Raw genomic sequence first — 57,671 nt, 5'->3', positions numbered from 1 at the left:
AGAGGTTGTTCAGCGCATTGAATAAAAAATGCGGATTGATTTGACTTTTCAACACATCCAGCTCGGAACGAAGCTGATGCTCACTGATCTTACTTTTGGTGCGTTCATTGGCAAACCAGTCTTTCGAAAACCGATAGGCAAAAGCCATAATCGTAACCAGCGTATGAGTGAAAACCACCATTAAAACCAGTTCTGACCAAATGTCACTATCTATAGCGCTTCCATCAGATCGATAAAAAGCAGAATCAATCAACACCTCAACCGAAGAAACAAATGCGTATAGAACGATCAGACGGATGATAAATATTCCCGTGCCCCGTTTTAATGTGACTGGGATCAAATAGAAGGTGATACCATAAAACAATACCAGGTTGAAAATCATGCCTATCAACGAAGGCCAAAGCAATGAGCCATCCCCGGAATTGAAGACACCAAACGTCAGGTCAAATGCCGGATAGTTGAGGAGCAACAATCCCAACACAATCACAATCCCATGGATCAGCCACTCAAACGGTTTGATTTCTTTCATTTCGACCCAAAAATAAACGGAATCGACTTCTGAATAGTCCTAGGTTGATCAGCGCATCATCATACTTGATGAACACATAGAAATACTACACGAACCCATTCATCAATTTCTTACCAATTCTCATCACCAAAACATGAAGGCTGGTGTATCTCATTTTATAGAGCAAGAAATTCAACCGAACCTTGGATTAAACTCATAAAAACGATGACAAAATCAATCCTATTCTTATTGCTCATTGCTTCACAGATAATACTAAAGGCACAATCTGATTTAGAAACTGTTCGCTCAGAATTTAAAGAGCGCATCACCAAAACCATGAAAAAAAGCAAAGTGGTGGGCGCCACAGTTGCTGTTGTTTCATCTGAAGGTATTCTTTGGATCGACAACTTTGGATATGAAGATGCCGAAAATGAAAAGCCCGTCACCGATGAAACCATCTTTGGGATTGGCTCAGTAACCAAAGTATTGACCTCTGCAGCTGTAATGCAACTAGCTGAGCATGATAAGCTTGACATTGACAATCCGCTAAGTCAATACCTGCCTTCTTTCCAGATGCAGGATAACAGCGGTGGAGTCACACCTAGAAATGTGATGACCCATCACTCCGGCTTACCTTCTGACATCTTCAAGGGAATGTTCAGCGAGCAACCAGAAGACTACAAATGCCTGGTCAATTATATCAACGATGAATATATGGCCGGAACACCCAATCAGATTCGTGCTTATTCCAATCCCGGCTATACCCTACTCGGGCATATGATTTCAGAAGTGAGCGGTATGGAGTATCCTGAATATATCAAGGCCAATATTCTTCACCCACTAGGAATGAATAACACCGAATTCAACGCACTTGAAAAAGCTAGTAAAACCTACAACGGAAAAGGAAAAAACCAATCAGATGTGAACCTAAGAGACGTCCCGGCCGGAGGATTGTTTACCTCAACTAAAGACCTTTCTAAATTCCTTGAGGCATTCCTGAGTCAATCTCAAGATTTATTAAAGCCCGATACCTATCAGCAAATTTTGGAGCAGCAGCACAAAGGCACTCCATTGGATTTTGGTGATCGATACGCGTTGGGGTGGAGCATGACCAGTCGTCCACATGCCGGAGATATTTACTACCATACGGGAACCACACTTTACTTCAATGCAGCGATGGCGTTCTCTCCTAAAGCGGATGTAGGTGTTATCATTTTGACCAATTCTGCCAGAGGTAGAAGTGTGTACAAAGAAGTTCACAACATCATTGATAAGGTGGCTGAAAATAAGGGACTACCGAAAGTAGAAAATGAAGCTTTAGAAGAATTAGGATCTAAAGAACGAATAAAAGTATCTCCGAACGAACTTGATCAATATACAGGCATTTACGCTGCTCCCGGTGCTTACATCGATGTTTATCGTAAAAACAAAAAGCTGTTTATGAAACTGCAAGGCTTGCGATTGGAATTGATTCCAGTGGAAAACAACCAATTCATTCCGAAAGTAATTCTCCTGCATCTCATCCCTATTAGGTTGGGGGATCAGCGAGTGATGTTTGAGGAAGTGGACGGCTACCCGCTCATGACCAGCCTGGAAGAAGGTAATCCTAAAGAGCTTATTGCCGCTCGATTTGAAAAGCAAGAAATACCGGAAGCATGGAAATCAAGAACAGGAGACTATGAAATCATCAATCCCCTACCAGGAGAAATTCCATTCTTTGGTGACTTCAGCATTGCTGAAAAAGATGATTTATTGGTCTTCTCATTCAAAACCACAGAAGATGGCCAGAACATCGAAATGGTGATGGATTTCATAAGTGATGACCGAGCGAAAGTAGCCGGACTGGGACGATACGGAGGACAATCCATCATCTATAAGGATGGTACAATCAAAGCATTTGGAAACGAACTAAAGATCAATGAATAAGCTAAAACAACTCAGTAACAAAGGATGGCAGTTTGTAGGACTTACCATCGTCCTGTCTACTATCCCCTACTTCTTCATCATTTCTGATGGAGATGCCGGTTCCAACTGGACACTCCTCTTGATGTGGATGCCCGGATTAGCCGCTATCATCCTACGCTTAGTACATAAAGAAGGACTTTTTAGCAACCTGGTGTGGAATCCCTTGAAAGGATGGAAATGGATTCTACTAGCCGCATTCATTCCATTTACGATCGAGATACTGACGATTATACTCAGTGTGCTGACAGGAGCAGCTCAGTTGCGTGAAGGATTTATCAGCATGGAAGATGGTAAGGTAGCTTTGAAGGGTATGGCGATGCTATTAGGCGCATCTGCACAGCCGTGGTACGTATTCATTCCCAATTTCATCCTTTCCTATTTTGTGGGCATGCTTTTATACAGCCTGTTCATTGCATTAGGCGAAGAGTTTGGCTGGAGAGGATACCTGCAGAAAGAATGGGCATCCACCAACTCATTATTTGGATTCGTGATGATCGGTGTAATCTGGGGTTGGTGGCACCTGCCAGGTATTCTGTTGGGGCATAATTATCCTGATTATCCGATACTTGGAGGAATCGTGCTGATGCCGATGGTAACCATCTTATTCTCGATTGCTTTCGGTGTGGCTTTCAATAAGCAACGAGTAATATGGGTGCCGGTGATCTTCCATGGAGCCGTCAATATCAGCGCAGAGATTTCCAATGTTGGATTAGTAGAAGAAACCATGAACCGGCCATTGAACGATGTGATATGGACCGGACTTTGGGTAGTCGCTACATTAGTAGTTTGGGTTAAAAGGAGGTGACGGAGGTCACCTCTTTGTTTTTATTTCGAAGCGATTACATGTTTAAAGGATAGATTCTTCACTCCGCTGCGCTCCGTTCAGAATGACAAGTTCCATAAAATAAAAGAGTGCGTGTCATCCTGCCATGCCTTCGGTCAAGCCTCTGGCGGCCAGTGGAGCCTGTCGAAGGGTGTGGGTTGTGGGTTGGTTTATTTTAATGTCGTCTTCGATAAACTCAGACTGACAATAGCATGTGTCACCCTGAGCCTGTCGAACGGTTACTCATTCCTGATACTCTGGGTAGGGTCAGAAATGGCAGCACCATACGTCTTAAAAGCTACTGTGATCAAAGCGATGAAAAATGTCGCTATACCGCCCAACACAAATACGTACCAATGCTCCATGACTTCAATCCTGTAAGCGTATCCACCAAGCCATTGCTGAATAAAATACCAAGCCACAGGTATGGCAATGATGAAGGCTATCATAACCAATAGAACAAATTCTTTGGATATCAGGCTTATGATTTGATTGGCCGTAGCACCTAAAACCTTCCGTATACCTAACTCTTTTTGACGCTGTTGAGCAGCGTAAGCCGCCAAACCAAAAATTCCTAAACATGCCAAGAAGATGGATAGTCCAGAAAAAGCACTAAAAACTCTTGCCTGCTGTTCTTCCTTCTCATACAAATCCTTCAAACTATCATCTAGGAATTGATAGGCCATCGGGTATCCCGGAGCTATTTCTGAGAATGTATTATCAATGAAAAGTAGAGCTTCCTTCATGTTGGTCATGTTAATTTTCACAGCCATTTTGCGATGATACCTTCCAGTAATAATTGCCAAAGGCTCAATTTCATTTTTGAGCGTGAGAAAATGATAGTCCTTTGCAACACCTAACACAGGTGCATTTTCAACATCCCATCCAGGCATTGTAACCTTCCTACCTATCACTTCATCTGGCAATAAGCCTAACTCTAAAACTGCACGCTCATTTAAGATGATGACATTTTCTTCATCTGTGCTTATCTCATTCGAAAAGTTTCTACCAGCCACTATGTCTACCCCCATGACATTAAAAAAATCTGGATCTGTAAATAATGTTCGCATACGATGCGATTCTGGCACCCCTGTTACAAGGAAGCTTGACGCATCATGAAATCCTCCCGGTTCACCAGATACTTTAGTGACTCCCAGAATGTTTGTGTTTGCTTTAAGTCGGTCTTCAAATTGTTCCCGATTACTGCGTATATCTGAATTGTTTAAGTCTACTAAAACGATAGCTTCTCTATCAAATCCGAGTTCCTTGTTGTTGAGGTAATTGGTTTGAACAGAAATTAGCATTGATGCGACAATCAAAAATATTGAGATAGCAAATTGAGTAATAACCAAAGCCTTTCGTAAACCGACATTTTTTCCTGAAGCAAGTTTGCTCCCTTTTAATATCGTTACTGACTTAAAAGATGAAAGCAAAACGGCAGGATATACACCAGAGCTCAATAAAATTACAAGAACAAGTAATCCAAGAAATACGATGATATTGCCGTCCATCCAATTCAAAGTGACATCTAAACCAAAGAATGAATTGAAGGTGGGTGTTAGCAAGTGACAGACTCCTACTGATATTAAGATAGATATTAAAAGAATCATTAATGATTCGCTAAGGAACTGTGTAATCAGTCGCCACTTCGAGCCGCCTAGTACTTTTCGCACTCCTACTTCTTTAGCTCGCATAAATGATTGTGCGATTGAAAGATTGACATAATTGAAACAGGCAATGAAAAGGATAGCAATTGCAACAGCTCCAAGAGTTAAAATGGAAGAGAAACTGCCATGTTTTGAAAAGTCATAACGCGTTTCATTATTAAAATAAATTTCGCTAAGTGGTTCTAGTTCCAGACCAATACGATTGCCGGATTCCTCAAAGTCCTTGCCCATGTACTTGTACATAAAATCATCAAGATTCTCTTCAAGATTTTCAGCCATTTCTGGAGTTGGAACTTTAACATACGTATTAAGGCTATTATTCCACCACCTATTAAACCATTCAATTGAATTTAATACGTCAATAGATATTGCGAGAGGAAAATCCAGATGACTGTTGCCAGGTAATTCATCAAATACACCTGTAACAATAAATTCGTATTCATTATCGATGGTAATTAGTTGTCCGATGGGATCCGCATCACCAAAATACTTTTTTGCCATCTCTGCAGACAATACAGCTGAATTTCCGGTTTCAAAGGCTGTATTTCTATCACCTGATTTCAATGGAAAAGAAAAGAAATCAAAGAAATTTTGATCAACAAATGCGATGTTATATTCATTAAATCTTTTTTCCCCTACTGACACTAAAGCCTCATCCGAAAGGACTCTGGTAGTTTCTGAAATAAAACCCGGGTAATCATTGATAAGAGCTTCTGCATAGGGTGCGGAGGTCACTCCGATTCTATAAGGAGTGCCATTCATTTCTGATACCCTTAAGGTTCTATAAATTTGATCACCATCTTTATGAAATCCATCAGTAGTCACCTCTGAATAGATATAGAAGTATAGAAATATGGTAGCCACCAAGCCAATCGTAAACCCAAACAAACTGATTAAAGAAGAGGATTTATGTTGATAAAGATTACGGAATGTCAATATTGGATTGAAAATAAACATAGATCCGGCGTTTGAGTTTTTGAATGATTTGAGTGTAGATGGTCGCATGTAGTTCAATACCTGATACCAATATTTTAGTCCTTTGAAATTCGATTGGCTATGGGTGACATAGTATTCATGCAGGTTACCTTCCAGTTCTTCAACCAGCTCTTGTTTGCACAGCCATCGAACCAGTTTCAATGATAGTCTTGGTGGTAGATCCTTAGGCATGACTGAACTTTAAGTCTACAGCAGGTACCTGATTCCACAAACTGACCCGCATTTCCTTCACTTCATTGAGCACAGCTTTACCGTCTGCCGTCAGTTCATAAATACGTTTTCTTCTGCCCCCTCTTTCATTGGTGGTTCCACCCATCTCTGATTTTAAGAAATCCTTTTGCTCAAGCCGAGCAAGCGTGGTGTGCAGTGCTCCCATCGAGACAGAGCGATTTACCTGATTTTTAATCTCATCCTTGATTCGAAGCATGTAAGCCTCTTCTTGTAGGATCAGAACCACTAATAAAAGTAGCTCTTCAAATTCGCCTAGATTGGTTCCCTTCATATCTATTAGTTTCTATTTTGCAGACTAATATACGGAAGGAGGTTTTATTTGTTTCGACAAAATAGAAAGAAATAGCGAGATCTAGGATTTATATGCAAAAACCGTCTCTTCTATTGCTTTGACAATAAATCTGATTTCTTCAACTGTCATCGTAGGATGAATGGAAAGCCTGACCCAGCCCGGTTTTTGAGAGACATCTCCCTGATCAATTAAGTCTGTGATACGCTTGGATTCTTCTTTACTTATATCAAGTAAGAAGTGTCCATAAGTACCGGCACACGAACAGCCTCCCCTTACCTGGATACCATAATGATCATTGAGGTATTGAACCACATCGTTATAATGAATGCCCTCTATGTAAAAAGAAACAATACCAAGTCGCTCCCGAACATGATCAGCTTGTACGACCAGCTCAGACATATCATCTAAACCTTCCCAAAGGATCTCCATGAGCTCTTTTTCACGCTGCAACATCAATTCTGATCCCATTTGCTCCTTAAGCTTTATCGCCTCTGCCGCTCGGATGGTTTGTAGGATGGCTGGTGTCCCACCGTCTTCTCTCGCTTCAATGTCTGCTACATATTTTCGTCCGCCCCATGGATTGGTCCAATCAACCGTACCACCTCCACTCACGTCAGGGACGGCATTATTGATCAGTTTCTTATTGACAATTAAGATACCTGAAGCACCCGGACCACCTAAAAACTTGTGAGGTGAAAACATAATGGCATCCAAATATGACGCTTCATCAGGATGCATATCCATATCAACATACGGAGCGGAACAAGCAAAATCGACAAAGCAAAAGCCACCTACTGAATGCATCAGCCTAGCAATTTCGTGATAAGGCGTTTCGATCCCTGTCACATTGGAACAGGCTGTGATAGAAGCAATTCTTAATCTTCCAGAATACTTTCCAATGGCTTCTTTGAAATTATCAACTGATACAAATCCGCATTCATCTGGGGGAACCACGATCACCTCACAAATCGTCTCCAACCAGCTGGTATGGTTCGAATGGTGTTCCATGTGGGTAATGAAAACGACAGGACGTTCCTCTGTTACAGATTGCGTTATCCATTGATTTGAATCAGGTATTCTTAATCCAAGAATTCTTTGCAGCTTGTTTATGACGTCTGTCATTCCGGACCCAGATGAGATCAGTACATCATCATCATTGGCATTGACATGACGTTTGATTTGCTCTCGGGCCGATAAATACTGGTCGGTAATGAATGAACCCACATAATTCGTCTCTGTATGCGTATTGCCAATGAATGGCAGTACCTCATCTTGAATGCTATTCTCAATTGGCTTATAGCATCGGCCACTGGCTGTCCAGTCGGCATACAGCATTTTTACGACCTTTTCATTCGTCTCGATGTATTGGTTTTGACCAATGATCCCTTCTCGAAAAGTATCGAAATGCGATTCAAGTGAGGTTTTTGTAGTGGTATCTGGTGAATCTGTGATCAACATCCTTTTCGAATTAACCCTCCGGAACGTCGCACTTTGGGCCAGGAGGCGCTAGATAAGTCTTGCTCATAATACTCCATCAAATCAGGATCATTTTCGAAATCCGAAAAGCCACCATAGAATTGACACAAGTCGTGAATTTGATTTACCAGCTTCTTGTTCTTAATCTCATTGCCAAACGGAAGTTTTGGATATAGTACCCGATCAAACCAGTCGTGCACCCCTCCATAAACTATGACAGTTCGACTTCTTATTGAATCAGGAAGCTCATTCCAAAGTCTCCGGGTTAACAAATCATCGCCGGAATAAACGACCAGCTGCTCGTCGATCGACGCAGGATTAAATTCAGCTAATGGAATATTTGTTGCCGTCGGAATGTGAAATTCCTCGAATGCCTCCTCATCTCTCAGATCAACGATACGCATCTTTTCGCGATTCTTAATTTTCTCAGCCAGTTCAACCACTCCAATGAATTGAGGTTGCCTGTTCACCTTATTGAGTCCGTCCGGAAAAGCCAATGCCATCACCAGGCCTGCCAGAACTATTCCAAACCCAATCAAGGCCAGGCGTTTATTGATAGATATATCATTCATTTGATTGCATTTTTTGATTCGATCCATTCTGAAGCCCAAAAGCCTGCAAATGCTGTGAGTACCAGGATAAACACCATCAGTCCGCTGGGTAAGCTGAAGTACTCTGGAAATGTGATCTGCCCCATACTTCCGGCCGTATAAAAACCCTCGATCCATGGGTATACTTCACCGAAGACAAGGATTCCCAACAACAGTCCAACCACATTCATAATCCCGTCGAGGCTTCCGGTTGCCGATGCAACACATGAGGTTCCGGGACAATAACCACCCACGATAAAGCCCACACCGAAAACCAATCCTCCGATTATTTGGGGCCAAACGTAGGTGGGTGTTAAATAGATCATATCTGCATGTAGCAAGCCAAACCAGTTCAGCCAGAATACTCCAACCATGGCGGTAATAATGGCTGTAAACATCATCTTAAAGACGGTCATGTCTTTCAGGTAAAACTGGGCAGAGAGTTTCTTGGCACTGCCAAGGCCTGCGCGCTCCAGGAAGAAACCAAAAGCAATACCAATGAATAAAGCAAAAGCTAAGCTTGCTTCTTCACCTATCCATCCAAAGTCATAAAATGGTCCATTCATATCCACAATCGTTTTACAAATCCAGCCATCGCATAAGCTCCGGCAAACAAAGCAATCATAAAGAGCCAGCTACCAACATTCATCATCGCACCTCCGGTCAGTGCCTGACCACTGGTGCAGCCTCTTGCAAGCTTCGTCCCAAAAGCCATGATAATTCCACCAACAAAAGCGAATAGAAACCTTCGATTGTTTGTTATTAAAGGCCCTTTTTCAATTTTGATTTTGTTTCGACCGGCCAGTCTGCCTGAGATAAACCCTCCGATTAAAACACCCAATACCTCAAAAACCAGCCAGTCTTTCAATGGGTGAACAGTACCATCCCCCAAATAGCCCATGTAGAAGGTGTTCGCTTTCGCATGAGATTTCGAGACGGTCTGTACACCGGTGGCTACTACAGAAGTCATGGCTCCTGAGGCTCCTATCCCTCTGCCCATCACAAGAAATGTGGCAAGCAATACAAGTCCAAGCCCAATTCCACAGATGTATGGATTCCAGTAAGGTTTGGGATTATAAATCTGTTCTTTCATTAGTCCAATTCAATTGGTAAATCTTCGTTAGGTCCCCACTCATGGAATGAGCCGTCATACATTCGCACATCTTCGTACCCCAACAATTTAGCTGCCGTGTAAACCACCGTAAGCTGCATCCCAATGTGGCAGTAAAGAACCAGTGGCTCGTCTTTGTTTAGTCCTTGTGCTTTGAAAATGTTTCCTAGCTCTTCGATAGATTTGAATGTGTATGCACCTATATCAGAAGGTTCGTATAAGCTTGTGTATGGGATATTTTTGGCTGTGGGAATTCTGCCCAGCCGTGCGCCATGGGTCGGCTCAATACCTTTGTAGTAAACCTCTGATCGGCAATCAACAATGGTGTTGTCTTCATTTTCAATACTTGCAAGCATGTAGTCCTCATCTGCAAGTAGAGATTTATTAGGTTTGATTTTGAAATTTCCTTTTTCAGGAGTAACCACTTCGGTGCTTATCTCTCTTCCTCCATTTTTCCAGGCAACTATGCCTCCATCCAGAATATAAGTTTTTTGTCCATGCCCCAGGTAATCCAGTGTGAAGTACAATCTGGTAACCAATGGAATCCAGTTTGCTGGCGTATAAATGACGATATCCGTTTCATTACTTACACCATTTTTCTCGAGAAGTGACTGAAGATCTTCATTGGTCGGCAGGTCAAAAACAATGCTTCTATCCTCTGTTCCAATCGTGTAGTCATCTGAGCTCATATAAATCGCTCCCGGAATGTGTTCTTCCTTAAAGTCCTTCTCCCTTCCGATGTGAAATATGACAAGGTTGTCCTTTTGCATTCGTTTCTCCAGCCACTCCGGCCCAACTAAAATGGAAGAGTTTTGAGCGACTCCCAAGCCGGGAAGGAGCACTAGAAATAAGATGAGTATTTTGAATTTTTGCATAATGATTGTGATTTTTCATGCAGTTTACAAAACACCCAGATATCATTGCGTTAAGTCCTCGTTAAAGAGACTTAAGCAAGTGTTAAAAGCGTTAAGAAAAAGTTAAGATCTCCGTAAAAAGTATCAATTAGGGTTAATTTCGACCAAGGTTTTGTCCCATGAAAATCAATAAATACACACTTGCGGCTCTTTTTATTGTGGTGCTTAGTTCCCTGGGAGTGCTACTGGTTATTCAATTTCAAATTCTTGAAAAAGACATCAAGAATAATCAAAACATGATGGGATTCGCGATTCCTGGCATTCTTTCAGACCTGTACGACAACATGATGTTTAATCGGGACCTGGATAGACTGGTGAGAATCTATGAGGGAACCGAATCTTTTCAATTTTCATCTGATTCTAATCCTACAGACCCGCTTCAATTCGTATTAAAAAACGGTCTGGATGAAGTGATTTCATTAAACTATCCTGATCTAAAATACCAGGTAGATGGGTTCGTCTCCAATGAATATGGCTGTATGATCCATCGAGGGCACAGGCCGGAATTACCTAAAGCACAAAAAGTGATGGAAGCAGATAATCACATGTGTTTTTGCATGATCCTGCCTAACACGCTGGACATCTCCATGACCTATACCAACAAGGAGGAAACGGTTTTGGGGGAATCGGCAAATATTTTAAAAGCCAGCTTTCTGCTTATAGCTATTATCCTTATCGCCTTCTGGTTTACCATCCGTACCATCGGCAAGCAAAAGAAGCTATCGGATTTGAAACGTGATTTTATTAATAACCTGACTCATGAATTCAAGACACCCATCTTTTCAATTTCTTTAGCTTCAAAATCGCTCAGAGGATTGGAAGAAGTAAAAAAGGCACCAAAAGCCGATTCTTATCTCAATCTCATCTCCAATGAGACCAAGCGACTTCAAACCCAGGTGGATAAAATCCTTCAAATGGCATTGCTTGATTCCGGCAATCTCACCTTAGATAAAAAAGTGATTGACCTGCATGAATCCATACAAAATGTTGCCGAAGGATTTCAAATGATTATTTCTGAAAAAGAAGGATCCATCAAGTTCAACCTGAATGCTGCTAAGCATCAAATTGTGGCTGATGAAACTCACTTGAATAATGTGCTATTCAACCTGATTGATAATGCTCAGAAATACTCTGACGAAAAACCAGACATTGAGATTATCACAGAAGACGCAATAGATAATGGAATCATTCTTACCATCAAGGATCATGGTATTGGAATGGATCAGACAACACAGAAGTATATCTTCGATCAGTTTTATCGTGCGCAATCAGGCAATGTGCACACGGTCAAAGGATTTGGATTAGGCTTGAGCTACGTCAAAAAAATCATCGAATTTCATAAAGGAACAATTAGTCTCAATAGTGAGCCCGGCAAGGGCAGTATGTTTAAAATATTTTTACCTATCTCCTCATGAACCGAATCCTGCTCGTAGAAGATGATGCAAACCTGGGATACATTTTAAAAGAGTATCTCCAAATGAATGACCTAATCGTGGAGTGGGTCAAAGATGGAGAGGAAGGAATGAAGGTGTTTGAGTCATCAAAATTCGATTTATGCATCCTGGACATCATGATGCCTAAAAAAGATGGGTTTGAAGTTGCTCATGAGATAAAAGCTAAAAGCCCCGAAATGCCACTTATTTTCCTTACGGCTAAATCATTAAAGATTGATAAACTCAAAGGCTTCAAAGCAGGGTGTGATGATTATATCGTAAAACCGGTGGATGAGGAGGAATTGATTGCCAGAATTCATGCAGTTCTGCGCAGAAGTAACAACCTGAGGGAGGTGAAGCAGCAATACAACATTGGAAGCTTCCATTTTGATCCTAAGATCCAAAAATTGGAAAGAGAGGGCAAATCCATTCATTTAACGCAGAAGGAATCAAGGGTATTACATATGTTGTGCATTTCCTATGGTGAACTGGTAGAAAGCGATCATATCCTGAAGGAGCTTTGGGGTCAAAATGACTACTTCAAACGCCGAAGCATGGATGTATTTATTTCCAAAATCCGCAAGTACCTGAGTGTTGATTCGACTGTTCAAATTACCAACGTGCATGGCAAAGGATACATATTAGAGGGATGATTTGCAGATAGCTTTTAGCCACACTACTTTAGGATTATGGATGTAATGGAAGTCATAATCCGATCCGTATCACTTAATCTATTCCGGTACTTTGGAGTAGCAGGCTTTGCATTTTTACTTTTCTATGTGATTTTCAAATCAAAATGGTCGTATTGGAAAATCCAGCAAACATTTCCAAAACCCAACGATTACTGGCGTGAGATCATCTTTTCGCTCATTACGGTTATCATCTTCATGATAGTCGCCGTTATCATCTTCGCCTCTCCACTTCGCAATTACACCCTGCAATATGAAAGTATCGATGTATATGGAACGGGCTATTGGTGGCTAAGTATTTTCTTAATGATACTTCTTCACGATACCTATTTCTATTGGATGCACCGGATGATGCATCATCCAAAGATTTTTAAGTGGGTACATCGAACGCACCATCAATCAACTAACCCATCACCCTGGGCAGCCTATGCCTTCCACCCTATTGAAGCCTTTGTTGAAGCAAGTATCATTTTTCCGATTGCGTTCATCATTCCTTTTCATCGCACCGCTCTGCTTGCATTCCTGGTGTTTATGATTATCTATAATGTCTATGGCCATCTCGGGTATGAATTATACCCGAAGGGTTTCAATAAACATTGGCTTGGAAAATGGATTAATACCTCCGTGAATCACAATCAGCATCATAAACAATTCACCGGTAATTACGGGCTGTACTTCTTGTTTTGGGATCGTATCATGGGGACCATTCGTTCAGATTATGATGATGCTTATCAGCACAGTGATAGTAGGCGAGCGGGATCATGAAGCCAACTTTAAGCAAGCTTAAGTCGGAAATTCAAATAGCGACGACCAGAAGCGGTGGTCCGGGAGGACAGCATGTAAATAAGGTAGAAACGAAAGTCATCCTTCGATTGAATGTATTTGATTCTCAGGTTCTAACGGAACATCAAAAATCGATACTCAAAGAAAAACTGACGTCTAAACTTACGAAGGATGGGGAGCTGATTGTCAGTGCTGATAGTGCTCGTTCTCAGGTCAAGAATAAAGAGCTTGCATTCAAAAAGCTGGATCGATTGCTAACAAAAGCTTTTGCGAAAAGGAAAGTGCGAAAAGAAACAAAGCCTACTAAAGCCTCTAAAAAGAAAAGATTGGACAGCAAGAAAAAGCAGGGAGAGAAGAAGAAATGGAGGCAAAAACCTATTTAATGCTATTTGTCTGTGGCTTCCTGGTAGATAGAAACTCCCAAAAGATAGGTATTGACAATCAGGTTTTTATTGGTTTTGATGGTCTCTTTTAGAGATTCAAATGAGCTGTTTTTTGCAACCTGCCCATCATTTCCGGTGAGCCCCTGACCTATGATAACTCCGCTAATCGCTAATCCCATGATTAGTGTAAGCACCTTCAATGAACCTTGTTTTTTCTGAATAAAGCTCTTCATAATCAAGTCGTTTAATTCATTAGTACCGAGAACTTCTGAATTATTACAAAGTAAAACGAAAAATATTACCCGATGGGTGATCTTTATTCAAGTTTTTTAAATTTTTTAAGCAACTAGTTTTCCACAATAACAATAGGAAAATCCTGGCCTCTGGAAAACGTATGCGGGTATTGAGGGCTTCCCTTATGCTGGATACTCAACTCTGGCACCTGGTCGTCAAGATATGATTTCAATTCGTAAATGGTAACCTTTCCATCTTTTGGTGCTCCGTCAGCATCACCAGAAAGTCCCTTAAGTAATGCATAGGTAAATAGTCCGTGTCCCAATGATTCAAACTCAGTGGCATACTGCTCACTTCCAGCAGCTGCCATTACATGAATACCAGAGCTACGAGAAAGCTGTGCAATGGCCTTTTCCTCCGGAGCTCCCCGCTGAGCAAGAACCTCCACAGAACCTCCGGACTGGCAGGCATCCATGATAATTAATTGTTTGAGTGCTTTAATTTCCAACATAGACTGCTGAAGAATTGCAGCTTCAATACCATATTCATTGATCTTATCACTATCGTAAAGACGACTGGCTTCTGATGAAACCAGATAAAACTTTCCGTCTACCATACTACCATGACCGGCGTAATAGAAAACAAATACATCATTGACAGATATCTGATCTTTCAGGTCTTTCACTTTATTCAGGATATTATCTTTGGTGGCTTCCCGATCATGTATTTGATGAAGCATAACATTGGAATAAATCGTTTCTCCCTGCTTCTTCATTTGCTCTGCGAAGGAAGTCGCATCTGTCTTGGCATAATTGAGGTTAAGTGATTTGTTCTGATATTCATTAATGCCTACAGCTAAAATATGGCAGGTACTTCCCGGCACCTTTGAATCAGAAAATAGACTAACGGTAGCTAAGTTCGATTCCAGTTTTGAGTTGGAAGAAGCCGAAGCTGAAAACTCATTATGCCCGGCCACCAGAGGATATTCAATCGAATAAATTTTGGCATTATTATCAGAGCGGACTTTCTGAATTTGTGGTTCCAATGACACTCGTTTCCCATTGTGATACAGCTTCACATCTTCAATTCCTCCTCCCATATCCTCTGCTTTCAGATAAAGTTTGGCAATATCATTTTGAACAAGTCCAGATAATTTCAATGCAGGAGGTGGTGACTGATCCAATATTTTACCCATTGACTTCTTACCTCCTCTAGATGAATTGAAAATATCTTCAACTAAACCCGGGACATAAAATTCTTCCATGAGCTGATCAGCTCCGATTGCCTCCATTCCTTTCACAAAATGGATGTTGGAAATGGCGTCATCTGTAGCATCAAAATAGCCATCCGGGGTTTTCACCATCCAGTCATTTTTTCCAATTTGGATGTGCTCAAAAATTTCAGCTTTTCGATCCAGGTCCCAAAACTTCGTCACGCCATCTACATCTGAGGTCATCATTAAATTATCCTGAATATCCAGCCCATTGATTTCCGCCTGGTGCCCCTCCAGCCTTGTTCGCATTTCACCTGTTTCTTTATCCCAAAAAGTAACCCTCCTGTCAGCTCCAACACTTACAATTTCTGTATCCAGCAATATCACCTCAAAAATCGGCTTCTTGTTATCGAATCGCTGCTTAATCAGACCACTATATAGATCCCAAAGAATGACCTTTCCATCCCATCCGGAGGTAAGGATTTCGTCCCCTTTGACTTTTATTGAGGTTACATTGTCGGTATGACCTACAAATTCCTTCACAAATCGCTTGGTTTCCACCTCCCACAGTTTCAGTGTCTTATCCAGTAATCCAACGACCAGGTAAGCATCATTTTCTGTAAAGGCTAATGCGTATGTGGAAGAACCTTCATTGTAGATATAGTTGTATCGTTCCCATGTTTCTGTATTCCAAAGGCTGATTACTCCGTCCCAAGCACTACTCGCCATGAATTTGCCATCATGACTGAGTTCAATATCAAAAACTGGTTCACGGTGGGCATTTATTTTCCTAATCTGCTTCCCGGTGGATTCATCCCAAATGATAATTTTACCATCTCCCGCCCCTGTTGCAATAGTATTATCATCAATGCGCTCAAAACATAGAATACCCTTTTCATGTCCCACGTATTCCATGGAAATGGAGGCGTTTTTCACATTCCACTTGCGTGCTTTACTACCGGTCTTACCAATGAATATATTTTTAAAATCCAGCATCCTTGCCGACTTATACTTCACCCATTTGGCTATGTAGTGCTCCCAATAGCTTCCAAGATCATAATCCAGACCGGTGCTGGATCGATTCAAAATGCCATCATAGCGACGGATCTCATTCCCATGAAAATCAGTGACAATGACCACTTTATCAACTGCTGTTACAATCCATTCTTCCTGTGGATGAAAAGAAGCATCATTGATTTCTGCACTAAAAGTCCATTTACTTGCTAATTCGCCTGAGGCCTTTTTGTAAAGAAAAACTGAGTCCTCGGTTGCAGCTAGGAAGTGATCACCATTGGGCTGAAACTGAGCTGATGCAATGTCTCTAAACTCTCTTGTCCCTTCGGATATCTTATTTCCGGACGCAAGATTATACCTTGTCAAGGTTGTGCCGTTTGAAAGCTTTAACAATTGATTCCCTTGAATATCTGTTAAGGATCCACACCCCCCGCAATATCCCTGCTCAGACTTAAACTCATATTTGAGGCTCCAGTCAGTTGTTTTGTACACCCTGGCCATGCGATTGTCCTCACCTATTGACAGGTATTGACCATCCGGGCTGAAGGTCACACTTACACCATATCCAACTCCTCTGTCGGCATTGACTTTGATTTTTTTTACAATGGAAAAATCTGAGGTATTGAAAATTGATATCGAATCCGCATAGCTGCCCACCGCTAATAGCTGGCCTTTGGGACTAAAGGCTACAGATGTAACGTATTCCCTGAATTTTTTACTTTGCCAAAGCAGTTCTCCTCTAACCATATCCCAGACACCTACCGTCCCATCAGCACTGCTGGAAGCTATTTTGGTTTCGTACAAAGAGAATCCATTGACTGTATGATCATGTCCGATCAATGATCGTATCTCTCTGCCGGAATTAGCATCCCATATTTTTATGGTTTTGTCCCTACTTGCAGTGATTAGATAATTTCCATCTGGTGTTATTGTGGCAGATTTGACAGCCTCACCGTGCCCTTTTTGTATGACAGCCTGAAAAGACTGAGCCTCTGCAAAACAGAGGCTCATAAAAAAAACGATTAGGAATTGTGCTGTCTGTTTCATCAGTCTTTTAAATGTGCCGTCCAAACAGGGAATTGTGAATGATTCACTACATCTTCCGCAATGCTTCCAGCCAGGAAATGTCCCACACCTTTTCGCTGGTGCGTACCAAGCGCAATCATATCTGCACTGATATCCTCAGCATATAGAATGATTCCATCTTCCTCATTCTTGTAGTTATAAATATCAGTGGTGTAGTTCTCAATTTTGTACTTCTTAACAAAATCCTCCATCTGCTTAGTATCATGTCTGGTAGATGTGAAACTCGCCGGAGTATTGATTTTCACAATATTTAGTTGTGCTTCAAATTTGCGTTGTAAATCCAGCAACTGTCCAATAAAGTTGTCATCTGTATTTTGGAAATCAGAAGCAAAAACAATTTTCTCAATTGGCTCGATTTCACATTTGTTCTGAACGGTTATGACCGGACAAGTCGCTTTTCTTACAATCTTTTCAGCATTTGAACCTACAAAGTATTCATTAAGCCCCTCCGCTCCTTCGGTTCCGACAACCATCAAGCTTACCTTCTCCTCTGTCACCTGATCAATGATAGTGTTGAATGGATTCCCTAGTTGAATCTTGGTATAGATGTGATCATTCGAATAATTAGCCGCCACAGCCACATCATTTAGCTTTGCCTGAACGGTTTCATACATTTTTTTGATGTATAGCTGCTCCATTGGATCAACATTCTGCATCCCCAGCGTTTTAAATGAATCTGCTGTTGGATGCTCAATCACATTGAGGATTATAATATCGCTATTTGCTTTACCAGCTATTTGGCAGGCAAAATTCAATGCGTGTTCGGAAACTTTCGAAAAATCGTAAGGGACTAATATTTTCTTCATTTGATATGGTCTTTTTAAGCAAACCCAATTTAATGAAAAATGCTTTTCATATAGGTTTTTTGATAAAAATCATATCTAAAGTCAAAATTTGTCAGACAAGGACTTGTCCTAAAGAGAATAGTAAGGAAAATAACAAGGTTGAAATTGCCATTTGTTTGAGATAAGAATCGAGTTGATCGGTTGGCTTGTTTTTAACAGCCTTTATATTCACAATCAGCAGCGCATTCACAAAAACGAAGATGAAACTCCACCAACTCTGAAAATTAATAGATGCAAAAATGATACTCAGGATCATCCCAATTTGTAGCAATGCAATGTGATAAATCACTGCATTTTCTCGCCCGATTCGGACAGGGATAGAATTCTTCCCTGCATCTTTGTCTGATGCTATATCCCGGATGTTATTCACATTAAGGACGCCTACGCTAAACAACCCGATGGAAGACGCTGGAAGCAAAACTTCCCAATTCAGCCATTGAGTTTGTAGATAGTACGTACCAAAAACCAGCACCACTCCAAAGAATACAAATACAAACACGTCTCCAAAACCAGCATAACCATATGGGTTTTTTCCGACGGTGTATTTGATCGCTGCTCCAATGCCAATGATGCCTATTCCTAAAAAGATGAGCGATGAAACCCAATCGTCCGGAAAAGCAGAATACAATAGAAGGATTCCTGAGATCAATGCCAGTAGTGAGAAAACAATCATCGCCCGCTTCATTGCCGGAGCTGAGATTTTCCCCGAACTGACCATCCGTTCTTCTCCGGTTCTTTTGGTGTCTACACCAGATGAGGCATCACCATAGTCATTGGCGAGATTGGAAAGGATTTGAAGAAGAAATGCGGTAAGCAATGTGAGAGATGCTACCACCCAGTTTACCTCCGAATGATTATAAGCGATGGCTATACCTACCATCCAGCCGGAAAGAGCCAAAGGAAGGGTGCGTAATCGAAAGGCTTTAATCCAGGGGTTCATGACTTTTTACTTGAAATACTTTTCCAAACTTCTTCCTTAGACATTCCAAAATGTGCTCCGATATCTTTTAATATTCCTGAAAGTGTTCCAAGTTTTATCGGCCTGTGATTGGGGATTGTAATGTGATGCGTTCCTTTTTCTGAAGTGGTAAGCCTGATATGACTACCTGTTTGCCTTGTGATTTGATAATCAAGCTTTTCCAAAAGCTTAATTAACTGCTTACCTGAAAGATTTTTTGGAAAAATCAAGCTGCAAAAACTTCTTCTTTTAGATAATGAAGTCTCACAACTTTAGGAGCATCTTTATCAAAATGACATTGAATAGCGTCTTTTATATTTTGCTTTAGCTCTTCTATAGTTTCACCATCGGTGAAAATGGATTCTCCAAGAGCTTTAGCTTCAAAACCGCCTTCATTTGATTCTTCGACTATAAATATTATCTCAGACATGACGTTAAATTTAAAGAGTCTTTATCATTTAATGATACTCAACCTACATTCTTTCAGGAACTTCTATGCCTAGTAAACTCATACTTTCTTTGATAAGTTTAGCTGTTACAGAAGAAAGTGCAATCCTGAAACCAAGCTTGTCCTTATTCTCTTCATTGAAGATTGGTACTTCCTGATAGAAGCCATTGTATTCTTTGGCCAGATCATAGACGTATTGTGCAATTATGGAGGGAGAATATTCAGCAGCTGCCTCCTGTAACGCTTTCTTAAATTCAGTAATCCTGAAAATTAGATCAACTTCTCTTTTGCTCAGGTCTCCTACTTTCTCTGAGTCAAAAGCCGATGGTACTTCCAATGATTTTGCTCTTCGAAGAATCGCTGAAATCCGAGCATGTGTATACTGAATGAATGGTCCCGTATGGCCCTGGAATTCAATGGATTCTTGCGGGTTGAAAAGCATCCTTTTTTTCGGATCTACTTTCAGTAAATAGTATTTCAAAGCACCCAAACCTAATATTCGATATAGGTTTTCTGCTTCTTCTTTATCCATCCCCTCGATCTTGCCAAGCTCCCGAGTATGTCGCTCAGCAGTATCAAACATCTCTTGCAAAAGATCATCTGCATCTACCACTGTACCTTCCCTGGATTTCATTTTGCCAGTTGGTAAGTCCACCATTCCATAAGATAGATGGTACAACCCGTCTGCATAATTTCTTCCCAGCTTTTTCATGATCGCGAAAAGAACTTTGAAGTGATAATCCTGCTCATTTCCTACCACGAAAACAGACTTGTCAAATGGGAAATCCTGATGCTTCATATCACATGTTCCCATATCCTGGGTCATGTAAACAGCCGTTCCATCACCTCGAAGAACTAGCTTTTCATCCATCCCTTCTTCTGTGAGGTCTACCCAAACAGAGCCATTGTCTTTTTTGAAAAACACCCCTTTTTGAAGGCCCTCCTCCACTAATTCTTTTCCGAGAAGATAGGTATTCGACTCCTTGTACATAGTGTCAAATTGGATACCCATGGTCTCGTATGTTTTGTCGAAACCTTCGTAGACCCAGCTATTCATTTTCTCCCACAATGCTACTGTCTCTGCATCTCCATTCTCCCACTTTTGCAGCATCTCCTGGGCGGCTTTTATCGAAGGGGCCTCCTTCTTTGCTTCCTCAGGGTCAACGCCCTGATGAACAAGTGTGTTAATCTCTTCTTTATACTGCTGATCGAACTTCACATAGTACTTACCAATCAGGTGGTCGCCTTTTACTCCAGCGCTTTCAGGTGTCTCTCCATTGCCCATCTGCTGATAGGCCAGCATGGACTTACAGATATGAACTCCACGGTCATTGACCAGATTCACTTTTTTAACCTCGTATCCATTTGCGGCCAGTATTCTTGAAGCTGAATCCCCAAGAAAATTATTCCTAAGATGTCCAAGGTGCAATGGCTTATTGGTGTTTGGTGAAGAAAACTCCACCATCACTTTCTGTCCATTGGCCGGTAGATGATCATAGTTGTCATCTTGAGCAACAGTATGAAGTGTTTCAACCCAGCTTTGATCTTCAATTTCCAGATTGAGGAATCCCTTGACCACATTGAACCCTTTAATGAAGTCGGTTTTCTCTTTTAGCCAATCTCCTAATTGAGCGCCTGAATCTTCCGGCTTACCTTTAGTGATTTTGAGGTAAGGAAAAACAACAAAAGTGAAGGAACCCTCAAACTCTTTTCGCGTGGGTTGAAGACTTATTTGCTCCGCAGGTAAGTCATGGCCATATAGATAGCTAAAAGCCTGGCTTACTGCTTCTTGTATTTTTTCTTCCAGCATTTTTTCTGCTTGGTTCTATTTGGTTGGATTAAAAATTTCAGCCATCATACATCTGGCGCTTCCGCCTCCTAGTTTTTCAATGGTGTGAATGTCACTATGTACCAGTTTTCCGTGCTTAGATAAAGCTTGTTTTTGGTCTGCATTAAGTGAATGAAATGCAGCCGATGACATGACAACCAGTCGCTGATCATTCTTTCCAAGCACCTGCAGCATATTACCTGCAAATTGCTCCTTCTGCTCTTCTGTAATCTCAATGATTTCTTTATCGGTTTCTTCCAGTACCTCAACCAGATTTTCACGCTCTTCCAAATCATCAATGCTATCCAGGCACACAACAGCAAACTCCTCGCCCAGACACATCATCACATTGGTATGATAAATCGGCAGTCGCTTTCCGTCGACTGTTTGCAAAGCATGGAACGTGACAGCATCGAACCCGGCTTCATCACAAAAGTCTTCCAGTACGTTTGGCATGGTTCGCTCTGAAATAGCCGCATACGCAATTTTATTCTGCCTGTCGAGTAGTAAACTACCTGTTCCTTCAAGGTACGCTCCTTTAGCTTCCCAATCGGTAAAACTGATAACATCCTCCACTTTGAAAGACTTCTTCAATCCGTCTATAATATCATCCCTTCGCTCCAACCTTCTGTTTTCCGCATACATGGGATAAAGCCTGATCACTCCGTCCTGATGAAATGAAATCCAATTGTTTGGGAATATCGAATCAGGCGTTGATGGATCAAGCGTATCATCGAAAACAGTGACATTTACTCCTTCGCCCCTTAGTTTTTCTACAAACTGATCAAACTGGGATTGCGCCTGCTTTTGAATATCCTCCGCACTTACCCCTTCCTCATTCTTTTGGTAATAATTGTTTACCGCTGTTTGCTCATTCATATGAAAGGCAACTGGGCGTATCATCATTATATTATTTGTAATCTGCTTACTCATATTTTCTTCTCAATGGCATGGTTGAACATCTTAAGAGTCCTTCCATCTTGGCAATTTCTCGATATTTTACTTCCTCAACGGTTAAGCCCCACTTTCTAAATTGCTCATTCAGTCTTTTAAAGCTGCTATCAGAAATCACTACTTCAGGAGAAATGGAAAAGAAGTTTGAATTCATTTCATACATCTCCTCTTTAGTGATTTCAAAAACATTTTCTACACCAAAAAAGTCAACCAGGAAGTCGGCATCCTCAGTGTTTTTGAAACCGCCCCGATAGATTACTGCTTTATCTCTTCCAACTGGCTGAAAACAACAATCGAGGTGTAATGCGTTCTCTCGAGGATCATCATCTGATTTTTTTAATTCAAATGCCCTGACTGTATGTTCAGGAAATGTCTTTTTTAGATAGTTTACTGCTGCTTCATTGGTTCTGGAAACGGTGTATTTTTCAAAATCCTCCGCTTTAGAATAGCCCACAAAAATATGATCCTTCCACGGCATCACATCTCCTCCCTCCATGCGTTCATGCTCGTCCGGAAGCAACACATTTTCCACTTCGTCAATCACGAATTGAATTCCATCCGATTCAAGCTTTCGCTCAGGTGTAACGCATGGAACCACCAATTTATCCTGAATAACAAAAGCTATGTCCCTGGCAAAAATTTGATTGAGCTCTGGAATGTTTTCCGGTCGGTAAACTTTCACACCATGCTTTTCCAAAACTTTTGCAACTCCGTCCATTTCAGCTATCAGGTCCGGCTCTTTTGGAAAAGTACCCGCCAAAATATGCTCCCTAGATTTTGGATCATAGGTTTCCTCAATTTTTGGAACCGGGCCCATACTATCAGCAATACCCAATATAACCGCCTCGAGAGGCGCTGTTTCATCTAAAACTCTTACGGTGATCATGCGATTAGAAAATTGACGCAAAATTAATCCGAATAATCAAGGTTATCGGTATCAAACATCAAAGGATTCGCTTCAGAATTAATCTTTGACCTACATTTCTAAAATCAAAAGGCATTTACTTTCATGAATCCTGTTTTTAATGGATAATTGCATCCCAATTTTGCCAAAAGCCAATGAGAAAATACGCCGATCTGATAGATCAAACCTTCTACTTTCCCACCGAAGAATTCAAAGTAGTAAAAGATAACCTCCATTTCCATGGTGTAAACCTGATGGAAATCATCAAAGAATATGGCACGCCATTAAAGCTTAGTTATCTCCCAAAGATTGAGCAAAACATCAAATACGCATATAAAATTTTCAATGACGCCATAAAGAAACATAAGTATGAAGGCAGCTATACATACGCCTATTGTACAAAGAGCTCTCACTTTCGATTTGTAGTAGAAGAGGCACTTTCCAACAATGCGCATATCGAGACATCATCAGCCTATGATGTGCCTATAGTGAGGAGTATGCTTAAGGCAAGAAAACTCACCAAGGAACACTACATCATTTGCAATGGCTTTAAACGACCGCTTTACCTCCAGGAAGTAGCAGCACTTCTCAATGAAGGCTATAAGAATTGTATTCCAATTCTGGATAACCTGAACGAGCTAAAACACTATAAAGAGAATGTAAAAGATGAATTTCAGGTTGGAATTCGTATTGCAGCTGATGAAGAACCAAATTTTGCATTTTATACCTCCCGCTTGGGCATCAGGTACGGTGACATCCTACCATACTATCAGGAACAGATCAAGGATTCAAAAGCGAAGTTGAAAATGCTCCACTTCTTCATCAACACCGGCATAAAAGATACTGCCTACTATTGGAGTGAGTTGAGCAGGTTTATCTATAAGTATTGTGAATTGAAAAAGATTTGTCCGGAGCTGGATACGGTAGATATCGGTGGTGGATTCCCAATCAAAAACTCACTTCATTTTGAGTTTGATTATCCATATATGGCAGAACAAATCATTGAAAATATTCAGTGGATTTGCAAAAAGAATCATGTACCAGTTCCTAATATTTTTACTGAGTTTGGAAGCTTTACGGTTGGTGAAAGTGGCGCAACTATCTATTCAGTTCTGGATCAAAAATTACAAAACGATAAAGAGCTATGGTACATGATGGATGGTTCATTCATCACGCATATGCCTGACGTATGGGGCCTGAATCAGAAGTATGTAATGTTAGCCATTAACCATTGGCAAAATCCTTTTCACAGGGTGAATCTTGGTGGTTTGACCTGTGATAGCCAAGACTATTATGATTCTGAAGCACACATTGGCGAGGTATTCCTGCCACAATATGATGAAAACGAAACACTCTACTTCGGTTTCTTCAACACAGGTGCCTATCAGGAGTCTCTTGGTGGGTATGGTGGTATTCAACATTGCCTCATCCCTGCTCCTAAACACATCATCATTGATAGGGATAAAAATGGAAACATCACCCACGAGCTTTTTGCCCCTGAGCAAAAAAGTGAAGCGATGATGAAGATTCTCGGGTATTGATTGGTGAAGCGAATTTTTGAATTGTCTTTATCTTAAATAATAACAAGTAATTTTGATTAAGACTTTCTTTAGGTAAATATTAATGTCCAAAAACTTAGTCGTCATACCAACCTTCAATGAGTGCGAAAATATTCGTGATATCATCAATGTAACCAGGGTGCTTTCTCCCATGTTTGACATTTTGGTGGTGGATGATGGCTCACCTGATGGAACGGCTGATATCGTAAAAGATGAGATGAAAAAAACACCCGAGCGGGTGTACCTTATCGAACGGAAAGGCAAACTTGGACTTGGAACGGCTTATATCGCGGGATTTAAGTGGGCATTGGAAAAAGGATATGATTATATCTGTGAGATGGATGCTGACTTCTCGCACGATCCAAATGATTTGATCAGGCTTCACAGTGCCTGTGTAGATGGTGCTGATGTTGCCATTGGTAGTAGATATGTTACTGGCGTAAATGTCGTCAACTGGCCAATGGGAAGAGTGTTGATGAGCTACTTTGCCAGCTTCTATGTTCGCATTATAACGGGAATGCCTTTCCGGGACAGTACCGCTGGATTTAAATGTTATAGCCGCAGTGTTTTTGAAAAGCTGGACCTGGATCATATTCATTTTATCGGCTATGCATTTCAGATAGAAATGAAATTCAATGCATGGAAACATGGATTTAAAATTGTAGAAGTGCCTATCATTTTCACAGATAGAACGAAAGGAACTTCAAAAATGTCGAAAGGCATATTTAAAGAAGCGGTGATAGGTGTGCTTCAAATGAAGATCAAAAGCCTGTTTAAAAAGTACGAGCCGGTGTACTAAGCTTTTATTCAAATTAAGCTATGGAGGACAATGTCCCCTTGAGTGGACAGCAGGGGTGTTTCAAAGTAATGTCGAAAACACCCTCCTAACCTCCCTCAAGGGAGGATTACATCATATTGCAAATATTTACATCTTAAACCTATGGGTACTATCGCCGACTCATTTTAATCAAACCTGATTGCTCTTACAGGTTTCACTCTCGAAATGATTGCCACAGGTATCAGCAGTGCTAATCCAATCAATGTAAGTACCAGTACATTCAAGCCTAGAATGGTTGGTATATCTATTTGGATGGGTACATGACTCATATAATAGTTTGCTGCATCGAGAGGGATTAATTTGAAATAGTCCTGGATCAATCCCAATCCAAGTCCAATTACATTACCCCAAAACAACCCTCTTACAATCAACTGCAGTCCATTGAATATGAAGACCCGTTGAATCATTCGATTGGGCGCACCAATGGCTTTCATAACACCGATCATTTGCGTCCGCTCCATAATCAAAATCAGAAGAATCGAAATAATACTGGTTCCTGATACAAATAGGATAATGGTCAAAAGAATCACAACATTCCTATTCAATAAATTTAACCAATCAAATATCTGAATGTACCGATCCGTCACTTTATCGACATAAAGATCAATAGCCAAAGTATTATAAAGGTCGTATTCAGCCTGCTCCAACTTATCGGTATCTGATACAAAAACCTCGATCCCGCCAGCGAGTGAATCCGGCCAATTATTAATTCTCCTAATCAGGTCAAGGTCTCCCAAAATGATCTTTTCATCAAATTCCTCCAGTCCCGTTTCATAGATTCCGGTGACCTGAAGCCTTCTGAATCTTGGAGGGTTCTGAACAAAGTAAATGAGCACTTCATCTCCTATATCGAGTTTCAGGTAGTTGGATACCCGCTTACTCAATGCTGCTTCGGTGGAATAATCATTTGAAGACAAGTCCGGAAACCTGCCATTGATCATGTGCTTGCTAAATCCAAGTGTATCGAAGGATTCATCCACTCCCTTTATGATAACCCCTTGAACCTCTTCGTCCGTCTTAAGCAGCGCAGCTTTCATGGCGTAAGGTTGAATGCGCTCCGTTAGAGGGTAATTTTTTAATAGTTGGATCAGTGAGTCATCTATTGTGATTGAAGATTCTTCAAACGAAGTAGATAATGTGTATTTGCTTATTATAAGATGTCCGCTAAAGCTGTAAATCTTGTCCTTGATCTCCTGTTTGAATCCAAACAAGACCATAAATGCCAATATCAAAACAGCAAGACCTAACCCAATGCTTACCACCGCGATGCGGTTGATGATGCTGGAAAAAGAGCCGGAGGCTTCCTTGGAAATACGCCTGGATATAAAAAACGGGAGATTCATTGTCGCTCTGCAAAATAGGGTTTTCAATCCTGTAAGAACAAGTTAACTTGGCGATTTATATGCTGAGATACATTTCCATTATCATTTTACTCTTTTTCGGGTGTTCAAACAATAGCGAGAACACCGCAAAGAGAATTATCCCTGGAGCCAATCAGATTAATAAGTACCTCCCACTACTTCAAAATAAAAAGGTTGGCTTAACAGTCAATCACAGCTCAATAGTCGGATTCACACATTTGACTGATACGCTAATCAATCTCGGCGTAAATGTCGTTAAAGTGTTTACTCCGGAGCATGGCTTTACAGGTACGGTAAGTGATGGTGCAAAAGTTGAGTATGATAGCACAGAAGCTTCATTTGAGTTAATCTCTCTCTATGGAGAAAACAAAAAACCAACTATTGATCAGTTGGAAGGACTTGAAATGATGGTCTTTGATATTCAGGATGTTGGCACCCGATTTTATACGTATATCAGCACCATGCATTATGTCATGGAGGCTTGTGCAGAGAATGCCATTCCTCTCATCATATTGGATCGTCCAAATCCTAATGGAAGCTATGTAGATGGTCCGGTGTTAGATACGGCACTTCGGTCTTTTGTAGGAATGCACCCAATCCCAATTGTTCATGGCCTGACTATTGGCGAGCTGGTAAAAATGATCAATGGCGAAGGTTGGCTAAAAAATGGAGTCATTTGCGATTTGACTGTGATAGCTATGAAAAACTGGGATCACCAAATGCCTTACTCTCTTCCCGTAAAACCCTCCCCCAATCTGCCCGATGATTTAAGTATTTCCTTATACCCCACCCTTTGCTTGTTCGAAGGCACAATTATGTCTGTTGGGCGAGGAACAGATTATGCTTTTCAGCAAATTGGCCATCCGGAATATCCGGATACAACCTATTCTTTCACACCCATTTCTCGTGAAGGAGCAAAATGGCCGCCCTATGAAGATCAAAAATGCTATGGTCGTTCCTGGATTGGCGAAGAGCCAACTTACTCTTTTTCACTGCAGCCATTGATTGACGCCTATCGAAAAATGAATCGTGATGATTTTTTTAATAATTATTTTAACCGTTTAGCCGGAACTAATTCACTCCAAAAACAAATAGAAGAAGGACAAAGCGAAGAAGAGATTAGAGCTTCGTGGGAACCGGAGCTCTCAGCATTTAAAGAAAAACGAAAAAAGTACCTGCTTTACAAATAAGATTGAATGGATTATCAAGGTATACTAAACGTAATTGAGGATAAACTAGTTGGTGAAAAGCTGGATGGTGCGGTGGCGACCTACATCCCTGAACTAGCCAAAGTGAAACCGGATAAATTAGGGATGCATCTGACTAGCGTGATCGGTGAAGAATTTCACTTTGGAGATTCGGAAGAGCGATTCTCAATTCAAAGTATTTCTAAAGTGATGTCCCTGGCCCTGGCACTCCTGAAAGAAGATGATGAAAAAATCTGGGAACGAGTGGATGTAGAGCCATCCGGTGATCCTTTTAACTCGCTGGTACAGCTTGAATATGAACATGGCATCCCCAGAAATCCACTAATCAATTCCGGTGCACTTGTGATCTGCGATATTTTAATGACTCATCTGAAAGATCCACAGAAAGAGTATCTGGATTTTGTGAGGCGGATGGCCGGCAACTCTACGATCAATTACAATAAAAAAGTAGCAGCTTCTGAAAAGGCCGGCGGTTACAGCAACCGGGCTATGATCAACCTAATGAAGGGTTATGGAAATATTCAAAATGATCCAGAAGAGGTGCTGAACTTTTATTTTGATACCTGCTCCTTAAGCATGTCATGCCGTGAGTTGGCCCAAACGTTTGTGGTTTTTGCCAATCAGGGAAAACTTCTGAAAGACGAAGAGCAAGTATTGAGTGAAGTTCATGTGAAAAGGATGAATGCGATCATGCAGACCTGCGGATTCTATGATGAAGCTGGTGAGTTTTCCTTCCGTGTGGGTTTGCCTGGCAAAAGTGGCGTAGGAGGTGGAATCGTAGCTGTTTATCCAAATATGTACAGCGTAGCAGTCTGGAGTCCTAAACTCAATGAAAAAGGGAATAGTACGGCGGGGATGAGGGCGCTTGAGTTGTTGACCGAAATTACTGGATCTTCTATTTTTTAAGCACTTAAATATGGTTTTTGTAACTTCCTTTTCTTATTTAAAATATTATAATCATGCGAGCAAATTGGTTTGAACTTCCCGTAAATGACATGGAACGAGCAAAGAAATTTTACGCTTCCATTTTTGGCATCAACATGGGCGATGATTTCGCCATGGGCACATCGGTCATGTCTTTTTTCCCATTTGAAGCAGATCAGGACGGTGCAACCGGTACGTTGATCAAACAAGAAACGTATGTCCCATCACATGAGGGAGCGCTGATTTACTTCTCAGTCAAAGAAATCAATGATGTGGTACCCAAAATAGCACCTGCTGGCGGTAAAGTCATCAATGAAAAGATGAGTATTGGGGAGCATGGTTTTGTTGCTCATTTTGAAGACTCAGAAGGAAACAGGGTGGCATTACATCAAAGCGCCTGAACAAATTTTACACTTAAACACTTAAGTAGTAAAGACGAAATAAATGCAACAAGACCCAACAGAAAACATCGCCGAAATACTGTTGAACAAATCGACGGTTAAACAGAAAACGTATCGTAATGTGTGCAAAGCTTTTAAGCAATTGCAAGAAGTAGCAACACTACTCATTGACGTGCTTAGTGCGAAAACAACTGAGCGTGATGAAGATATAAAGCTGCGAGTCGAATCGATCAATGATCAGGAATTTCATATCCAGATTGCCGGTGACTTGTTGGTATTTGTTCTTCATACCAACATCATTACGCTACCAGCTGATTATGAATATAATCAAACTGATTACGTATCAGACCAACCACTTCGCAAATACCTGGGTCAAATAAATGTCTATAACTTTATGGCTGACTCGTTTGAGTTTAATCGATTAAATGATCCGGGTTATCTACTAACTCGCCTTTTGATAAACTATGAAAATCATTTCATCGTTGAAGGAGATAGACAGGTTGGTTTTATGTTTGAGTCGGTTTCCTCGAAACCACTCGAAAAAGTGGATCTGGATATTTTGATTAAATTGATCATTGCCCAGGCTGCCGAAAACGATCTGATAGTACCGCCATTTTCCAAGATCCGAAATATTACGGTTCGGGAAAAATTAGAAAAGACGCAATCACTTGGGGCCGGTAATAAAATCGGTTTTCAAATGAGTTACCAAAATGAAACTAAAGCTTAAATAACCATGAGCACCATTCAGTCCAATTACACAGGAATGACCATCATCGAAAGATTGATTGTGACAGGTCAGTTTGAAACATTCAAGAGAGCTTTGAAAAAAAATAAAGACAAGGCTAGAAAAATTCTTGAGTCTTTGAAGCTGGACCAAAAGACGATTGACCGTTTGATGAAAACAAAACTGTACTAACAGGTTCATTCCTTTTCCTTTTTCCTCAGGGCAATTACATGTCTAAGGTTCACTATGCCCCGGTTATTCAACGAAATTTCCATTGAAGTATTTATACTCGGTGTGAGTAAATGACTAATGGTTAAGTAAATATTGAAATCCTCAGTAGGCTGGTGCTTGATTGCTAAAGGCTTTTGAAAAGAACCATCTGCCTCTGACCATCTAAAGTCCTGCACCACATCATTTTCCCTTTCCTTCATCTTCTCAAAAACTTTTAACTTCAGGTCAGGAAGTAAGATTTGCTCCTCTAATCGTCCCCTCTGCCCCTCTGCGAAAACAGCAGGGCATAAGGAAACATAGAATAATAAAAACCGAACCGAAATCCTTCTCATATCAACGGAATTTTGTGTATAGGGCAGGATCAATTTTGAACTTGACTTTCGGAAGTTTAGCGGCAGCCTTTCTTTGTTTAGTGACTTTGATACCAAGCAGAATGAATGCTGCGCCTAGAAGAATCCATGGGGTTAATGGTTCATCGAGAAAAGCAACTCCCAGCACCACTCCAAAAACAGGCATTATGTAAGTAACTAATGAAGCGTACCCTGCGCTTGATTGCTCGATCAATTTGAAGTAAACCACGAATGCAATAGCGGTTCCGATGACTCCAAGTATCAATGTTGAAATCAGAGCGGAACTCCCTATCGCTGTTAAATCAAAGTTTGGATAAACTATGAATGAAATCGGAACCAGGTAAACACTAACAGAAAGCAGTTGGGCTGCCGGTGCAGTGAAAGCTGGCAAGTTGATCAGGTGCTTTCGGATATAAACAAAGCCAATACTATAGCTTAATGCCGCTATGGTTATCCCGATGATCCCACCAAGACTTCCTTGCACACCGTCAAATAAGCTAGGAAGAATTAAGATGATCAAACCCAAAAAGCCAAGCAATACCCCACGCACCTTCTGAGGGTTTAGTCGTTCATCAGCCACCATATTGTGTGCTAATAGAATTGTAAAGATTGGAACAAGCCCATTTAAAACTGAAGCTAACGAGCTATCAACATATTGCTCTCCCCAATTCATCAATATGAACGGGAGACCTTGTGCGAAGAAACCTGCAATGAATATTTTCTTCCATAGAGAAAAATCCCTAGGTAATCTGTATTTGCTGAAAAGCAGGATCAAATTCAATACCAGCGCACCAGTACCTATTCGAAGTGCGGCAAGCATTACAGGAGGAATTTCTTCTACAGCTATTTTGATAAAAAGAAATGAAGGACCCCAAAAACTTGCCAATAAAAGCAGCAGGTATATATTCTTGATTTTCATAATTCGTTTGTTTTTGATTTTCCAAATTGAACGAGATTATGAATCCAATGAACTATTAATTTGATGAATTGATTTTATGATAACAATTAATTTTACTAATATTGATCCATGGAAATCAGACATCTTAAATTAATTCGGGAGGTTGCTGAGACTAAGAGTCTCACCAAAGCCAAGGATGCATTGTTTCTGTCTCAATCAGCCCTCAGTCATCAGCTTAAGGAAATTGAGAATCAGCTGGGTACTCAATTATTTCACCGGGTGAATAAACAGCTCATTTTGACCAATGCTGGGAAGATGGTTTTGGAGTCTGCGGATCGGATTCTTCAGGACCTTGAAAAAACGGAGATGTCCATAAAAAAATACATTTCAGGTACAAGTGGTACGATAAGGTTAACCACCCAATGCTACACCTGTTATCATTGGTTACCGTCCTTGATGACCGATTTTAATAAAGAATTTCCTAATGTGGAATTGGAAATATTCCACAGTAACAATGCAAGTGTTGAGGACCAAATTTTGGATGGTTCTATTGACATAGCCATCATTTATGAAAACTCAGATCGTCAAAATATTGACTATCACGAGCTATTTAGAGATGAGGTTTTTGCCTTAGTTCCTGCAGGACATCCATGGACGAAAAAAGCTTATGTAGAAGCACAGGATTTTGAGGATCAAACCGTCATTATTCACTCCTATCCGCTGGAATCAGTGTCTCTTTTTACTCAGGTTTTGATTCCGGAAAACATATCGCCAAAAAAGGTAATGCAAGTACAGGTTACTGAAGCTGTAATAGAATTGGTTAAGGCAGGAATGGGTGTAAATGTAATGGCGAAATGGATTGTAGAGCCTTATCTTCAGGATAATCGCTTAGCGCTAATTCCCGTTACAAAAAGGGGAATCCACCGTACATGGCATGCTATTACACTCAAAGACGAGAAAAGGCCGCAATATCTGGAAAACTTCGTTCATCATTTGAAGTGTAATATTGGTGGCCTTTGCTGCTGTGTTAACTAGTGCATTTTGGCTAGCTCTTCTTCAGTGTAATCCGTTGGTTTGCCAAGTGATTCAAACTTGTCGATCTCTTCTTTAAACTCCTGTAAACGAATTCCAACCCGTTTGTAAGCAGGGCCTCCCAATGGTAAATGTACTGGAGGTTCATCCAAAGTTGTCACTTCATACATCGCTTTAGCAGCTCTCACAGGGTCACCGATTTGATTTCCGCTTACTTCCCGTATGCTCTCCATATTTTTATTGGCAGTCTCATTGTATTCATCAATGGAAGATTCGTTGTAGGTAGCTGATCTGCCTGCCCAGTCTGTTCGAAAAGGACCTGGTTCTATATTAGTGACTTTGATGCCAATGTGCTTGGTTTCAGCGGCTAGTGCCTCTCCTATTCCCTCCAGGGCAAACTTGCTACCATTATATATTCCAACGCCCGGAAACCCATTGAGGCCTGCTATGGAAGTAATATTTAAGATATTACCACTTCTTTGTTTCCGCATAAAAGGCAGTGCTAGTTTGATCATTCTCACACATCCAAAAACATTCACATCGAATTGTCTTTGGATTTCCTCCTCAGAGGTTTCTTCAATTGGGCCAAGCGTACCATATCCGGCGTTATTCACTAAAACATCTAATCGACCATATTCATTTTTGATGATACTTGAAGCCTGATCAATAGTTTCTTGCTTTTGAACATCCAGGATAATGCCCTTTACCGACTCGGTACTGATTGCCTCCAATTCGGCTATCTGTTCTTTTTTTCTGACTGTGCCTATCGCTATCTCCTCTTTTTCGGCAACTATTTTCACTAGCTCTCTACCAAAACCTGTAGAGCATCCCGTAATTAACCAAACTCTTTTACTCATAATTTCTTCATTTGGAGGGTCAACATTCAGGTTATTGAAATTGTTCGTGTTAGCTTGCTATTAATCCATAGCTTTCCAGAATTTGCTTAGCCCGGGTGGTATTCAGGTATTTTAAAAAAGCATCCACCCGAACATCATGTTCCCTATCAAAATAAATGCGCAATGATCGTTTTAAGGGATATTCGCCATTATCAATATATTCTGGATTGGGCGGAATAAAGTTAACCGAGTCTCGACTCACTAATGAGGGGATCATAACATTTTTAACCAATGTAGTGTAATAGGAGTATCCAATGAATCCAATACCATTTCGGTTGCTGATAACTGAATCTACAATCTCACGGTTTTCCCTAGCAACCACAGCACTTGGGGCTAATTCAAATACTTTAAAATGCTCGGTAAAGAATCGCTGAGTTCCTGAATTAGAATCCCTAACCACAGGCATTATTGTCCCTGGATTTCCCCCTACTTCACTCCAGTCAGTTATAACGCCTGAGTAAATGTTTGAGATTTGTCGATCCGATAATTTCAATACCGGATTGTCCATGTGATTAATAATTACAATAACATCATATCCGACTATTTTCTCCTGAACATTATGGTTATAACCCAAGATTGAATCAAGCTTAAAAGGGAAGGACGACAGCCCAATGTCAGCAGTTTTTTCTTTGATGGCAATTAATCCAGTTCTACTGCCTCCTCCTTCTAGTTGTACTTTTAAAGTATCCTGCAATTGCTCAAAGTCTGAAGCCAATGACGAAAATGCCTGATGCAAAGATTCGCTTCCTTTCAGCTTGAGTGGTTCATAGTGTTTTGCTTGCTTAATCGCATCACATGAAAAACATAAAATGATAAATAAAAATAAATATTTCATTGCCCGCTGGTTGTATCAGGCGAAAGTAGAACGGAGAAAAATCAGAAAGATCAACCCAAAATTATATGTGTGTTAACTTATCTTTATTTGAGCAAATTGTGATCTAATGCCTGAAACTATTTAACTTCATCCTGTCATTTTCAAATAACCCATTACCATGAAGAAACTTACTTACTTACTATCACTAGTTTTTGCTTTCGTTTCATTTGCTCAGGCTCCAATCACCAGTATCCCATTCGAATTATTTGGGGATCACATAATTATACAGGTGAGCGTGGACGATTCAGAGCCCCTGGACTTCATTTTTGATACAGGATCTGGTTATACTGTGATTGATAATGATGTTGCTGAAGAACTAAACCTAAGCGGGAAAAAAATTGAAATGAATCAGGCTTCATCCTCCTGGCATTTGATTAAACATAACACTATTGCTATCAATCACTTTTTGATGGAGAAAAACACAAAAGTGTATTCTACAGACCTGGATCACCTGGAGATAAGTTTAGGTATGGATCTGGATGGAATAATTGGATATGACCTTCTCAGACATCACTCCGTATATGTCAACTTTGATACGAAAGTGATGAATATTTATGATCACAGTAACTCTCCAAAACGTGGTGATGCAATTCCATTTACTTTGCATGTATCGATACCTGTAATAGAAGGCTCGGTGGTATTAAACAATGACGAACCCCATGACGGGACCTTTTTCGTAATGACAGGAGCTGGCACCACACTGGACTTCAACTCTCCTTACGCTGAAGAGTGGGATGTGATTAACAAGACCGGAAAACACTATTCTTACTTGGTAAAAGGACTTTCTGAGGAAGAAACGCTACATTATGAAGGTCATGTAAAATCATTCAGTTTCGGAAACCAAACAATAGAAGATCTCCCTATCGGAATAAGTGCTGCAAAATCAGGCATCCAGGCTGATAAAAAAGTCGCAGGTATTATCGGATCACAAATTTTGAGAATGTACAACTTCACATTGGATTACGGCACCAAGATGCTCTATCTTGAAAAAGACCACACCTATGATGCCAATTTCAAAGTCAATTGCAGCGGCATTGATGTTCAGCTCTCTAAAGACAAGAAGCGTGTACTGATTCACCAGGTTTTCGAAGATAGCCCGGCAGCAGAGGCCGGTATCAATGAAAATGATGAGTTGATTAAAATCAATGGAAAAACCATGATGGAAGTAAACCTTGCAGATGTGAAAAAGATGCTCAAGCAAGAAGGTGAAACTGTTGAATTAGTTGTTGATCAGGGAGGTACCCAAAAAACTGTTTCAATTGAGTTGAGATCCTTGATCTATTAAGCTCAGGTTTGGTTTCTTTGCAGCATGGGCGAACTTCGGATTGTATTTCTAGGGACACCTGATTTTGCGGCAGCAAGCCTTAAAAAGCTTGTTGAAAATAATGTAAACGTAGTGGCTGTTATTACAGCACCAGACAAACCTAAAGGTCGTGGGAAAAAATTGGGTATGTCTGCAGTTAAAGAGTACGCTTTAGAGGCCGGATTGCCTGTTTTACAACCCACCAATCTGAAATCTTTAGAATTTCTGGAAACACTTAAAGGCTACAACGCGGATTTGCAAATCGTGGTAGCTTTTCGCATGCTTCCGGCGGCAGTTTGGGATATGCCACCAATGGGAACCTTCAACCTTCATGCTTCACTGCTCCCCCAGTACAGAGGTGCAGCCCCTATCAACTGGGCTATCATCAACGGCGAAACTGAAACAGGAGTGACTACCTTCTTTTTAAAGCACGAAATTGATACCGGTGAAATCATTTTTCAGGAACGTGAAGCAATTAAACCTGAAGATAACGTTGGTGATCTCTACCAAAGATTGATGGAAAAAGGTGCTGATCTCGTGGTGAAAACTGTTCGTGCAATTGAGGCAGAAGACTATCCCCAAATCCCTCAGAATACTGATCAGCAACTTAAATCAGCCCCTAAAATTTTTAAAGAAGATTGCAAAATAGATTGGGAACAGCCATCTGAAACCATCCGAAATTTCATTCGAGGACTAGCTCCCTACCCTGCTGCTTGGTCAATGCTGCATGGTAAAGTCTTGAAAATCTATGAAGCAACAAAAGCAAATCAGGGGACGAATAAACCAATTGGAGGGTTCTATTCTGATGGGAAAAACTATATCCGAGTAAATACCAAAGACGGAACATTGAATGTTCTGGATCTACAACTGGAAGGAAAAAAACGAATGAATGTTCAGGACTTCTTGCGAGGCTATTCTTTTAATGATTAGTTGACTCTTTTTTCGCTATGCCACTGTATTGGCCAGCTTAAAGGACCAATCAATATGGACCAGCTAATCCAATCACGATAATCATTCTTCTTCATTACAGAGATCAGAATGTTTCCAATTGATGGAAATGAATATGAAAAGAGTTATCACTATGTACATAGTCGTGGTTAATTTTAATCCAATTACGGAAAAAGGAGACACAAAAGATTTATGATCATATCAATGATAGCGGCGATGGGCAGCAATCGGGTAATTGGGAAGGATAATGATATCCCATGGCATTTACCTGATGATTTTAAGTATTTCAAGAATACCACAAAAGGTCATCATGTGATCATGGGCAGAAAAAACTGGGAATCGCTTCCTCCCTCATTTCAGCCTCTTCCGGACAGGCCAAACATTGTGATAACACGGCAGAAAAATTATAAGGCAGAAGGTGGTGAGGTAGTGAGTTCCCTGGAAGCAGCCATTGACACGGCGAGACAAAAAAATGAACCGGAAGCATTTATCATTGGAGGTGGAGAAATCTATCGAATGGGACTCGAAATTGCTGATCGCATTTATCTAACAGAGATAAATGGTGAATTTGATGGGCCGGTAACATTTCCTGAATTTGATCAATCTATCTGGAAAGAAGAATCAAGAGAGCATCATCCTGCTGATGATCGCCACAAATACGCATTCGATTTCGTTATTTATTCAAAAAAATAAAACACTTATGGACATCCAATCACACAAAAGAACCCTTGGCATCATACACATTGTTTATGGATCTTTAATTGCCATCATCTTCATTTTCATCGGCAGTTTTGTATCTATTTTGTTTCCATTTATAGCTGATGAAATAGCTAAAGATGTAGGAAATGATGCTGATGAAATCCTTTTCATGGTAAGCTCTATTGTTCGAACAATCTTCATTTTGCTCTTAATCTTTTCCGCATTGCCTTCAATCATTGCAGGTATAGGATTGCTTCAGAAGAAAAATTGGGGAATAGTCATTGCTTTGATTGCAGGCTGTATATCTATTTTCAGTTTTCCTTTTGGAACGGCAGTAGGCGTTTACAGTATTTACGTGTTTGTAGAGAACAACAAACAAAAGAATGACCAAGATCAAGGATAGTGTTGTTTGGTTGACCGGAGCGAGTTCAGGAATTGGTGAGCACCTGGCTTACCAGCTGGCTGAAAAGGGAGCTAGATTGATTATTTCTGCCAGAAGAAAGGAAGAACTTGAAAGAGTTAAAGCCAATTGCAAATCCGAAACGGTAGAAATACTGACACTTGATCTCGAGGATAGCTTTTCCTTAAAACAACGTGCAAAAGAATCAGGCACCATCTTCGGGGATGTGGATATTTTGATCAATAACGGTGGCATTAGCCAGAGAGATACGATACTGAATACCAGCCTGGAAGTAGATCGAAAACTCATGGAGGTGAATTATTTTGGAGCTGTTACGCTCTCTAAGCTTCTTCTTCCAGACATGGTGAAACGAAAAAATGGACACCATGTCATTGTCACCTCAACAGTCGGTATCGTAAATACGCCTTATCGTTCAGGATATGGAGCATCCAAACATGCGTTGCATGGTTTTTATGATGCACTCAGGGCAGAACATCACGATGATAATGTTCGTGTTACGATAGTTCTTCCAGGCTATATCAAAACCAATATTTCATACAATGCACTTATAGGTGATGGCAGTCAGCAAAACAAGATGGATCCCGGTCAGGCAAAAGGAATGTCTCCGGAGAAATGTGCACGATTGATTATCAAAGCAATTGAAGCTAATAAACAGGAAGTTTACGTAGGTGGATTGAAGGAAAAAATGGGAATCTACCTAAAACGATTCTGGCCAAAAGCTGCTGCAAAAGCGATCAGAAAGCTAAGAGTAACTTAATGAAGCAATGGTTCTTCATATTATTTATTTGCCTTACCTCCTCTCTTTTTAGTCAGGACAAGAAACTGCTATCGCCGAAAGATTTTGCTGAACAAAGGATAGACGAGCAATGGGTTTATGTAAAACTCAAAACAGATAAAATAAAGGACCCATCCGCACTAGAGTTACGCTCCAATACATTACGCCCGATGAAAAACCTGGTGAAAATGAAAGTGCCCGCCGGGCAGAATCCTGTTACTTTTTGCAATCAGTTGCGACTTTCCGACAATTACGTTTATGCTGATCCCATTGTTCAATATCAACTTTTAGCACCTCCCTCCGATCCTTTAATTTCTAATCAATATTACCTTGACCTCATCCAAGCTGAGGAAGCTTGGGAAATAACCAAGGGAGATGATGACATTACTGTTGGAATCATCGATTCGGGGTTAGACCTTGACCATGAAGACTTGGTCAACAACCTATGGCTCAATACTGCCGATCCCATCGATGGAATTGACAATGATGAAAACGGGTACATCGATGATTATTACGGATATGATTTTGCCGATGAAGATAATGATCCCACCATCGAGAATGGAAATCATGGAATGATTGTCGGAGGAATTGCAGGAGCTACTACCAACAACAGTAAGGGAATTGCAGGAGTAGGCTACAATACTAAAATCGCGGCGCTTAAAGGTTTTAAATCATCCAATGGCACCAGCGGTGGTTTATATGAGGCCATCACTTATGCCGGAGCAAACGGAATGGATGTGGTGAATTTGTCATGGGGTCGAATGGGCGCACCACTTCAATCCGAACAAGACATTATAAATGATGCAGTCTTAAATTATGATATGGTGGTGGTGGCTGCAGCCGGCAATGAAGGTGGAAAATCTACAGAAGAAGAGAAATGGTATCCTGCCAGTTATGACAATGTATTATCAGTGGGTGCAACCGATGGAAATGATAACAAATCATCGGGATCGACTTTTAATTATTCAGTAGATCTAGTAGCACCTGGCGTTTCCATGTACTCTACTTTCAATAACAATGGATATGGAAATGGTGGGCCCGGCACCTCATATGCTTCTCCTCAGGTTGCCGCTGCAGCAGCTTTGGTAAAAGATAAATTTCCACAACTATCGGCCATTCAAATAATGGAACGGCTGAGATCCACATCAGATGATATCTATGATGTTGGTAATAACTCCTCTTATGATGGAAAGCTTGGTAAAGGTCGATTAAATGTCTTAAGAGCGGTAAGCGAATCAAGTGTAAAATCGATCCGTGCCACCAATCCAATGATAACGTCAAACTCAGGAGCTGTTTTTTTCGGAGATACCGTGACTATAACAGCGACAGTAACTAATTTCTTGTCACCGGTCAACAACCCATTAATAACTATTTCCTCTCCTGAAGGGAATTTTTCTGTTTCCAGTGGGAGTTTCATGCCCGGATATTTAGGAACTAATGATACCAAAGAAATTGAGTTTGAAGTGATCCTTAATGATGATATAGCTCCAGAAAGCACAGTAGATCTGCGTTTAGATTACAATGCCACCGGTTATAATGACTTTCAGTTTCTGGAGATAACTACCTCTCCGGATTACACCGATTTCGGAAACAATAAAATCAGTATGACCATTAGTGGGGATGGAAATTTAGGATTCAATGAATACGGGCCTAACCATGAAGGTTCCGGGTTTCAATACCAATTGGACACACTTATGACCTATACAGGCCTGATGATTGCTACCAATTCCACTTCCGTTTCAGATAACATCGTTTCAAACTATGTCACCGAAACACGAAATGAAGATTTTCAGGTTCAAAAATTTTACAAGCTTTATCACCACCAAGGTGCCGACAATTTTGGTTATTCGGAATTCACAGATTCCAGCCACCCGGTTATCATAGAACAATCCAATGTTACCTGGACGGATGAAGATTTCATGATTATCAGATATCGGCTGATCAACAACTCTGTAGCTGCTCTAAACGATCTGTCAGTTGGAATTTTTGCTGATTGGGACTTGGGGGACAAAACGCAAAATTATGCAGAATACAATACCACAAATGATTACATATATGTAAGAAACTCTACGGGTGATTTGTATGCTGGTGTGAATGTCATTGGAGGTGATATACCTGAATTCAGTGCAATGGATATGGGTTTATTTAATGGAAATTCACAGGATATTGATGATGTATTTAATGATGCATCCAAATATGATTACCTGATCAATCAGGATAAGTTGTCTGCCGGTGGTATGGGTGCGGGCAATGATGTTGCAACGATCAATGGAACAACTATCAACCAGATTCCTGCCTATGGTGAAACATTTATAAATGTGATTTATGCAGTAGCAAATACACAAGCCAATCTTGAAACTGAATTTCAAACCGCAGAAGATCGACTCAATGGTTTTCTACTCAAACCACGAGTACTCGAGACCTTTTATACATGCGACGGAGCTTCATTTCAGATTAATCCCGCCTACGGTGAGAACTTTGATTTTTATGAAGACCCTTTGGCTCAGGATTATATTTCATCAGGCACCAGCTTAAATGTGACATCTATCACCACCGACACCTCTTTCTATGTAAAAAATAGGGACAAAAACTACCCATCAGATATTTTCGAAGTGAAACTGAAACTGCTAAATGAAATCGCAGATTTTAGTATGTCGACAGACACCCTTTATCTCGACCACCCGACAACTAATGTGGTACAATTCACGGACTTGAGTTTAGACGCAATTTCCTGGGCATGGAATTTTGGACAGGGTACAGCTTCAAGTATTCAAAACCCAATGCTTTCATTTTCAGAGGCTGGCACTTACAGTATTTCACTATCCATTGAAAATGAACAAGGTTGTGATGATACCATTATCAAGCAGCTGGTAGTAGCTAGTCGTCCTGATTCGCCGGAGATTGCAGACATAGTGCTTTGCCCTGACGAACATGCTACTATACACGATCCCACAGCAGAAAAACTACACTTATTTGCATTTGCAAATCAAACAGAGCCCAACATAAGTGGTCTGAATATAGAAATTGGCCCTATTAAATATGATACGACTATTTATGTAAGCGGAGTTTATGGATCATTTGAAAGTGATAGAATCCCTCTTCAAATAGACGTTATGGAGGTTGTAGGCTCGTTCATTGTAGCACCTGATACCGCGTCCGCTGCACATCAAATGCTTTTCTCTGCAACTCAATTGGATGAGGGTTCTACTATAAGGTGGTTCATTGATAATGAGCTGGCCGGTTCAGACCTACAAGTCACTGAGGTTGCTGATCCAGGAGAAATTAATGTTATACTGGAGATTACAAGTGCGGATAATTGTATTAGATCCATAGAGAAAGATATTCTGATAAGCACTTCAACGTTTGCCATTCAGGAAGATGTGACTTCATGCTCGGGAGATTCTGTTGTAATAGCACCTGAAAACGGGACATACTTTGGATTTTACGCAGACCCTGAATTGACAGAATTTATAAAGAAAGGAACAAGCTTAAAGACAAACAATTATGAAAAAGTCTATGTGGTTGGCCTTGATGATGGATTACCCGGCACCCCAATAGAAGTAAATATTATTGAAGAGCTTTTGGAAGTGGAGATTTCCTATGAAGCTGAAATGGTTGGAGGCAAACACAGAGTTGGCTTTGCTCCCTTATCAGTAAATGAAATAGACGCCTTCCAATGGTTCATTAATGGAGACCTCAGTGAAACGATTGAAAATCCTACTTTTTCATTCGACAACACTTCCTATGAAATTGTTTTGCAAGTGGAAAGCTACTCCGGATGCACCGCATCAGATACCCTAAATCTGGATTTCACACCTCCCCTAGGTCTGGACATGATCAGTGAAGCTCTGGTATATCCAAATCCTTCAACTGGTGTTATACATTTGGCAGAATCAAAAAATATTGATCAGGTTTCTATTTATAGCCTGAACGGCAAGATTGTCTGGAGTAATGAAAAACCTCAGGGAATAATTGATTTGAGTGACTTGAAAGATGGGATGTATGTGGTGAAAATCACCAAGGGTACCAAAATTTATGAAGGGAATTTGCTATTAAGATAGCTATAGCATGCTAGTTGCATAAAGAAAATCGATCCCCTTGAGGAGGTTTTAGGAGTGTTTTGTTATGATCATTACCACAAACTCACCTTATTTGATCATTTTTTCAACGAACGATCTATCATAGGTCATTTCATACCCCCAATACCACATTTGCTTTTTTATCCAATCCACCCGTTGCTGAACATACGGACTGGGGTTGACTGCTGAATATCGTTTGGGGCTCGGTAATATAGCGGCCAATCTTGCAGCCTGGGTTATACTGATTCCGTCTGCAGATCGTTTAAAATAAGCTTGTGAAGCAGCTTCCGCACCAAAAATGCCATCTCCGAACTCCGCAACATTCAAATAAACTTCCATGATGCGCTCTTTACTCCAGATCATTTCTATCAACAATGAAAAATATAATTCTGCTGCTTTTCTTGTATAGGTTCTATCCGGCCATAAAAAAACATTCTTAGCAACCTGCTGAGTAATTGTGCTGGCCCCACGCATATTTCCACCACGCTTATTTACCTCCTCGGCTTTCTTGATTGACCGAAAGTCGAGCCCCTCATGAAGTAAAAAATGTTGGTCTTCCGCACACATGACGGCCAACTGTAGGCGCCCTGAAATATCCTCCAATTCCCTCCATTCATATTTTATTTCCTTTTCTAGCCCTTCTATCAACATCAGTTTAGTGATTGGAATCGGTATAAACGAATAAACAACTACCCACAATAAGGTCAGGATATTGAATAGCAAAACAAAGCCAGCGACAGATTTGATAATTTGGTTCGTGATTTTTTTCAATCTACATCTATTAATTTCGGGATATGAGAAATTTAATCCTGGTTACTTTTTGCCTTATCTTTTGGGCATCCGCTGCTCAAAAAGGAGACTTCCTACTCACCAATCATTTTCCCCGACATTCTAATATAGATAATTCAAATTTTGAAATCACTAATGATAGTCACGGAAGGTTATGCATAGCCAACCGTTCCGGCGTATTAAAATATGATGGAGAAGCGTGGGATTTCTATCAAACCCCTTCAGCAGCACTATCCATTGCAGTAGACACTACCGATATTGTCTATGTGGGATGTATTGGTAGTATTGGTATGATTGATTTTCAAGGTCGGAGCATCAGATACAATCCTATACTAAAGAAAGATACCATCAATGATTTGTTTCTTGAGACTCATCACTTCGGAGGCAAAGTGTACTTTATGGGAAGTGAGAATCTCATCGTCTATGATATTGCATCTAAAGAAGTGAAGCATCATAAAGGCAATTTCATTAACATTTATGAGTTGGATGCAGAAATGTTCGTCAATACAGCCAATAAAACGTACTTAATCAATGACTCATTAAGTCAGATTGTTCCGGCTCAAAAAGTCGCTTACAGCAGTAAAAGAAAAGACAGACCAAATCTGGTCATTGGATTTGACAATTCCATTTACACTTATGAGAGCTATGAATTTAGTCCTCTTCTGCAAAACAAACACCTTGAAAAAGAGGGGTTTATGGCAAAGGAAATTCAATGGTTGAATGACTCCCTCTTTGTGTGTACAACCTATGAGCGCGGGCTAGTTTTATACAACATGAAAGACCCTGAATATGCCATAGTGACTGACTATCATTCAGGACTGCCGGATAATGAAGTCTATACGATTCACACAGACAACTCAAACGGAATTTGGGCAGCACACCAGTTCGGTATTACTCACATCGCACCATTGTTTCCTGCATACAGCTACTCTCATTTTCTAGGCCTCAATGGCAATCTGACCAGTGTTTCTAATTATGCAAAAGACCTATGGGTGACCACCAGCTTGGGCCTTTATTATTTTGATCGGGATACTGTATTTGAAAACAAGGTATACTATGAAGTACAGCGAAAAAGCAGGAAGTCACAATCTCGTCCAACTCAGTCCACCGCAAAAAAGGAAGATGAAAAGCCAATTTTAAAAAGGCTTTTCGGGAAAAAGAACAGGGCAGAAAGCTCTAACCAGAAAGAAGAGAAAAAGGGCTTATTCAGCTCCATTGCGAACATTTTTGACAATGACAATAATGTTGAAAAAGTAAAGGGCAAACTGGATAAGAATACCAAGTATGTAAGAAAAGTGAGAAAACTACCTGTAGATATCAACTATACATTTAAGCATGTAGATGGTGCAAATGGTAAGTTTCTTTCTGTGCTACCATACAAAAACAAACTCTTGGCCGTTAGTACGAGTGGCGTTTACGAAGTATCCAAAAAAGGTGCAGAGATCATCATACCGGAGAATGTGCGATCATTTATGGTCAATAGTAATGGTCAGCTCGTGATAAGCACATCAGAACTTGAGCTTAAGATTTACAAGTTGAGTGGAAACGTATGGGTAGAGCAGGTAAGTAGTTCTATGAACGACATTATCGTAAGTATGCGTGAAGATGATCAGGGAAATATGTGGATGGCCGGGTCGGCAACAATCTATAAAACGTCATCTACGGATTCAACTTTCACGGTAAACCAGAAACTAGCCCTCAACAATATTTTTTTGGATGAAGTCAATATTCTCAACAGAGGAGACACGCTCTATTTCGTAAACTCTCAAGGCTACTTTTACTACGACGAATCGGCCAACAAAGTAGTTGAAGATGTAGCGCTAAAAGCAGAAATCGGCCAGCCCATACATCACCTATTTGACCCTGTAGAAAAAGGAGTTTGGGTCTTCAACGGCAAAGTATGGCATCATCTAAAAGAGAACGGAGAGATTGAAACGCTGGAATACCTGGGCCTGTTTCCTGACTTGAGGGCTATCTCTATAGATCAGGAATCGGATCAGCTCTGGCTCATTACACAGGCAAACGACATCCTGAAATACGATCCATCCAAAAAAGGCGGAATGGAAAGTATTACCTTTTTCCTAAAAAAAGTATCCAATGAAAAAGGTGTAATCGATCAATCGAAAAAGTTCACCCTCAGTTATGATGAAAATTTTCTGAGCATCGAGCTATCAAAGCCTGATTTTTTAGGTCTCTTGAACCCTGAATTTCAATACAAGCTGGAAGGCTTGCACAATGACTGGTCGGAATGGACGAGAAGCAAATCAATTGATTTCAGCTTTCTGCCTGAAGGAGACTACAAGCTCTTTGTACGTGCAAGAGATGCTTTTGGCAGAGTGGAAGAGGGTGAGGTTTTGTCCTTCATTGTAAAGCCACCATATTGGCAGACTCCCTGGTTCTACGCCATTCAGATTATCTTTTTCGGAGGTTTAGTCTATTTCTCGACCAGGCTTAATCAGGATAGCTCAAAGAACAGATTGCTTAGAGGAGGGCTTACTCTACTGACATTAGTTCTAATTATTGAGTTTCTGCAAAGTGCAATTGGTTCGCTATTCAGCTTCAAGAGTACGCCGGTAGTCGATTTCTTACTGGATGCCTCCATCGCTTTTATGATCTTCCCACTCGAAAGATTATTGCGCGAACTAATGACTCATGGAAAAGTAAAAATTAAGAAAAAAGAAATACCATTAGTCAGAAAGGATGCCCATGCCGAATAGCCAATTGCCCGGAGCATCCGGGTCATCACTTCGAAAAAACTCTTTCACGGCATTTATCAACTCTCCTCGGCTGATAAGATCATCATGATTACGATCCAGTTTTCTGAAAGACTTTGCAGCGAATCGCACCTCTATCCTATAACCAACAAGGAGGTCGATATATTCATCCAAATCAATGTATCCATCATTGTCGGTATCGAAATTATCAAATAGCTCCCCAACAAATTCATCTACGTATTCGGTAAAAATTGACTCGTCACCTTTTACAATAATTTGCTCTGCAAATCGTATCCAGTGCTCCCAGTTTGCTTTCCCATCATTATTGTTTACAAACAAATTGAAGTGATTCCAGCCTGCCTCAAATTTCTTTTTGATCTCTTCATATTTAGTATCTCCTTCTTTGATCCTCCAAAGAATACAAAGGTTTTCGGCTATTCCCATAAAATCCTCTTTTTCGATGACCCCATTTCGATCATAGTCAAGGATATAGAAAAATCTTTCCAGCTTGTTAATTTGTAGTTCAGTGAGCATAATTAGCAGGTGTTGTTCTAGCGAAAATAGTTAAACCTATAAATAACTCAATAACATTACAAACGTGTGGTTAGTGAGTTTACTGATGATATATATGAATAAAGGTTGTCAATTACCCATCGAGTTATGACCTAAATCGTATTTTTGGGGCTTTAAAAAACTTGTGAACTTTTCCTTGCCAACAACTAATAATTTATGCCCGCAAAAGCCATTCTAATTTCCATCGGTGATGAAATTCTTTACGGCCAAACATTGGATACCAATTCTCATTGGATTAGTGGTGAATTGGACAGCCTTGGGATTCGGGTGATGAAAAAGGTCACAATCGGAGATACCAAAGAAGAAATTCTTAGTTGCCTGGCAGAATCTGAAAAGCTTGCAGAAATGGTCCTAATTACCGGAGGCTTGGGACCGACAAACGATGACCTAACCAAGCCCTGCCTCGTGGAATACTTTGATACTCATCTCGTGCAGAATAAAAGCATGCTGGAAAATATCCAAAAGCTATTTGAGAAAGCTGGCCGAGAAATGTCTGAACTGAATGAGAAGCAGGCAGATATGCCTGCCAACTGCACTCCCATTGCCAATGTCATTGGCACGGCACCCGGTATGTGGTTTGAAAGGAACGGGAAAGTAATCGTTTCAATGCCAGGCGTTCCTTATGAGATGAAAAGGATGATGAAGGATACCATCCTTCCTAAGCTGAAAGAAATGTTTATCGAAGATGGAATATACCATCGTATGATTCGTACCATCGGAATTCCGGAATCTGTTCTTGCCCAGAAAATTAAAGACTGGGAAGACAGCCTTCCTAAACATATAAAACTTGCTTACCTGCCCACAATGGGAAGTGTGAAACTAAGATTAACCACTTCGGAAGAAACAAAGGCTATTAAGCAAGAAGTGCAAGATCAAATAGACAAGGTGTTACCAACCATAGAAAAGTATGTTTATGGATTTGATGATGATGAAATTGAAGAAGTTATAGGAAGAGCCCTTAAGAATAGTGGTCTCACACTGGCAGTAGCAGAAAGCTGTACCGGAGGCTATTTATCCCACAAAATCACTTCAATACCTGGTAGCTCCGGGTGGTTTAATGGGGCGTTTGTCCCTTATTCCAATAAACTAAAAAACCAACAATTAAAGGTAGATGAGAAAATCATTCTTGAACATGGGGCTGTCAGTGAGCCTGTTGTTTTAGCTTTGGCAAAAAATGTAAGAGAAGAGTTTATGTCTGATGTTGGGGTTTCTATAAGCGGGGTAGCCGGACCGGGTGGTGGAACAAAAGAAAAACCTGTTGGAACCGTATGGATTGGGTATTCTGACAAAAAGAAAACTGTTGCCAAGAAATTCCAGTTTACCAAAGACAGAGGCATCAACATTCAATACAGTGCACTAGCTGCATTAAACATGATTAGAATAAACCTAGATAAGGATTGACAAAATTATTATCTTTGAGAGCGAAATAAACAACCTAAAACAGAATATAATATGGCAACTGTAGAAATGGTAATGCCTAAAATGGGCGAAAGTGTGATGGAAGGGACTGTGCTTGCATGGTTGAAGAATGTAGGTGACACCATAGAAGAAGACGAATCGATCCTGGAAGTAGCTACAGACAAGGTTGATACAGAAATACCTGCCACTCACGCTGGCATTTTAAAAGAAGTACTTGCCGGAGAGGGTGATGTAATCGAGGTGGGTAAACCGATTGCCATCATTGAAATTGATGGTGAAGCAGGTGGTTCAGCTCCTGCCCCTACCGAAGCACCAAAAGAAGAAACACCGGTTGCTAAAGCAGAAGCTATGGTTGAGACCGCAATGACCACAGCTTCTTCAAGCAATGGATCAGTTGTTCCGCGAACCTCAGAATCCGGAAAATTCTTTTCTCCACTTGTTAGAAGTATTGCCAAAGAAGAAGGAATCTCAGTTGCCGAACTGGAATCAATTAATGGCACTGGAAAGGAAGGCAGAGTTACCAAAAACGATATTTTGAGTTATCTGGAAACCAGAAAATCAGGAAGTGCCCCAACTCCAGCAGCTCAACCTGCAATAGCTACTATGCCATCAGCCTCACATCAGCCTATGCCAGTTGCCGTGGATGGTGGTGACGAGATCATCGAAATGGACAGAATGCGAAAGATGATCGCTGAACGAATGGTGGCATCCAAGCACATTTCCCCTCACGTCACGTCATTCGTTGAAGCAGATGTGACCAAGGTGGTTGCCTGGAGAGATAAAGTAAAAAACGAATTCCAAAACCGAGAAGGAGAAAAACTAACCTTCACTCCTATCCTTATTGAAGCAATTGTACGTGCGATCAAAGACTTCCCAATGATTAATGTACAGGTTGATGGCAATAACATTGTGAAGAAAAAAGGAATCCATATCGGGATGGCTACTGCTCTTCCGACAGGAAATCTGATCGTACCGGTAATTCACAATGCAGATCAACTGAGCCTTGTAGGAATTACCAAAAAAGTGAACGATCTGGCTAAAAGAGCTAGAGAAAACAAGCTGAAGCCGGATGAACTTCAAGGCGGAACCTACACGGTCTCCAATGTTGGTTCATTTGGGAACGTAATGGGGACACCAATCATCATGCAGCCTCAAGTTGCAATTATGGCACTGGGAGCAATCCAGAAAAAACCATCGGTTGTAGAAACACCAGAAGGAGACATGATTGGAATTCGAAGCAAGATGTTCCTTTCTCACAGCTACGATCACAGAGTTGTAGACGGAGCGCTTGGTGGTATGTTTGTACGAAAAGTAGCAGACTACCTGGAAGAATACGACATAAACAGAGGCATTTAATAAAACCTAGTGGGGCACTCGCACCACCATCACGATCATTCAGAAGGCAACATCAAAGTTGCCTTCTTTCTTAATCTCAGTTTTGCAATAATTGAGCTGATTGGTGGACTATGGACCAATAGTGTGGCCATCCTTTCTGATGCACTTCATGATCTCGGCGACAGTCTCACGCTTGGCGTTTCCTGGTACTTCGCCAAGGTGGCTAAGAAAGATAGAAATCAAAAGTATTCGTATGGATACAAGAGATTCTCTGTTTTAGGCGCTCTTATCAATTCTATTGTTCTGGTCACAGGCTCTATTTTCATTGTCATCGAAGCAATACCTCGCTTATTTGATCCTGTAAACCCAAATACTGAAGGCATGATCTACCTCGCTATTGGTGGAGTTATTGTAAATGGTGCAGCGGCTTTCAGGCTGAGCAAAGGCCATAGTTTAAATGAAAAGGCTGTTTACACCCATCTTCTTGAAGATATCCTTGGTTGGATGGCTGTTTTGATAGGCGCAATAGTGATGAATTTCTGGGATTTACCCATCCTAGACCCCATCCTTTCCATTCTAATTGCAGTCTTTATTCTTTACAATGTTTTCAAAAATTTAAAAGAAAGTTTTCGAATCATCCTGCAGGGAACACCGCATGATATTAACATTAATAAGATCCATAAAACCATATTAGACATTCCTAAAGTATTAGGCGTTCACGACTGTCACACCTGGTCAATGGATGGTGAATATCATATTTTGTCAATTCATTTGGTCATTAAAGATGACCTTCCCTTATCAGAATTGGAAAACATTAAAAAAGAGACAAAGCTTCGAGTTTCTAAGCTAGGCATCAACCACACGACCATTGAGTTTGAAACTGAAAACGAAGAGTGCGATCCGTGTTAATTTCGTATCAATGAAATTCATTCCCTTTGTCATTCTACTTTTTATATCAATTCTTGGATATAGCCAGAAGAAGTATCTCATCCAGGAACTCCAGGTAGAGAATGAAAATGATGCCTATACACTAAACTTTAACAGGGATCAATACTACAGTAATGGTGTTGCTATTCGATACAGAAGGTTATCTGATTCTTCAAAATGGAATAGTAACCATGAGAAAGTTATTCGTTCATACGATCTGAATCACAGAATCTATAGTCCCAGACATCTTTTTTGGGAAGATTCCGCAGATATGGACAGACCCTATGCCGGACAAATTTCACTGGCAGCATCTAATGAATATTATTACAAAACTCAAGCTTACCTCAAGTTGAAACTTGAACTTGGGTGGATGGGGCCTGCATTGCGAACTGGCGACTTACAATATGAATGGCATAAATTGTTCGGGATGCAGCTACCTTTTGGCTGGCACTATGAAATCAACAATGCCCCCATCATCAACGTTTATGGAACATATGCCAAAACGCTTCTGGAATCAAAACACATTGATTTTATCTCAGAATCTAACCTTGCCTTGGGTACCTCTTTCTCAAATATCAGACAGGAAGTCTTAGTTCGTTTTGGAGATTTGAAACCTATCCAAAACTCTGCACAATACAATGGCCTCCTTGGAATTGAAAATAGAGGCCCAGATACGCATGAGGTTTACTTTTTCTTTAGCCCTGGTATCGAATATGTAGCCCACAATGCCACAATTGAGGGGAGCTGGCTTGGTAAAGAATCCATTTATACAGAAACCCGAGAACCATGGGTATTTCAAATGCGTGGAGGGATGATGATGAGCTGGACCAAGTTTGACTTTTCATTAATCTACTATCGCAGGACCAAAGAAACTACAGAAGCCACCTACCATAAATATGTAGGGATTCGGCTCAATCAAAGGTTTTAGAATACATCTGCATTGAGTCATTTTCAGTATCTTCGACTAAACGACCCTCACCATGAAAATCTCAATTTGCATACTGGCAGTTTCATTATTAATAGGATGCACTCCCTCAAAACCAACCACAGAAGAAACTCAATTAGGCGACCTTCAACATACGTTTTCCATTTCTGAAGTTGCTCGTCCGGCTTTTGATGAGGGGCTATTGCTGCTTCACAGTTTCGAATACGAAGATGCCAGAGAAGCATTTCAAAAGTCTGCAGAAGCGGATTCCAATGAATTAATGGCTCATTGGGGTTTAGCCATGACACACTATAAAGCGCTCTGGGGTTTACAAGATGTTGAAGCTGGCAGAAAGGTATTAAATGTAGTCGGAGATACCCAAGCAGATCGGTTGGCAAAAGCGGAAAATCAATTGGAACAAGATTTCTGGTTGGGTGTTGAAATTCTTTATGGAGAAGGAGAGTTAGATGAACGTAATCAAGCTTACGTAGAGCACATGGCTAAGGTCTATGATGAAAATCCGGGCAATCAGGAAGTGGCTGCTTTCTTTTCACTGGGACTTATGTGGGCTGGGTATTATGAACAGGAATACCTCAACCGCTCAGCGGAAGTAGCCGCTGGAATCATTGAAGAAAATCCAACGCATCCAGGTGCATTGCATTACATGATCCACGCAAATGACGATCCTGCTTATGCGCAAATAGCACTCAATGCCGCAAACAAGTATGCAAAAGTGGCACCTGATGCTACACATGCGCTACACATGCCTTCACACATTTATGTTGCACTGGGGATGTGGAAAGAAGTGGTTAGCTCTAATACCGCATCCTATCAGGCCAGTTTAAAAAGAGTTGAAAGGAAAGGCCTTAGTGGCAAAGACAGAGGATATCACTCCATGGCCTGGCTACAATATGGATACCTCCAATTAGGAGCTTATGATGAAGCAGCAGACCTACTGCGCGAAATGATGCAGTATTACCAGGATTCTACCGCATCCTTGAGTTACCTGATCACCATGCAAAATCAGCAGCGAATTGAAGCCGGTACCTGGCCTGAAGATCTTGAACCCATACAAGTGGATTATACTAAACTCGGACTAGCGGATAAGTCTGCTATGCACTTTTTAAATAGTCTGATTGCTTTTGATGAAAATCAACCTTCAGTCATAGAAAATGAAATATCCATATTGAAAGATCATCTAAACAGAGCAGGTTTACTTGTAAATGATCAGGGGATAGCTTTGTGCAGTGCAGGACCCACCCGATATGCTCCTTCAGAAGAAAGTATGAAAAAAACTCAAGTGGTCATCTATCAAATGGAATCATTGCTTGCACAGCTAAAAAACAATAAAGTGTTGGCCGAACAACATCTTGTTGCTGCAACTAAATTGGAAGGTGAAAGCAGCTATGATGCCGGTCCTCCATTTATTGCATATCCATCCTTTGAGCAATATGGTGATTGGTTGTTGCAACAAGAACGCTATGAAGAGGCGTTGGAACAATTCAATCAGTCACTTTATTATCGTACTAACAGAAACAAAGCATTGAGGGGAAAATTAGCTGCTTTGAAAGCATTGGATAAAACTGAAGAAGCAGAAAAGGTGCAAAAAATCATTGATGAATATGCCACGGACAAAATAATTACCAAAAGCTAGACTCAACATATAATTGTTTTAATCGAATCTATATTAAGTAAATTCTATCAGGATAGTTGCGAAACTCTTCCTATTGACATCTATCTGAAAATTAACGATCTTTAATAGAGCCTTAAAACCCCTACTATTATGAAAAAGTTAATTCTATTCCCCCTTTTTGGAGTACTCATTGCTTCATTTATCTCCTGTAATAGTGATGAAAATGACGATGGAACTGATCTTGAATTTACACTTGAAGGCACCTTATGGATCTTTACAGATCGTATTGCTTCTGGTTGTGATAATCCTGATGATAATGAGACTTTAACCAACGCCTCGTGCACTGAAAGCGATTGTGAAACCATAAGCCTGAATAATGGAATTATTACCATTGTAGATAAGGAGGCTGGGGTGTCAGAAATAACAACTGCTATGTATACCATATCGGGAAATATCGTCACCATAACGTTCGAGGAAGAAGGAGTAACTACTGAATTCGATGTTACATATTCGATTCAGGCCAATATCCTGACAATTATGTTCACTTTCCCGTTTGATGGATGTGATGTTGTGGAAACTTATAAAGCGATGGAATAATCATTCAATAAAATTCTTAAAGTCGGACTAAACCTCCGACTTTTTTATACCTTTCACATTAAGTACGCTGATTAAAGCATCAAACTATAAACTAAATTCTTCTAATCTCACCGCTCTTTAAATACAACAGATATCCTTCAACTTCATAACCCATTTCGGAAAGCAGCGAAGCATACTCTTTTAGTTGACGGTTATCTTCAGGTTTTGGAAAGCCACTTTTAAAATCAATCACCTTGGCATTCTTTCCATTAATTACCACCCGATCCATACGCTTAGTCTCCCCATCTTTAGGTAGCACCACCACTTCGGTCTTAACCTCTCCTTCTCCGCTAAACCATGATTTGATCTGCTCATCCTTCCACAAGTTATTAATCAGTTTTTGATACCACTGACGATCTTCTTTGGTGATTTGCATAGCACGCTCATAGCGCTCCAGCACATCAATGGTATCTTCGTAATGAATGATTTCAGACAAAATCTGGTGAAGCAATATTCCTTCGTTCCGGCTCTTTTCTACTTCATCGTCGTAGTATGCTTTTCCGGTTTTCCGGACTTGCAATTTGCCGCTCCATTTATTAGAAGTGTACCGGTCTAGTTTGATCATTTCATCATCGGACTCCCTGTGCTTTACAGGAATATTTCCCATTTTGAAAACGTTACTACCAGGATTCCATCCTTCCATCGATTGTCGTTCAAAAAATGCCCATAGCAACTTACTTGCGGTGCTGTACATTTTCTCTTTCTTACCCGGCGGTGGCTCGCAGTGAACAAAGAGCGCATTCTCCGCACGTGTGAATGCCACGTACAAAACATTCAAACTTTCCAGGTGCCACTTGGCGAATTCTTTCTGATAGCTCTCGACAAAGCGAGTATTCTCAAGCTCCGATTTATAGTCCACCGGGAGGTTTTCTCCTTCCTGATATGGCGACTGGTACCAAACAGGTTTGGAGCGGCTGTTCATATCAAAATTGCAAAAAGGAACAAACACAATTGGGTACTGAAGACCCTTAGATTTATGCGAAGTAATCACCTCAACCGCATCCAAAGCCCCGGTAAGCTGCACGGATCGCTTCTTTCCATTGTCCTCCCACCACTCGATGAACAGCCGAATATCTGATCGATTGTTTTTGGTGAACTCCAATACAGCATCCTGAAATGCCTGCAAATACACAAACTCTGACGCTAACTTGCTTAGCTCGAACGTCCGAATGAGTACCTCTACCAATTCCAAAATTGGGAGATGAAGTAAGTGTTGCTTGTATTTGGTGAATGTACCCGGCAACCCTGCTTGACCCAGCTTAGAAAAATCAGCATGTCCCTCGAAATTTTTCTTCTTCACTGACTTTTGATATCTGTATGTAAGATCAGCCAGAATGCTTACATCATTAGGGTTGATGAGATGATTAAAAGCAGAAAGTAATAACTGAACAACAGCAGCATTTTCCAGCAACATCCCTTCAGCAGAGATAACTTCAATTTCGGTATTGTGGGTCCTTCGATAGTCCAGTACATAATTCACAATATCGGTGGCCTCTTTATTAGTTCTCACAAGGATGGCCATGTCATTAAGCAAATGACCGTCTTTGAGTAATGACTCCATCGTCTCAATCGTGCGCTCCATGGATCGCTGCTTCCATTCGTTTTTCTCCGATTCCAAAAATTCCAGATGAACGAACCCTTCTACACCCAGATTTTTCTCAGCCACCTGTTGCTCCGACCCTTCGTATGTTTTCATTATCATCCGACCCTCTTCAGTTGAGATGGTATCACTCATTTCTTCAACCATTATTTGGGGAAGAGTAGAGAAAATCTGATTGTTGAAAGAAACAATGTTTTTTGCACTGCGGTAATTGGTACTTCTGGTTGGATCGACAGTCGTTTGAGGGATTTCCTTCTCCACTGTATCCAATAGTAAAGTGGGGTCACCTCCCCTCCACCCATAAATGGATTGTTTCGCATCACCTACTAGGATGTTTTCGTTTCCATTGGCCAGACTTTCTTCCAAAAGCGGACGAAAGTTGTTCCACTGAAACTGGGACGTATCCTGAAATTCATCAATCAGAAAATGCGAATACCAGGTACCGACTTTTTCATAAATGAACGGTGAACCTGTATCATCAATGATCTGGGAAAGAAAGTCCGGAAGGTCAGAGATCATAATTACCTCCTCTTCTCGCTTATATTCCTGAAGCTTCTGAGCCAGATCTGTCATCAATCCAAGTGTATACAAGTGTTTGAGCACTGCGTTAGCAGTATAATAATCCTGCCGATGCTGTTCTATATACTCGAGGGCTTCATTCATTAAAGGCATGAATGAAGACTCAGCCTGCTGGATAATTTGGTCTTTCAGCTTACTCGATTTAGAGGTCCATGCCTCAGATTGATCTCTGGCTGCTTCAACACGCTTGGTGAGCAGGCTATCATACTCCTTTCGCTTTAGCTTAGGGAAGAAACCTCCGGGTCCGGAAGCTTTATAATTCAGATCATCAAGGGATAAGTCGGCGGTTTGCATTGCCTCCTCAAACTGATCTGCAATTTTAATCAAGTGATTTTCAAAAACTTTCTTTGTCTTTACCAATTCACCTTTCAGGTTCTTGATCTTTTCTTTAACATGCTCGTCAGCGAACTGACCCTGTGGAAGCTTTTTAAACTCTTCTTGAAAAAGCTGTTTGGCCAACTTGCTCACCTGATTTTTTGTCTCATACCCTTCACCTTCTGCAAGACCTTCCATTGAGAACTCAACCAACCAATCCCGAAGTTGCTTATTGGTCTCAACTCCTTCATATACATTCGAAGTGATGAACTCTGCCACTTTATCAACATCTAACTCAATTCCAAAACTCCCCTGAAGGCCTATTTCCCTTGAGAAAGATCGGATGACCCTATGGAAAAAGGTATCAATTGTTGTGATATTGAAGTAGCCATAATGATGTAATAAATGCGTCAGAGCGTCATTAGCAGATTCAATAATCTGATCTCTTGTTTTACCTAAATCCTTTTCGAAAACAGGAATCAATTCATGCTTTCCTTTGGCTATATCAATAAGAAACTCCAACACCCGCTCCTTCATTTCCTCAGCAGCTCTATTGGTGAATGTAACCGCAAGAATTTTCTGATAATAGTCTTTCGATCTGAGCGCAAGCTTCAAATACTCTTTGGCTAAGGTGTAAGTTTTGCCTGAACCTGCGGACGATCGATAGATGGTGAGAGACATGTTACGAAAATAGCAGTAAGCTGAGATTAGGCGTTTGAAACCACAAATTAGTTATCCACAAAATGATGAATTCAACATTTAAATGGGCTTTTTCATCGAAGAAAGTTATCAATGTTACCTTAATGTTAACAAAATGTTAGGCAAATTTTGATTTTATGTAAACTTGAGGTAACATTAAAGTGTTAATCACTTAACATTCAGGAAATATTAAAAGAGATAGAGATTATGAGAAAGCAATTACTGATACTGACAATGGTGCTATGCGTTCTGGGGGTGCAGGCAAATAATGGAAATGGAAAAGCTGAAAATCCAAAGCCTACTAATTACCAGGAAGTAATTTCAACCATTGAATATCCTCAGGTATGCAAGGAAAAAGGTATTGAAGGAAAGGTAATTGTGACTTTGAAAATCGATAAAGAAGGAAAAGTTATTAATCACAGATTTGAAGAATACCCATGTTCTGATCTTAGAGATGCCGTAAAAGCAAAATTATCAGATCTTAACTTTGAGCCTGCAAAAAACTCAGCAGGACAGTCGGTTGTTGGATTAATCGCAGTTCCTGTTAACTTTAAGCTAACAATCTAGTTTTAATTAATTAGATCAATTTGTAGGCCGCTCCGATTTTTCGGGGCGGCTTTTTTGTGCCTTATTCCTTCTTCGATCTCAGTCGTCCCACCAC

Annotated in this window: 53 protein-coding genes (1 of these 53 running past the window's edge); 28 read left to right on the top strand and 25 right to left on the bottom strand. The window is 40.6% G+C overall.

All coding sequences use genetic code 11. The annotated features are described in order from the left end of the window. Positions 1–529 carry the 5' portion of a sensor histidine kinase gene (locus RIC88_RS03340; protein ID WP_350216053.1) on the bottom strand. Its footprint begins 506 nt before the window's first position, so only the first 529 of its 1,035 coding nucleotides appear in the window; it begins with the start codon at positions 527–529; its stop codon lies beyond the left edge, outside the window. Between the two features lie 204 nt (positions 530–733). Between RIC88_RS03340 and RIC88_RS03335 the strand changes: the two genes are divergently transcribed. Together RIC88_RS03335 and RIC88_RS03330 are read left to right on the top strand one after the other, a co-directional pair. Beyond that, positions 734–2,434, top strand: coding sequence for a serine hydrolase domain-containing protein (locus RIC88_RS03335; RefSeq protein ID WP_350216052.1), 1,701 nt, complete (start codon positions 734–736; stop codon positions 2,432–2,434). Further along, entirely contained in the window at positions 2,427–3,278 is an 852-nt protein-coding gene (locus RIC88_RS03330) for a CPBP family intramembrane glutamic endopeptidase (RefSeq protein ID WP_350216051.1), read from the top strand. Before RIC88_RS03335 ends, RIC88_RS03330 begins: the two co-directional genes overlap by 8 nt. A gap of 257 nt (positions 3,279–3,535) precedes the next feature. Here the strand turns inward: RIC88_RS03330 and RIC88_RS03325 are convergent, their stop codons facing one another. The 7 genes from RIC88_RS03325 to RIC88_RS03295 all read right to left on the bottom strand — a co-directional run bounded on the left by RIC88_RS03325 (position 3,536) and on the right by RIC88_RS03295 (position 10,534). After that, positions 3,536–6,130 (bottom strand): ABC transporter permease, encoded by a 2,595-nt coding sequence (locus RIC88_RS03325; RefSeq protein ID WP_350216050.1) that lies wholly within the window; start codon positions 6,128–6,130, stop codon positions 3,536–3,538. Then, positions 6,123–6,461 (bottom strand): PadR family transcriptional regulator, encoded by a 339-nt coding sequence (locus RIC88_RS03320; RefSeq protein WP_350216049.1) that lies wholly within the window; start codon positions 6,459–6,461, stop codon positions 6,123–6,125. The genes RIC88_RS03325 and RIC88_RS03320 overlap by 8 nt, the downstream gene beginning before the upstream one ends. Before the next feature lie 81 nt (positions 6,462–6,542). After that, positions 6,543–7,940, bottom strand: a complete 1,398-nt coding sequence (locus tag RIC88_RS03315) for an aminotransferase class V-fold PLP-dependent enzyme (RefSeq protein ID WP_350216048.1) — start codon at positions 7,938–7,940, stop codon at positions 6,543–6,545. Beyond that, complete coding sequence (locus RIC88_RS03310) at positions 7,934–8,530, bottom strand: rhodanese-like domain-containing protein (protein ID WP_350216047.1); 597 nt, start codon at positions 8,528–8,530, stop codon at positions 7,934–7,936. Before RIC88_RS03310 ends, RIC88_RS03315 begins: the two co-directional genes overlap by 7 nt. Next, complete coding sequence (locus RIC88_RS03305) at positions 8,527–9,114, bottom strand: YeeE/YedE thiosulfate transporter family protein (protein ID WP_350216046.1); 588 nt, start codon at positions 9,112–9,114, stop codon at positions 8,527–8,529. The genes RIC88_RS03310 and RIC88_RS03305 overlap by 4 nt, the downstream gene beginning before the upstream one ends. Continuing rightward, positions 9,111–9,641, bottom strand: coding sequence for a YeeE/YedE thiosulfate transporter family protein (locus RIC88_RS03300; RefSeq protein WP_350216045.1), 531 nt, complete (start codon positions 9,639–9,641; stop codon positions 9,111–9,113). The genes RIC88_RS03305 and RIC88_RS03300 overlap by 4 nt, the downstream gene beginning before the upstream one ends. Beyond that, a complete protein-coding gene (locus RIC88_RS03295; RefSeq protein ID WP_350216044.1) occupies positions 9,641–10,534 on the bottom strand; it encodes a sulfurtransferase in 894 nt (297 codons plus the stop codon). The genes RIC88_RS03300 and RIC88_RS03295 overlap by 1 nt, the downstream gene beginning before the upstream one ends. A 158-nt stretch (positions 10,535–10,692) precedes the next feature. Between RIC88_RS03295 and RIC88_RS03290 the strand changes: the two genes are divergently transcribed. The 4 genes from RIC88_RS03290 to arfB are packed head-to-tail and all read left to right on the top strand — an operon-like array spanning position 10,693 to position 13,861. Beyond that, positions 10,693–11,988 (top strand): sensor histidine kinase, encoded by a 1,296-nt coding sequence (locus RIC88_RS03290; RefSeq protein ID WP_350216043.1) that lies wholly within the window; start codon positions 10,693–10,695, stop codon positions 11,986–11,988. Further along, complete coding sequence (locus RIC88_RS03285; protein ID WP_350216042.1) at positions 11,985–12,659, top strand: response regulator transcription factor; 675 nt, start codon at positions 11,985–11,987, stop codon at positions 12,657–12,659. Before RIC88_RS03290 ends, RIC88_RS03285 begins: the two co-directional genes overlap by 4 nt. Before the next feature lie 45 nt (positions 12,660–12,704). Next, a complete protein-coding gene (locus RIC88_RS03280; protein ID WP_350216041.1) occupies positions 12,705–13,460 on the top strand; it encodes a sterol desaturase family protein in 756 nt (251 codons plus the stop codon). Continuing rightward, a complete protein-coding gene (gene arfB, locus RIC88_RS03275; protein ID WP_350216040.1) occupies positions 13,457–13,861 on the top strand; it encodes an alternative ribosome rescue aminoacyl-tRNA hydrolase ArfB in 405 nt (134 codons plus the stop codon). The genes RIC88_RS03280 and arfB overlap by 4 nt, the downstream gene beginning before the upstream one ends. 2 nt (positions 13,862–13,863) lie before the next feature. Here arfB and RIC88_RS03270 read toward each other — a convergent pair whose 3' ends face one another. From RIC88_RS03270 to RIC88_RS03230, 9 genes are all read right to left on the bottom strand, one after another. Further along, positions 13,864–14,094: a hypothetical protein gene (locus tag RIC88_RS03270; protein ID WP_350216039.1), complete on the bottom strand. Its 231-nt coding sequence runs from the start codon at positions 14,092–14,094 to the stop codon at positions 13,864–13,866. A gap of 113 nt (positions 14,095–14,207) precedes the next feature. Further along, positions 14,208–17,333 (bottom strand): caspase family protein, encoded by a 3,126-nt coding sequence (locus RIC88_RS03265; protein WP_350216038.1) that lies wholly within the window; start codon positions 17,331–17,333, stop codon positions 14,208–14,210. A 35-nt stretch (positions 17,334–17,368) separates the two neighbouring features. Further along, positions 17,369–18,214: a universal stress protein gene (locus RIC88_RS03260; protein WP_350216037.1), complete on the bottom strand. Its 846-nt coding sequence runs from the start codon at positions 18,212–18,214 to the stop codon at positions 17,369–17,371. A gap of 91 nt (positions 18,215–18,305) precedes the next feature. Further along, positions 18,306–19,193 carry a 1,4-dihydroxy-2-naphthoate octaprenyltransferase gene (gene menA / locus RIC88_RS03255; RefSeq protein ID WP_350216036.1) on the bottom strand — a complete coding sequence of 296 codons (888 nt, stop codon included), beginning with the start codon at positions 19,191–19,193 and terminating at the stop codon, positions 18,306–18,308. Beyond that, the gene (locus RIC88_RS03250; protein WP_350216035.1) at positions 19,190–19,441 is read right to left on the bottom strand and encodes a type II toxin-antitoxin system HicA family toxin; all 252 of its coding nucleotides are present in this window, start codon (positions 19,439–19,441) and stop codon (positions 19,190–19,192) included. The genes menA and RIC88_RS03250 overlap by 4 nt, the downstream gene beginning before the upstream one ends. Then, positions 19,438–19,641, bottom strand: coding sequence for a 2-oxoisovalerate dehydrogenase (locus tag RIC88_RS03245; RefSeq protein ID WP_350216034.1), 204 nt, complete (start codon positions 19,639–19,641; stop codon positions 19,438–19,440). Before RIC88_RS03245 ends, RIC88_RS03250 begins: the two co-directional genes overlap by 4 nt. Before the next feature lie 43 nt (positions 19,642–19,684). Next, entirely contained in the window at positions 19,685–21,469 is a 1,785-nt protein-coding gene (gene argS, locus RIC88_RS03240) for an arginine--tRNA ligase (protein ID WP_350216033.1), read from the bottom strand. A 15-nt stretch (positions 21,470–21,484) separates the two neighbouring features. Continuing rightward, complete coding sequence (ctlX, locus tag RIC88_RS03235) at positions 21,485–22,390, bottom strand: citrulline utilization hydrolase CtlX (protein WP_502879994.1); 906 nt, start codon at positions 22,388–22,390, stop codon at positions 21,485–21,487. Positions 22,391–22,412: 22 nt separating this feature from the next. Then, entirely contained in the window at positions 22,413–23,327 is a 915-nt protein-coding gene (locus tag RIC88_RS03230) for a dimethylarginine dimethylaminohydrolase family protein (protein ID WP_350216031.1), read from the bottom strand. Positions 23,328–23,500: 173 nt separating this feature from the next. Between RIC88_RS03230 and RIC88_RS03225 the strand changes: the two genes are divergently transcribed. Together RIC88_RS03225 and RIC88_RS03220 are read left to right on the top strand one after the other, a co-directional pair. Beyond that, on the top strand, positions 23,501–24,886 hold the full coding sequence (locus RIC88_RS03225; protein ID WP_350216030.1) for a type III PLP-dependent enzyme domain-containing protein: 1,386 nt from the start codon (positions 23,501–23,503) through the stop codon (positions 24,884–24,886). Positions 24,887–24,968: 82 nt separating this feature from the next. Next, positions 24,969–25,703 carry a polyprenol monophosphomannose synthase gene (locus RIC88_RS03220; protein ID WP_350216029.1) on the top strand — a complete coding sequence of 245 codons (735 nt, stop codon included), beginning with the start codon at positions 24,969–24,971 and terminating at the stop codon, positions 25,701–25,703. A 164-nt stretch (positions 25,704–25,867) separates the two neighbouring features. Here RIC88_RS03220 and RIC88_RS03215 read toward each other — a convergent pair whose 3' ends face one another. Beyond that, positions 25,868–27,085: an ABC transporter permease gene (locus RIC88_RS03215; protein ID WP_350216028.1), complete on the bottom strand. Its 1,218-nt coding sequence runs from the start codon at positions 27,083–27,085 to the stop codon at positions 25,868–25,870. A gap of 59 nt (positions 27,086–27,144) precedes the next feature. Between RIC88_RS03215 and RIC88_RS03210 the strand changes: the two genes are divergently transcribed. Genes RIC88_RS03210 through RIC88_RS03190 form a run of 5 tightly spaced genes read left to right on the top strand, consistent with a single transcriptional unit; the run spans position 27,145 to position 30,552 of the window. Continuing rightward, positions 27,145–28,293, top strand: a complete 1,149-nt coding sequence (locus RIC88_RS03210; RefSeq protein ID WP_350216027.1) for an exo-beta-N-acetylmuramidase NamZ family protein — start codon at positions 27,145–27,147, stop codon at positions 28,291–28,293. Between the two features lie 6 nt (positions 28,294–28,299). Further along, a complete protein-coding gene (locus RIC88_RS03205) occupies positions 28,300–29,217 on the top strand; it encodes a glutaminase (protein WP_350216026.1) in 918 nt (305 codons plus the stop codon). A gap of 53 nt (positions 29,218–29,270) precedes the next feature. Next, positions 29,271–29,636, top strand: a complete 366-nt coding sequence (locus RIC88_RS03200; protein ID WP_350216025.1) for a VOC family protein — start codon at positions 29,271–29,273, stop codon at positions 29,634–29,636. Positions 29,637–29,679: 43 nt separating this feature from the next. Continuing rightward, positions 29,680–30,363 carry a hypothetical protein gene (locus tag RIC88_RS03195; protein ID WP_350216024.1) on the top strand — a complete coding sequence of 228 codons (684 nt, stop codon included), beginning with the start codon at positions 29,680–29,682 and terminating at the stop codon, positions 30,361–30,363. Between the two features lie 6 nt (positions 30,364–30,369). Continuing rightward, the gene (locus RIC88_RS03190) at positions 30,370–30,552 is read left to right on the top strand and encodes a hypothetical protein (protein ID WP_350216023.1); all 183 of its coding nucleotides are present in this window, start codon (positions 30,370–30,372) and stop codon (positions 30,550–30,552) included. 5 nt (positions 30,553–30,557) lie between these two features. Here the strand turns inward: RIC88_RS03190 and RIC88_RS03185 are convergent, their stop codons facing one another. Both RIC88_RS03185 and RIC88_RS03180 read right to left on the bottom strand, forming a co-directional pair. Further along, on the bottom strand, positions 30,558–30,923 hold the full coding sequence (locus RIC88_RS03185; RefSeq protein WP_350216022.1) for a hypothetical protein: 366 nt from the start codon (positions 30,921–30,923) through the stop codon (positions 30,558–30,560). Between the two features lies 1 nt (position 30,924). Continuing rightward, entirely contained in the window at positions 30,925–31,860 is a 936-nt protein-coding gene (locus RIC88_RS03180) for a DMT family transporter (RefSeq protein WP_350216021.1), read from the bottom strand. 108 nt (positions 31,861–31,968) lie between these two features. Between RIC88_RS03180 and RIC88_RS03175 the strand changes: the two genes are divergently transcribed. Next, entirely contained in the window at positions 31,969–32,874 is a 906-nt protein-coding gene (locus tag RIC88_RS03175; protein ID WP_350216020.1) for a LysR family transcriptional regulator, read from the top strand. Here the strand turns inward: RIC88_RS03175 and RIC88_RS03170 are convergent. Continuing rightward, entirely contained in the window at positions 32,871–33,728 is an 858-nt protein-coding gene (locus tag RIC88_RS03170) for an oxidoreductase (protein ID WP_350216019.1), read from the bottom strand. The two genes, RIC88_RS03175 and RIC88_RS03170, sit on opposite strands and share 4 nt — an antisense overlap. A 49-nt stretch (positions 33,729–33,777) precedes the next feature. Then, positions 33,778–34,602, bottom strand: a complete 825-nt coding sequence (locus RIC88_RS03165; protein WP_350216017.1) for a PstS family phosphate ABC transporter substrate-binding protein — start codon at positions 34,600–34,602, stop codon at positions 33,778–33,780. A 157-nt stretch (positions 34,603–34,759) separates the two neighbouring features. On the opposite strand from RIC88_RS03165, the gene RIC88_RS03160 reads away from it, so the two are divergent. The 6 genes from RIC88_RS03160 to RIC88_RS03135 all read left to right on the top strand — a co-directional run bounded on the left by RIC88_RS03160 (position 34,760) and on the right by RIC88_RS03135 (position 42,848). After that, positions 34,760–35,926 (top strand): aspartyl protease family protein, encoded by a 1,167-nt coding sequence (locus RIC88_RS03160; protein WP_350216016.1) that lies wholly within the window; start codon positions 34,760–34,762, stop codon positions 35,924–35,926. A 24-nt stretch (positions 35,927–35,950) separates the two neighbouring features. After that, on the top strand, positions 35,951–36,874 hold the full coding sequence (fmt, locus tag RIC88_RS03155) for a methionyl-tRNA formyltransferase (protein WP_350216015.1): 924 nt from the start codon (positions 35,951–35,953) through the stop codon (positions 36,872–36,874). Positions 36,875–37,084: 210 nt separating this feature from the next. Then, entirely contained in the window at positions 37,085–37,585 is a 501-nt protein-coding gene (locus tag RIC88_RS03150; protein ID WP_350216014.1) for a dihydrofolate reductase, read from the top strand. A 7-nt stretch (positions 37,586–37,592) separates the two neighbouring features. Continuing rightward, positions 37,593–37,994, top strand: a complete 402-nt coding sequence (locus RIC88_RS03145; protein ID WP_350216013.1) for a hypothetical protein — start codon at positions 37,593–37,595, stop codon at positions 37,992–37,994. Continuing rightward, the gene (locus RIC88_RS03140) at positions 37,975–38,769 is read left to right on the top strand and encodes an SDR family oxidoreductase (RefSeq protein WP_350216012.1); all 795 of its coding nucleotides are present in this window, start codon (positions 37,975–37,977) and stop codon (positions 38,767–38,769) included. The genes RIC88_RS03145 and RIC88_RS03140 overlap by 20 nt, the downstream gene beginning before the upstream one ends. Beyond that, positions 38,769–42,848: a S8 family serine peptidase gene (locus RIC88_RS03135; protein WP_350216011.1), complete on the top strand. Its 4,080-nt coding sequence runs from the start codon at positions 38,769–38,771 to the stop codon at positions 42,846–42,848. The genes RIC88_RS03140 and RIC88_RS03135 overlap by 1 nt, the downstream gene beginning before the upstream one ends. Positions 42,849–42,935: 87 nt before the next feature. Here the strand turns inward: RIC88_RS03135 and mtgA are convergent, their stop codons facing one another. Further along, positions 42,936–43,637: a monofunctional biosynthetic peptidoglycan transglycosylase gene (mtgA, locus tag RIC88_RS03130; RefSeq protein WP_350216010.1), complete on the bottom strand. Its 702-nt coding sequence runs from the start codon at positions 43,635–43,637 to the stop codon at positions 42,936–42,938. A 23-nt stretch (positions 43,638–43,660) separates the two neighbouring features. Between mtgA and RIC88_RS03125 the strand changes: the two genes are divergently transcribed. After that, complete coding sequence (locus tag RIC88_RS03125; protein WP_350216009.1) at positions 43,661–46,372, top strand: triple tyrosine motif-containing protein; 2,712 nt, start codon at positions 43,661–43,663, stop codon at positions 46,370–46,372. On the opposite strand, the gene RIC88_RS03120 is transcribed toward RIC88_RS03125, so the two are convergent. After that, positions 46,343–46,903 carry an EF-hand domain-containing protein gene (locus RIC88_RS03120; protein WP_350216008.1) on the bottom strand — a complete coding sequence of 187 codons (561 nt, stop codon included), beginning with the start codon at positions 46,901–46,903 and terminating at the stop codon, positions 46,343–46,345. The two genes, RIC88_RS03125 and RIC88_RS03120, sit on opposite strands and share 30 nt — an antisense overlap. Before the next feature lie 195 nt (positions 46,904–47,098). On the opposite strand from RIC88_RS03120, the gene RIC88_RS03115 reads away from it, so the two are divergent. The 6 genes from RIC88_RS03115 to RIC88_RS03090 all read left to right on the top strand — a co-directional run bounded on the left by RIC88_RS03115 (position 47,099) and on the right by RIC88_RS03090 (position 53,778). Next, entirely contained in the window at positions 47,099–48,343 is a 1,245-nt protein-coding gene (locus RIC88_RS03115) for a competence/damage-inducible protein A (protein WP_350216007.1), read from the top strand. A 51-nt stretch (positions 48,344–48,394) separates the two neighbouring features. Then, positions 48,395–49,717: a dihydrolipoamide acetyltransferase family protein gene (locus tag RIC88_RS03110; protein ID WP_350216006.1), complete on the top strand. Its 1,323-nt coding sequence runs from the start codon at positions 48,395–48,397 to the stop codon at positions 49,715–49,717. Between the two features lie 9 nt (positions 49,718–49,726). Further along, the gene (locus RIC88_RS03105; RefSeq protein ID WP_350216005.1) at positions 49,727–50,605 is read left to right on the top strand and encodes a cation diffusion facilitator family transporter; all 879 of its coding nucleotides are present in this window, start codon (positions 49,727–49,729) and stop codon (positions 50,603–50,605) included. Between the two features lie 10 nt (positions 50,606–50,615). Continuing rightward, a complete protein-coding gene (locus RIC88_RS03100) occupies positions 50,616–51,551 on the top strand; it encodes a lipid A-modifier LpxR family protein (protein WP_350216004.1) in 936 nt (311 codons plus the stop codon). A 52-nt stretch (positions 51,552–51,603) separates the two neighbouring features. Continuing rightward, entirely contained in the window at positions 51,604–53,202 is a 1,599-nt protein-coding gene (locus RIC88_RS03095) for a tetratricopeptide repeat protein (RefSeq protein WP_350216003.1), read from the top strand. A 129-nt stretch (positions 53,203–53,331) separates the two neighbouring features. Continuing rightward, positions 53,332–53,778 (top strand): hypothetical protein, encoded by a 447-nt coding sequence (locus RIC88_RS03090; protein ID WP_350216002.1) that lies wholly within the window; start codon positions 53,332–53,334, stop codon positions 53,776–53,778. A 91-nt stretch (positions 53,779–53,869) separates the two neighbouring features. On the opposite strand, the gene RIC88_RS03085 is transcribed toward RIC88_RS03090, so the two are convergent. Further along, the gene (locus RIC88_RS03085; protein ID WP_350216001.1) at positions 53,870–56,992 is read right to left on the bottom strand and encodes a UvrD-helicase domain-containing protein; all 3,123 of its coding nucleotides are present in this window, start codon (positions 56,990–56,992) and stop codon (positions 53,870–53,872) included. A gap of 225 nt (positions 56,993–57,217) precedes the next feature. Between RIC88_RS03085 and RIC88_RS03080 the strand changes: the two genes are divergently transcribed. Then, positions 57,218–57,577 carry a TonB family protein gene (locus RIC88_RS03080; RefSeq protein ID WP_350216000.1) on the top strand — a complete coding sequence of 120 codons (360 nt, stop codon included), beginning with the start codon at positions 57,218–57,220 and terminating at the stop codon, positions 57,575–57,577. Positions 57,578–57,671: the final 94 nt, after the last annotated feature.

The sequence above is a fragment of the Ekhidna sp. genome, assembly GCF_040220215.1.
In the GTDB taxonomy this organism is placed as follows: Bacteria; Bacteroidota; Bacteroidia; order Cytophagales; family Cyclobacteriaceae; genus Ekhidna.
Note: the sequence above shows the minus strand (reverse complement) of the source record. Positions and strands in the feature narration are given on the sequence as shown.

Excerpts from the sequence above, each read along its gene's own strand:
- RIC88_RS03335 (WP_350216052.1), top strand. The coding sequence starts at position 734 with ATGACAAAATCAATCCTATTCTTATTGCTCATTGCTTCACAGATAATA.
- RIC88_RS03330 (WP_350216051.1), top strand. The coding sequence starts at position 2,427 with ATGAATAAGCTAAAACAACTCAGTAACAAAGGATGGCAGTTTGTAGGA.
- RIC88_RS03325 (WP_350216050.1), bottom strand. The coding sequence starts at position 6,130 with ATGCCTAAGGATCTACCACCAAGACTATCATTGAAACTGGTTCGATGG.
- RIC88_RS03320 (WP_350216049.1), bottom strand. The coding sequence starts at position 6,461 with ATGAAGGGAACCAATCTAGGCGAATTTGAAGAGCTACTTTTATTAGTG.
- RIC88_RS03315 (WP_350216048.1), bottom strand. The coding sequence starts at position 7,940 with ATGTTGATCACAGATTCACCAGATACCACTACAAAAACCTCACTTGAA.
- RIC88_RS03310 (WP_350216047.1), bottom strand. The coding sequence starts at position 8,530 with ATGAATGATATATCTATCAATAAACGCCTGGCCTTGATTGGGTTTGGA.
- RIC88_RS03305 (WP_350216046.1), bottom strand. The coding sequence starts at position 9,114 with ATGAATGGACCATTTTATGACTTTGGATGGATAGGTGAAGAAGCAAGC.
- RIC88_RS03300 (WP_350216045.1), bottom strand. The coding sequence starts at position 9,641 with ATGAAAGAACAGATTTATAATCCCAAACCTTACTGGAATCCATACATC.
- RIC88_RS03295 (WP_350216044.1), bottom strand. The coding sequence starts at position 10,534 with ATGCAAAAATTCAAAATACTCATCTTATTTCTAGTGCTCCTTCCCGGC.
- RIC88_RS03290 (WP_350216043.1), top strand. The coding sequence starts at position 10,693 with ATGAAAATCAATAAATACACACTTGCGGCTCTTTTTATTGTGGTGCTT.
- RIC88_RS03285 (WP_350216042.1), top strand. The coding sequence starts at position 11,985 with ATGAACCGAATCCTGCTCGTAGAAGATGATGCAAACCTGGGATACATT.
- RIC88_RS03280 (WP_350216041.1), top strand. The coding sequence starts at position 12,705 with ATGGAAGTCATAATCCGATCCGTATCACTTAATCTATTCCGGTACTTT.
- arfB (WP_350216040.1), top strand. The coding sequence starts at position 13,457 with ATGAAGCCAACTTTAAGCAAGCTTAAGTCGGAAATTCAAATAGCGACG.
- RIC88_RS03270 (WP_350216039.1), bottom strand. The coding sequence starts at position 14,094 with ATGAAGAGCTTTATTCAGAAAAAACAAGGTTCATTGAAGGTGCTTACA.
- RIC88_RS03265 (WP_350216038.1), bottom strand. The coding sequence starts at position 17,333 with ATGAGCCTCTGTTTTGCAGAGGCTCAGTCTTTTCAGGCTGTCATACAA.
- RIC88_RS03260 (WP_350216037.1), bottom strand. The coding sequence starts at position 18,214 with ATGAAGAAAATATTAGTCCCTTACGATTTTTCGAAAGTTTCCGAACAC.
- menA (WP_350216036.1), bottom strand. The coding sequence starts at position 19,193 with ATGAACCCCTGGATTAAAGCCTTTCGATTACGCACCCTTCCTTTGGCT.
- RIC88_RS03245 (WP_350216034.1), bottom strand. The coding sequence starts at position 19,641 with ATGTCTGAGATAATATTTATAGTCGAAGAATCAAATGAAGGCGGTTTT.
- argS (WP_350216033.1), bottom strand. The coding sequence starts at position 21,469 with ATGCTGGAAGAAAAAATACAAGAAGCAGTAAGCCAGGCTTTTAGCTAT.
- ctlX (WP_502879994.1), bottom strand. The coding sequence starts at position 22,390 with ATGATACGCCCAGTTGCCTTTCATATGAATGAGCAAACAGCGGTAAAC.
- RIC88_RS03230 (WP_350216031.1), bottom strand. The coding sequence starts at position 23,327 with ATGATCACCGTAAGAGTTTTAGATGAAACAGCGCCTCTCGAGGCGGTT.
- RIC88_RS03225 (WP_350216030.1), top strand. The coding sequence starts at position 23,501 with ATGAGAAAATACGCCGATCTGATAGATCAAACCTTCTACTTTCCCACC.
- RIC88_RS03220 (WP_350216029.1), top strand. The coding sequence starts at position 24,969 with ATGTCCAAAAACTTAGTCGTCATACCAACCTTCAATGAGTGCGAAAAT.
- RIC88_RS03215 (WP_350216028.1), bottom strand. The coding sequence starts at position 27,085 with ATGAATCTCCCGTTTTTTATATCCAGGCGTATTTCCAAGGAAGCCTCC.
- RIC88_RS03210 (WP_350216027.1), top strand. The coding sequence starts at position 27,145 with ATGCTGAGATACATTTCCATTATCATTTTACTCTTTTTCGGGTGTTCA.
- RIC88_RS03205 (WP_350216026.1), top strand. The coding sequence starts at position 28,300 with ATGGATTATCAAGGTATACTAAACGTAATTGAGGATAAACTAGTTGGT.
- RIC88_RS03200 (WP_350216025.1), top strand. The coding sequence starts at position 29,271 with ATGCGAGCAAATTGGTTTGAACTTCCCGTAAATGACATGGAACGAGCA.
- RIC88_RS03195 (WP_350216024.1), top strand. The coding sequence starts at position 29,680 with ATGCAACAAGACCCAACAGAAAACATCGCCGAAATACTGTTGAACAAA.
- RIC88_RS03190 (WP_350216023.1), top strand. The coding sequence starts at position 30,370 with ATGAGCACCATTCAGTCCAATTACACAGGAATGACCATCATCGAAAGA.
- RIC88_RS03185 (WP_350216022.1), bottom strand. The coding sequence starts at position 30,923 with ATGAGAAGGATTTCGGTTCGGTTTTTATTATTCTATGTTTCCTTATGC.
- RIC88_RS03180 (WP_350216021.1), bottom strand. The coding sequence starts at position 31,860 with ATGAAAATCAAGAATATATACCTGCTGCTTTTATTGGCAAGTTTTTGG.
- RIC88_RS03175 (WP_350216020.1), top strand. The coding sequence starts at position 31,969 with ATGGAAATCAGACATCTTAAATTAATTCGGGAGGTTGCTGAGACTAAG.
- RIC88_RS03170 (WP_350216019.1), bottom strand. The coding sequence starts at position 33,728 with ATGAGTAAAAGAGTTTGGTTAATTACGGGATGCTCTACAGGTTTTGGT.
- RIC88_RS03165 (WP_350216017.1), bottom strand. The coding sequence starts at position 34,602 with ATGAAATATTTATTTTTATTTATCATTTTATGTTTTTCATGTGATGCG.
- RIC88_RS03160 (WP_350216016.1), top strand. The coding sequence starts at position 34,760 with ATGAAGAAACTTACTTACTTACTATCACTAGTTTTTGCTTTCGTTTCA.
- fmt (WP_350216015.1), top strand. The coding sequence starts at position 35,951 with ATGGGCGAACTTCGGATTGTATTTCTAGGGACACCTGATTTTGCGGCA.
- RIC88_RS03150 (WP_350216014.1), top strand. The coding sequence starts at position 37,085 with ATGATCATATCAATGATAGCGGCGATGGGCAGCAATCGGGTAATTGGG.
- RIC88_RS03145 (WP_350216013.1), top strand. The coding sequence starts at position 37,593 with ATGGACATCCAATCACACAAAAGAACCCTTGGCATCATACACATTGTT.
- RIC88_RS03140 (WP_350216012.1), top strand. The coding sequence starts at position 37,975 with ATGACCAAGATCAAGGATAGTGTTGTTTGGTTGACCGGAGCGAGTTCA.
- RIC88_RS03135 (WP_350216011.1), top strand. The coding sequence starts at position 38,769 with ATGAAGCAATGGTTCTTCATATTATTTATTTGCCTTACCTCCTCTCTT.
- RIC88_RS03125 (WP_350216009.1), top strand. The coding sequence starts at position 43,661 with ATGAGAAATTTAATCCTGGTTACTTTTTGCCTTATCTTTTGGGCATCC.
- RIC88_RS03120 (WP_350216008.1), bottom strand. The coding sequence starts at position 46,903 with ATGCTCACTGAACTACAAATTAACAAGCTGGAAAGATTTTTCTATATC.
- RIC88_RS03115 (WP_350216007.1), top strand. The coding sequence starts at position 47,099 with ATGCCCGCAAAAGCCATTCTAATTTCCATCGGTGATGAAATTCTTTAC.
- RIC88_RS03110 (WP_350216006.1), top strand. The coding sequence starts at position 48,395 with ATGGCAACTGTAGAAATGGTAATGCCTAAAATGGGCGAAAGTGTGATG.
- RIC88_RS03100 (WP_350216004.1), top strand. The coding sequence starts at position 50,616 with ATGAAATTCATTCCCTTTGTCATTCTACTTTTTATATCAATTCTTGGA.
- RIC88_RS03095 (WP_350216003.1), top strand. The coding sequence starts at position 51,604 with ATGAAAATCTCAATTTGCATACTGGCAGTTTCATTATTAATAGGATGC.
- RIC88_RS03090 (WP_350216002.1), top strand. The coding sequence starts at position 53,332 with ATGAAAAAGTTAATTCTATTCCCCCTTTTTGGAGTACTCATTGCTTCA.
- RIC88_RS03085 (WP_350216001.1), bottom strand. The coding sequence starts at position 56,992 with ATGTCTCTCACCATCTATCGATCGTCCGCAGGTTCAGGCAAAACTTAC.
- RIC88_RS03080 (WP_350216000.1), top strand. The coding sequence starts at position 57,218 with ATGAGAAAGCAATTACTGATACTGACAATGGTGCTATGCGTTCTGGGG.